Source organism: Streptomyces sp. NPDC048171, from assembly GCF_043202655.1.
GTDB lineage: Bacteria > Actinomycetota > Actinomycetes > Streptomycetales > Streptomycetaceae > Streptomyces.
The window spans coordinates 584,636-636,611 of record NZ_JBIDAU010000005.1 but is presented as its reverse complement, the minus strand read 5'-3'; the positions used below and the strand labels follow the sequence as shown (position 1 = coordinate 636,611).

The following is a 51,976-nucleotide window of genomic DNA, read 5'->3' as shown; positions in this document are numbered from 1 at the left end:
CTCTCGGGCTTTCCTCCGGGCGCTTCCCTTCGGTCTTGCGTTTCCGACTCTATCAGATCTTTCCGACCCGATTTCCTCGGTGCTTTCCAGGTTCCTGCTTTCGCGTTTCCCTTTCCGGCGGTTCCGACTCTATCAGATCCTTTCGGACTCTGATTCCCCGTCAGAGGGGGTCGTCTTCCCGGCCCTCGGGCCGTTCCGACGAGGTGAGACTCTAGCGGATTCCCCGGCTCCCGAGCCAATCGGGGGCCGCGTCCTTTCGAACGTGGATTCCTCATTCCGTAAATACGCGCACCGACAGAGCGACTGTTCGTCGAAGAGTGGTTGGTACTTGCGGAATCGCTGTCCGGGGACCGACCGGGGTCGGCGCTCACGTCGGACAACTCGGAGAACACTACGAGTGCGGGTGGGGCGTGTCAAATCCGGGTCAGGGCGGCAGTCCTGGGCGTACGCTGGGGTCCATGACGACGCGTACGTGTAGCCAGCTCTGGTGGGCCGCCTGACGGCGGCCGTCTCACGTATGCACTCAACGGCCGCCGCTTCGGCGGCCGTTCTCGTATCTCCCTCCAGGAGGGGCGGCCGGCGGGTGGCGGCGGCCCTGACCAGGAGGTGGAGAGATGACGCGGGTCTTCAGTGGGGTCAAGCCGACGGGGCACCTGACGCTGGGGAACTACCTGGGAGCCATGCGGCAGTGGGCCGCGGTGGACCAGCACCGGTCCGACGCGCTGTTCTGCGTCGTGGACCTGCACGCGCTGACCGTGGACCACGATCCGGCGCGGGTGCGCAGACTGAGCCGGCAGGCGGCGTCGCTGTTGCTGGCGGCGGGGCTGGACCCCGGCCTGTGCACCGTGTTCGTGCAGAGTCATGTGGACGAGCACGCCCGGCTGTCGTACGTACTGGAGTGCGTCGCGACCGACGGGGAGATGCGGCGGATGATCCAGTACAAGGAGAAGGCCGCGCGGGAGCGGGAGCGGGGCGGGAGTGTGCGGCTGTCGCTGCTGACGTATCCCGTGCTGATGGCGGCGGACATCCTGGCGTACGGGACGGACGAGGTGCCGGTCGGGCACGACCAGACGCAGCACGTCGAGCTGGCGCGGGACCTCGCGGTGCGGTTCAACCAGCGGTACGGGCACACCTTCGTGGTGCCGCGGGCCACGAATCCGGCGGTGGCGGCCCGGGTGATGAATCTGCAGGAGCCGGCCTCGAAGATGGGGAAGAGCGACGACGTCGGGCCCGGGATCGTCTATCTGCTGGACGAGCCGGACGTGGTGCGGAGGAAGGTCATGCGGGCGGTGACCGACAGCGGGCGCGAGGTCGTGTACGACCGGGGTGAGCGGCCGGGGCTCGCGAACCTGCTGGAGATCCTCGCCGCCTGTGTGGGTGGCGAACCGGCGGACCTGGCCGAGGCGTACGACTCGTACGGCGCACTCAAGAAGGACACCGCGGAGGCCGTCGTCGAGGTGCTGCGGCCCGTGCAGCGGCGGCATCAGGAGCTGTGCGCGGATCCCGGCTACGTCGAGGGCGTGCTGCGGGAGGGCGCGGAGAAGGCGCGGGGCATGGCCCGGCCGACCGTGGACGCGGCCTACCGGGCGATCGGGCTGTTGCCGCCGGTGGACGCGGACCGGTAGGCCCCGGGGCTGGTGGCGAGGCGCGACGCGAAGTGCCGGCGCGTCGTGACCTCGCTGCCGAAGCCCGCCCGGCGGGCGACCTCGCGGCGAAGTGAGGGCGTCAGTCCTTGGTGCCGGTGGCCAGTTCGCGGCTGCGGTCGCGGGCCGCCTCCAGGGCGGCGATGAGGGCGGCGCGGACGCCGTGGCTCTCCAGTTCGCGGATGGCGTTGATGGTGGTGCCGGCGGGGGACGTGACGTTCTCGCGGAGTTTGACCGGGTGCTCGCCGCTGTCGCGGAGCATCTTCGCGGCGCCGATCGCGGACTGGACGATCAGGTCGTGGGCCTTGTCGCGGGGCAGGCCGAGGAGGATGCCGGCGTCGGTCATGGCTTCGACCAGGAAGAAGAAGTACGCCGGGCCGGAGCCGGAGAGGGCGGTGCAGGCGTCCTGCTGGGACTCGGGGACGCGGAGGGTCTTGCCCACGGCGCCGAAGATCTCCTCCGCGTGGGCGAGGTGGCCGGCGGTGGCGTGGGTGCCGGCGGAGATGACGGACATGGCCTCGTCGACGAGGGCCGGGGTGTTCGTCATGACGCGGACCACGGGGGTGCCGGTGGCCAGGCGCTCCTCGAAGAAACCGGTGGGGATGCCCGCCGCGCCGCTGATGACCAGTCGGTCGGCGGGGATGTGCGGGGCGAGTTCGTCGAGGAGCGTGCCCATGTCCTGCGGCTTGACCGTGAGGATGAGGGTGTCGGCGGCCTTGGCGGCCTCGGCGTTGGTGACGGGGGTGACTCCGTAGCGGGTGCGGAGTTCGTCGGCGCGCTCCTGGCGGCGGGCGGTGACCAGGAGGTCGGCGGGTGACCAGCCGGCGCCGATCATGCCGCTGAGCAGGGCTTCGCCGATCTTTCCGGTGCCGAGGACTGCGACTTTCTGGGTCATGGCGTTCGGTGCCCTCCGGTGCCCTGTCTGGGGTGTGTCGTCCGTCTTCGTCATCCTCGCATTCGCTGGGGTGGGCGGGGGCGTCGTGTCCAGTCCGCGGGACGTCGGTGGTGGGTGCCGTCGAGTCGTTTCGCCCCCGCCGCCCCTTCCCGTCCCGTCTGCTAGGGCGTCCTGCGTTTCAAGGTGGCCGCGCCCAGGGCCAGGACCAGGAGGGCGCAGCCGGCGACGATCAGGGTGTCGCGTACGAAGGCCGCGGTCATGTCGGTGTGGCGGAGGACCTCGTTCATGCCGTCGACCGCGTAGGACATGGGCAGGACGTCGGAGACGGCCTCCAGGGCGGGGTGCATGTTGTCGCGCGGGGTGAAGAGGCCGCAGAGGAGGAGCTGGGGGAAGATCACTGCCGGCATGAACTGCACCGCCTGGAACTCGGAGGCCGCGAAGGCCGAGACGAAGAGGCCGAGTGCGGTGCCCAGGAGGGCGTCCAGCAGGGCCACGAGGAGGAGCAGCCAGGGGCTGCCCGTGACGTCCAGGCCGAGGAACCAGACCGCGAGCCCGGTCGCGAGGGCCGACTGGACGATGGCGAGGGTGCCGAAGGCGAGGGCGTAGCCGGCGATGAGGTCGGCCTTGCCGAGCGGCATGGCGAGGAGGCGTTCGAGGGTGCCGGAGGTGCGCTCGCGCAGGGTGGCGATGGACGTCACCAGGAACATCGTGATCAGCGGGAAGATCCCGAGGAGTGAGGCGCCGATGTTGTCGAAGGTGCGCGGGCTGCCGTCGAAGACGTAGCGCAGCAGGAACAGCATCACGCAGGGGATCAGGAGCAGGAGCGCGATGGTGCGGGGGTCGTGGCCGAGCTGGCGCAGGACACGGGCCGCGGTGGCGCTGGTGCGGGTGAGGCTCAGGGCTCGGGTGGGGGCCGGGGTGAGGGTGGGCGCGGGGGCGGCGGAGGTGGTCATGGGGTGGGCTCCTTCGTGCGGGCGGCCGTGGTGGCCTCGTCGACCAGGTGCAGGAAGGCCTCCTCGACGGTCTCCGAGCCGGTACGGGTGCGCAGGGCGTCGGGGGTGTCGTCGGCGAGGATCCGGCCCTCGCGCATGAGGAGGAGGCGGTGGCAGCGCTCGGCCTCGTCCATGACGTGGGAGGAGACGAGGAGGGTGGTGCCGCGGTCGGCGGCGAGGGAGTGGAAGAGGGTCCACAGGTCGCGGCGGAGGACGGGGTCGAGGCCGACGGTCGGTTCGTCGAGGACGAGGAGTTCGGGGGCGCCGAGCAGGGCGACGGCGAGGGAGACACGGCTGCGCTGGCCGCCGGAGAGGTTGCCGGCGAGGGCGTCGGCGTGGGTGGTGAGGTCGACCTCGGCGACGACGCGGGTGACGTCGTCGCGGCGTCGGTCGGCCAGGGCGCGGCCGGGCGCGAGGATCGCGGCGAAGTAGTCGAGGTTCTGGCGGACGGTCAGGTCGTCGAAGACGGACGGAGCCTGGGTGACGTAGCCGATACGGGTGCGCAGGGCGGGGTGGCCGGCCGGGCGGCCCAGGACGTCGAGGGTGCCGGTGGCCTTGGCCTGGGTGCCGGCGATGGCGCGCATGAGGGTCGACTTGCCGCAGCCGGAGGGGCCGAGGAGGCCGGTGATCCCGCCGCGCGGGACGGTGAAGCCGAGGGCGCGCAGGACGGTGCGGGGGCCGCGGACGACGGTGAGGTCCTCGGCGCGGACGGCGGGCGGGGCGGGGTCGCCGCCTTCTGCTCCGGGTGGCCGGGAGGCGTAATTCATCATGTGATGAATACTCCTCCCGGTCGTCCGGTGCGTCAAGCCGTCGGGGTCGTCGCGAGCAGGAGCCGGACGTCGTAGGTCTCCTCGACCGTCCCGTCCGGGAAGGCGGCCAGGAGGTGGCGGCGTTCCTCGGCGAGGAACGCCGCGCTGTGTGCCGCGCCGTGGGTGAGGAAGACCGAGTGGCTGCCGAGGTTGGCGAGGTGGGTATCGAGGGGGACGCGGCGACTCCAGCGGATGTCGCGGCGGGTGAAGGCGAGGCTGCCGGTGGGGTCGGCGGCGCGGGCGTCGACGTTGCGCTTCTCGGCGGAGACGTCGATGTCGAAGTGGCTCTCGATGCGTCGGGCGGCGGCCCTGATCCACGGGACGTCGAGGGCGTCCGTGTTCCACCAGAGCGCCAGCGCGCCGCCCGGACGCAGCACGCGCAGCGCCTCCGGGATCGCCAGGGCGGGGTCGGTCCAGTGCCAGGCCTGGGCGTAGGTGAGGAAGTCGGCGTGGTGGCCGGCAAGGGGCAGGGTGTTGCCGTTGCCCCGGACGATCGGCACGTCGGGGAGGGTGCGGCGGAACTCGGCGGCCATGCCGGGGCCGGGCTCCACGGCGACCACGTCGGCGCCGCGCGCGTGCAGGAGGGCGGTGGCGATGCCCGTACCGGCACCGACGTCCACGACGCGGGAGCCCTTCAGGGGGCGGCCGGCCAGTTCCTCCAGGGCGTCGAGGAGGGCGGGCGGGTACGAGGGGCGGTTCGCGGCGTACTGGGCCGCGGCGGCGTTGAAGGAGTGGGCGCGGACGCCGCGGTCGGACGGGGTGGCTTCCCCGGGGGTCACGGGTGTCGTCATGCGGCCATGGTGGCTGCGTTCCCGCGGGACAGGGCCTACTTGCGGCGGCGCTTCTTCGGGTTGCCCGAGCGGCGGGTGGTGCGCTTCTCGTACTCCGTGCGGGCCTTCTCGTACTCCTCCCGGTGCAGTTTCTCCCCTGGGGCCTCGGCGAGGGTGCGGAAGAAGTAGGCGAGGAGGGAGCCGACGAAGCCGATGGCCAGCAGGCCGCGCATCTGGGCCTGGCGGTCGGGGTCGGGACGGCCGGTGAAGCCGGACCAGGTGTGGCGGAAGGCCAGGGCGCTGCAGATCGCGAACATCACGACCATCAGCAGTGAGACGAAGCTGCCGATGTCGGCGATCCGGAGGCCGTCGTAGGCGACGCGGAGCACGAAGCAGGCGGCGGCCGCCGCGGCCAGGGAGCCCACGGCGAGGCCCGCCCGCCGGGCGCCGTAGCCGCCGTCGTGGTTCACCCAGGTCGTGCCGTAGAACCGGAGGGGTTCGGGGCGGGGGCCGGGCGTGGAGCCCGCGGGGGTCTCCGGGATGCCGTTCTTGCCGTTCTCTGCGCTCACGGGTCGATTATGGCGCCGGGGGTGCCGCGGGCTCCGGGTGGGATCAGCAGCGCGGGGCGACGTACCCGTCGGTGCCGGTGCGCACGTAGGCGTCGGAGACGTACTGGCCGCTGCCGATGCTGTCCCAGATGTTCGACGAGCCGTACGGGCCGGAGACCCGGGTGCCCGGGGTCTGGCAGCTGATCGAGACACTGGCGCCCTCGGGCAGGGTGCGCACGATCGCGTAGCCGGTGCCGGGGCCGCTGCGGACGTTCAGCCGGTAGCCCGGTGCGACCGGGTAGCTGCGCCGGGCCGCTGCCGCCGTGGTCACGGCTCCCGGCGCCGCCTTCTCGTCCTCGCCGTCCCCTACGGCCGGAATCTGGTCGACAGACATGGAAATCCTCCCCCGTTGTGCCCCACGACGTTCATGGGGCCCCGTTGATACCCCAAGAACAAGCCATGAAACACCAGTTCGCAACTCGCACAGGCGGTACGGCCCGCCGCCTCTGTCCCGTACGCCCCATCGACTAGGCTCCGAGCGTCGCTCGCGCGAACGAACAGCACGGGGGTGGATCCATGGCGCCGCAGCGGAACGCCGGAGCGGGCGCGGAAGCGGAACTTCCGGAGTATGCCGGTCACTACCTGCTGGAGTCGTGCCTGGGCTCCGGCGGCATGGGCGTCGTCCACCTGGCCCGCGGTACCTCCGGTATGCGGGTCGCGGTGAAGGTCGTACACGCCTCGTATGCCAAGGATCCCGAGTTCAGGGGGCGTTTCCGGCAGGAGGTGGCGGCGGCCCGGCGGGTCAGCGGAGCCTTCACGGCGCCGGTCGTGGACGCCGATCCGGAGGCCGGACGGCCCTGGATGGCCACGCTCTACATCCCCGGGCCCACGCTCTCCGAGCAGGTGAAGCGGAACGGGCCCATGGACGAGGCCCAGTTGCGCCGGCTGATGGCCGGGCTCGCCGAGGCGCTGCGGGACATCCACCGGGTCGGCGTCGTGCACCGGGACCTGAAACCGAGCAACGTGCTGCTCGCCGAGGACGGCCCGAAGGTCATCGACTTCGGCATCTCCCGGCCGAAGGACAGCGAACTGCGCACCGAGACCGGCAAGTTGATCGGGACGCCGCCGTTCATGGCGCCCGAGCAGTTCCGGCGGCCCCGGGACGTGGGGCCCGCGGCGGACGTCTTCGCCCTCGGGTCGCTGATGGTGCACGCGGCGACCGGGCGGGGGCCCTTCGACTCCGACAGTCCGTACGTCGTCGCCTATCAGGTCGTGCACGACGAGCCCGACCTGACCGGCGTCCCGGAGACGCTGGCGCCGCTGGTGCTGCGGTGCCTCGCCAAGGAGCCCGAGGACCGGCCCACGCCGGACGAGCTGATGCGGCAGTTGCGGTCGGTGTCGGCGGAGTACGACACGCAGGTGTTCATACCGGCGCAGCGGGAGGCGAAGCCGCCTGCCCCGGCGCCCGCCGAGGCCCCGGACGCTCCCGCCGACGCACCGGACGCTCCCGCCGAGCCGGCTGCGCGGCGGCTGGGGAAGCGGGCGGCGCTGGTGGCCGGTGCGGTCTGCCTCACCATGCTCGGCGGGCTCGTCTCGGTCCAGGTGTTCGGCGACGGCGAACCCGCGCCCAGGACGCCCGCCGCGAAGAGCGCGCCGAGTGGCTTCGGCGCGTGGGAGACGGCGTCCGCCGGGAAGGGCGGTGGCATGCCCCAGTGCTCGTACGCGGAGCGGCGGCTGCTGTGCGCGCGGCCCGGTCTGGTCTTCGCCGTCGATCCGGCCGACGGCGGCATCCTGTGGCGGCACGCCGTCGAGGAGACCGTGCGCGGCGAACCGCCGGTCCTGTCGGGCGGGCTCGTGCAGCCCGAGGTCGGTCTGCTGGGCCGCCCGCTGGAGGCGCTCGACCCGGCCACCGGCGAGCCGGCGTGGGAGGAGGACATGCCCGCGTACGACGGGCTGCGGTGCGTCGGCGACATGCTCCTGCTCACCCGCGCCGACGGGATGGTCACCGGCGTGGACAGCGCCTCGGGGCGGACCCGGTGGTCGCACCGGATCCCCGGTCAGTCCGTGCCGTACTTCACCTCGTTCCCCGGGGAGCGGCGGCCGGCGGCGTACGCGACGAGTGAGTCGGCGGACGGGAACCGCACCCGGGTCACCGCGGTGGACCCGGCGAGCGGGGACGTGCGGTGGGAGGCGGAGCTGGAGGGATCGCTGGCGCTCGTGGGCGCGGCGGAAGGGTCCGTGTACCTCGTCCCCGAAGAAGCGACCCACGGCGACGCGAGGGCCGTGGTCCGCTACACGCCCGCCACCGGGGAGACCCGCCGGGTGGACCTGCCGATCCCGGTCGAGCTGGCGACGGTCGGCGTGCACGGGGACACCGTGCACCTCGCGGGAGCGGGCGGTTCGGTGGTGGCCGTCGACATGGCGGCCGGGAAGCAGAAGTGGCGGCTGGAGACCGGGGTGAGCCGGAGTTCGGCACCCGTCTCCGACGGCCGGCACGTGTACGTCACCGCGCCCGACGGGCGGCTCCTCGCTGTCGACGCCAGCAAGGGCAAGCTCCTCGGTCAGACCCGGACGCGGCTCGGCGCCGACTCCGACCGGGTCCCGGCGTCGCTGCCCGCGCCGCTGGTCGCGGGCGGCCACGTCTACGCCGCCGCGCCCGACGGGACCGTGTTCGGCGTGGACGGGCGGGACCCCGCCGCCTGGTGAGCGGGGCCCCAGCGGGGTCAGCCCAGCTTGGACACGTCGCGGACGGCGCCCTTGTCCGCGCTGGTCGCCATCGCGGCGTACGCCCTCAGGGCCGCGGAGACCTTGCGGTCGCGGTTCCTCGGGGCGTACACGCCGTTCAGCGCCTGGTCGCGGCGGGCCAGTTCGGCGTCGTCCACGAGCAGTTCGATGGAGCGGTTCGGGATGTCGATGCGGACGCGGTCGCCGTCCTCGACGAGGGCGATCGTGCCGCCGGCCGCCGCCTCCGGGGAGGCGTGGCCGATGGACAGCCCCGAGGTGCCGCCGGAGAAGCGGCCGTCGGTGACCAGGGCGCAGGCCTTGCCGAGGCCGCGGCCCTTCAGGTACGAGGTCGGGTAGAGCATCTCCTGCATGCCGGGGCCGCCCTTGGGGCCCTCGTAGCGGATGACGACGACGTCGCCCTCCTTGACCTGCTGGGTGAGGATCTTCTGGACGGCCTCCTCCTGCGACTCGCAGACCACCGCCGGGCCCTCGAAGGTCCAGATGGACTCGTCGACGCCGGCCGTCTTGACCACGCAGCCGTCCGCGGCGAGGTTGCCGCGCAGGACGGCGAGGCCGCCGTCCTTGGAGTAGGCGTGCTCGACGGAGCGGATGCAGCCGCCCTCGGCGTCCTCGTCCAGGGAGTCCCAGCGCTCGGACTGGGAGAAGGCCTCGGCGGAGCGCTTGCAGCCCGGGGCCGCGTGCCAGAGCTCCACGGCCTCCTTCGAGGGGGAGCCGCCGCGCACGTCCCAGGTCTTCAGCCAGTCGGCCAGGGAGGGGCTGTGCACGGAGTGGACGTCCTCGTTGAGCAGGCCGCCGCGGTGCAGTTCGCCGAGGAGGGCGGGGATGCCGCCCGCGCGGTGCACGTCCTCCATGTAGTACGTGCGGTCCTTGGCGACGTTGGGCGCGACCTTGGCGAGGCAGGGGACGCTGCGCGAGAGGGCGTCCATCTCGGCGAGGCCGTAGGAGACCTCCGCCTCCTGGGCGGCGGCCAGCAGGTGCAGGATCGTGTTGGTGGAGCCGCCCATCGCGATGTCCAGCGCCATGGCGTTGCCGAAGGCCGCGGGGGTGGCGATGTTGCGGGGCAGGACCGAGTCGTCGTCCTGCTCGTAGTAGCGACGGGTCAGGTCGAGGACCGTGCGGGCGGCGTTCTCGTAGAGCGCCTTGCGGGCGGTGTGGGTGGCCAGGACCGAGCCGTTGCCGGGGAGGGAGAGGCCGATGGCCTCGGTCAGGCAGTTCATCGAGTTGGCGGTGAACATGCCGGAGCAGGAGCCGCAGGTGGGACAGGCGTTCTCCTCGATCCGGAGGATGTCCTCGTCGGAGATCTTGTCGTTGACCGCCTCCGACATCGCGTCGACCAGGTCCAGCGTGCGGACCGTGCCGTCCACCAGGGTGGCGCGGCCGGACTCCATCGGGCCGCCGGAGACGAAGACCGTCGGGATGTTCAGGCGCAGCGCCGCGTTGAGCATGCCCGGGGTGATCTTGTCGCAGTTGGAGATGCAGATCAGGGCGTCGGCGCAGTGGGCCTCGACCATGTACTCCACGCTGTCCGCGATCAGGTCGCGGGAGGGCAGGGAGTAGAGCATGCCGCCGTGGCCCATGGCGATGCCGTCGTCCACGGCGATCGTGTTGAACTCGCGCGGGATGCCGCCGGCCGCGACGACCGCCTCGCTGACGATGCGGCCGACCGGGGCGAGGTGCGTGTGGCCCGGCACGAACTCCGTGAAGCTGTTGGCGACGGCGATGATCGGCTTCCGCCCGATGTCCGCGCCGGGTACACCGGAGGCACGCATAAGGGCGCGGGCGCCCGCCATGTTGCGGCCGTGGGTGACTGTGCGGGACCTCAGTTCGGGCATCGTCGCTCGCTCCTTCGGAGAGTTATGACTGCCGTCGAGCGTACGCCCGTCATCCAGGGGTCGGGACAGGGTGTCCGGAATGCGGGACGCCCGTCTCGCGCGCGGTGGGCCGGGCGGGGGCTCAGGGGCCCGTGAGGTGGCCCTGTACGACCGGGGCGAGCCGCGCGACGATCTGCTCCGGGTCGGCGGAGGCCAGCGGCTCCACCTTGATCACGTAGCGGAGCATCGCGCAGCCGACCAGCTGTGCCGCGGCCAGCTCGACGCGGAGCTCCGCGTCCGGGGCGTCCAGGCGGGCGGCGACGCGCTGCATCACCTGGGTGGCGATCAGCCGGCGGAAGACGGCGGCGGCGGTGTCGTTGTTCACCGCGGAGCGGACGATGGCCAGCACCGGCTTGCGGGTCGTGGGGTTCTCCCAGACGCCGATGATGAAGCGGGTGAGCTGCTCGCCCACCCCGTCGAGGGGAGCGTCGACGATCGCGGCCGGTGCCTCCAGGGCGGGCGCGAAGGCGACCTCGATCGCCGCCTCGAAGATCTGCTCCTTGGTCCCGAAGTAGTGGTGGACGAGGGCCGCGTCCACGCCGGCCGCCTTGGCGATGCCCCTGACGGACGTCTTCTCGTAGCCGTGCTCCGAGAACTCCTCGCGGGCCGTGGTGAGGATGCGGTCGCGGGTGCCGGCGGACTCCGTGCGCGGCGGGCGGCCGCGGCGGCGGGTGGTCCCGCCGGTCCCGCTCACCGGCGGCGCGCCTTCGTCGGAGAGGCCGGCGACGCCGAAGCCAGGTGCAGGCGGGCGAAGGCCAGGGCCTCGGCGAGGTCGGCCTCACGTTCGGCGCCTGACATGGCGCGCCGGGTGTTGACCTCGATGACGACATGGCCGTCGAAGCCGGTGTCCGCGAGCCCTTCCAGCAGCTCGGCGCAGGGCTGGTCGCCCCGGCCGGGGACCAGGTGCTCGTCCTTGGCGGAGCCCTTGCCGTCGGCGAGGTGGACGTGGCCCAGGCGGTCGCCCATGCGGCCGACCATGTCGAGGGCGTCGGTGCGGGAGGTCGAGGCGTGGCTGAGGTCGATCGTGAAGTGGCGGTAGTCGTCCTTCGTCACGTCCCAGTCGGGGGCGTACGCCTGCATCTCGCGGTCGCGGTAGCGCCAGGGGTACATGTTCTCGACGGCGAAGCGGACGTCCGTCTCGTCCGCCATCCGCCAGATGCCGTTGACGAAGTCCCGCGCGTACTGGCGCTGCCAGCGGAACGGCGGGTGGACCACGACGGTGCTCGCGCCGAGCCGCTCGGCGGCCGCGCGGGCGCGCTGGAGCTTGACCCAGGGGTCGGTGGACCAGACGCGCTGGGTGATGAGCAGGCACGGCGCGTGCACGGCCAGTATCGGCACGCGGTGGTAGTCGCTGAGTCTGCGCAGCGCGTCGATGTCCTGGCTGACCGGATCCGTCCAGACCATCACCTCGACGCCGTCGTAGCCGAGGCGTGCGGCGATCTCGAAGGCCGTCGCCGTCGACTCCGGGTAGACGGATGCCGTCGACAGGGCGACCTTCGCGTCCGGGATTCGGACTGCGTCCCTGGGTTTTGCCACGGGGGTCAGGTTACGGGGTGCGGGTTGGAGGGGGCGGGGCGCCTGTTCACCGTTGCGGTGAGTGCCGTGTGGCGGGTGCGGGAGCGTCGTGGTTGCGCGCGCACCCGCGGCGGAGCCGCGCATCGATACAGCCCCGCGCCCCTTTTGGGGCGCGTCATGGCTGGACCATGTGGTCCAGTCTGCGGAGGATCACGCCCTCCCTCAGGGCCCACGGGCAGATTTCCAGGTTCTCCACGCGGAAGAGGTCCATCGCCGCCTCGGCGACCAGCGCGCCGGCCAGGAGCTGGTTCGCGCGGCCCTCGGAGACGCCGGGGAGTTCGGCGCGCTCGGCGGCGGTCATGGCGGCCAGGCGGGGGACCCATGCCTCCAGAGAGGCCCGTTTCAGCTCGCGCTGGACGTAGAGGCCCTCGGCGGAGCGGGCGGCGCCGGCGATGCGGGCCAGTTGCCGGAAGGTCTTGGACGTGGCGACCACGTGGTCGGGCGTGCCGGAGCGGCTGAACTCGCCGACCGTCCGGGCGATCTCCGTACGGACGTGCCGGCGCAGCGCCCTGACGGCGTCCGGCTCGGGCGGGTCGCCGGGGAGCCAGCCGGCCGTGAGGCGGCCCGCGCCCAGCGGCAGCGACGCGGCCGTGTCCGGCTCCTCGTCCATGCCGTAGGCGATCTCCAGGGAGCCGCCGCCGATGTCCAGGACCAGCAACTTGCCCGCGGACCAGCCGAACCAGCGGCGGACGGCGAGGAAGGTGAGCCGCGCCTCCTCCGCGCCGCTGAGGACCGTCAGCTCGACGCCGGTCTCGGCCCGTACCCGCGCGAGGACGTCGTCGGCGTTGGTCGCCTCGCGCACGGCGGAGGTGGCGAACGGGAGGATCTCCTCGACGCCCTTGTCCTCGGCCGCCTGAAGCGCGTCGAGGACGACCGCGACCAGCTTGTCGACGCCTTCGGGGCCGATGGCGCCGTCCTCGTCGAGGAGCTGGGCGAGGCGGAGATCCACCTTGTGCGAGTGGGCGGGCAGGGGGCGGGCGCCGGGGTGCGCGTCCACCACCAGCAGGTGCACCGTGTTCGAACCCACGTCGAGGACACCGAGTCTCATGTACGGAACGCTACTGCCAGCGGGGCGGGCGGCGGTGCCGTCATCCGCCTTCGGCGTCTTACCCTGGAGCCGTGCCAAAGACGAAAAAGGCGAAGGCTGAAAAGTCGGCCAAGAAGGACAAGAGGCGCGTAATGGGCGACGAGAAGGGGCTTGACTTCGCCCGGGCGTGGGTGGAGTTCCCCGATCCGGCGGACGACGAGCAGGTCTTCCGGTGCGACCTGACATGGCTGACCTCCCGCTGGAACTGCATCTTCGGCAGCGGCTGCCAGGGCATCCAGGCCGGCCGCGCGGACGACGGGTGCTGCTCGCTGGGCGCGCACTTCTCCGACGAGGACGACGAGAAGCGCGTCGCCGAGCACGTGGCGCGACTCACGCCGGACATCTGGCAGCACCACGCCGAGGGCACGCGGGACGGCTGGACCTCCGAGGACGACGAGGGCTCCCGGCAGACCCGTCCCTTCCAGGGCTCCTGCATCTTCCAGAACCGGCCCGGTTTCGCCGGGGGCGCGGGCTGCTCGCTGCACATCCTGGCCCTGAAGGAGGGCCGGGAGCCGCTGGAGACCAAGCCGGACGTGTGCTGGCAGCTGCCGGTGCGGCGGACGTACGAGTGGATCGACCGGCCCGACGACACGCGCGTGCTCCAGGTGTCGATCGGTGAGTACGACCGGCGCGGCTGGGGTCCCGGCGGGCACGACCTGCACTGGTGGTGCACCTCGGCGACCTCGGCGCACGGCGCGGGCGACCCGGTGTACGTCTCGTACCGGCCCGAGCTGATCGAGCTGATGGGCAAGGCGGGGTACGACCGGCTGGTCGAGCTGTGCGAGGAGCGGCTGGCCTCGCAGTTGCCGCTGCTGGCGCCGCATCCGGCGGATCCCGCTCGCTGAGTGCCGCGCCCGCCTCGCTTGTTCGTCCTGGGAGCCCCGGGAGTCCTGGGGGTCCTGGGGGGTCCCGGGGGTTCTGGGAAGCCCAGGGCTTCTAGGAGGTGGAAGGGCTCGGGTCGCCGGTGTCGTCCGGCAGGGGCGAGGAGCCGGTGCCGCCCGTCGGGGACGGGCCGGTCGGCGACGGGTCCGGGTCGGACGGGGACGGTGACGGGTCCTCGGTGGGCGTCGGGTCCGGGTCGGGCTGCGAGGTCGACGGCGACGGGTCCGGGTCCGGGGCGGACGGGGACGGCGAGTGGTCCGGGGTGCTGGGGCGCGGGCCCGGGCGGGAGGGGCCGGGCGCGGTGCCGTATCCCTTGATCGTGACGACCGCGCCGACGGGCGACACCGCCACGCGGGCGGTCCAGTGGCCGGACGGCTCGTGCAGGTGGTCGACGTACACCCGGATCGTGCGGGACTCGCCGGGTCGCAGGGTGCCGGAGGACTGGCTCAGGTAGAGCCAGGGCGCCCCGACGGAGGCGGACCAGCGGACCGGGTCGTCGCCGGTCGCGGTCAGGGTGACCAGCGTGGTGTCGCCGTCGTGGCCGGCCGTGACGCTCAGCGCGCTCTTCTCGCCCGCGCCGGAGACGCTGACGACCTCCACGGAGACGTCGGCCTCGCCGTTCTCCTCGAAGCCGGTGCCGGGGGTGGTGCTGGCGTTGCCCGCGTTCTCGTAGCCGCCGCCGGCGGAGTCGCCGTCCAGGCCGTCGGGGCTCTGTGCCTCGCTGGCGCTGGACGAGCGGCCGTCCTCGCCCTCCACGACGGGGGTGCCGCGGTAGGCCGCCCACAGGGCGAGCACGGGCGCCGCCACGACGGTGGCGACGACGGTCGTGGTGACGGCACGCGCCCGCATCCGGTCCCGGCGGGCGGCGCGGTCCTTGGGGTCCATGGGGAAGCCGCGGCGGTCGAAGCGGGGGGCGGCGATCCGGGCTCGCGGGACGTGCGCCATGGCGACGTGCAGCGCGGTGCGGGGGGCCTCCAGGACGGGGAGTTCGGCCGGAGTGACGCTGGTGCCGGGCCAGCGGCCGGGGATCGCGCGTTCTGCCGTGCGGCGGCAGCGGGGGCAGTCGTCCACGTGCCGGACCAGTTCGCGGCGCAGGGCGGCGCTGAGCACGTACCGGTTGTCGCCGGTGAGGCGCGCAACGCCGGTGCAGGTGCCGGTCTCCACGACGGCCAGGGCGGCGCGGGTGCGTTCGACCTCGCAGGCGGCGGAGGCGAGGAGTTCCCGGGTGGCGGCCAGGTCCATGCCGAGGACCGCGGCAACCTCGTGGGGGGCCAGACGGTGGCGGACGGCGAGTTCCAGGGCCTCGCGCTGCTCCGGGGTGGTGCCGGCGGCCTCCGGCCAGGCCAGCTGGGCGAGTTCGCCCCGGTGGCGTTGCCGGGTCTCGTCGTCGGGGGTGTCGGTGGCCGTCGCTTCGGAGGTGGTGTCGCTGGTGCTCGTGCTCGCGGGGCGGCCTGCCGCATGGCTGCTCTGACGTTTCTGCTTGGCCTCGGTCAGCCTGCGGAGGCAGGCCCAGCGGGCCAGGGCGTACAGCCACGGCCTGCGGTCCTGGGCGGAACCGGGGCCGCGGTTGCCGCGGCGCTGGGCGAGCGCCAGGACGTCGCCCAGGGCGGCGGTCGCGGCGGTGTGGTCGCAGAGCACGGACAGGCAGTACGTGAACAGGCCGTCCAGATACGCGTCGTACGCCGCGTGGCGGGCGGGCGGCCGCTGCGCCAGGGAACGCGCAGCGGCGCGGTCGCGCGCCTCCCGGTGCGCTCGGTGTGCGCCGGTCGTGCGGGTCGTGGTCTCCGGACTGCTCCTCATCACTCGGCGACCGTAGGGGGCTATGGGTGGCGCGAACTGGCGCGTTGGGCACTTTTAATCCGTACGGGTGAAACGATCCCTCATAAGGGGACAGGAGGCGGTTGTCCCGCGGGGTGGGGTGCCTCCGTGACCGCGCCCGCGTCCCGGTGTCAGTGGGGGCCGTTACGGTTCGTGCATGGCTGCCCGTGCGAAGTCCACCAAGGAACGGCCGTCCTTCCGCTGCACCGAGTGCGGCTGGCAGACGGCCAAATGGCTCGGCCGCTGTCCCGAGTGCCAGGCCTGGGGCACCGTCGAGGAGTACGGCGCGCCCGCCGTGCGGACGACGTCGCCGGGGCGCGTGACCACCTCCGCGGTGCCGATCGGTGAGGTCGACGGGCGGCAGGCGACCGCGCGGTCGACCGGTGTGCCGGAGCTGGACCGGGTGCTGGGCGGCGGGCTGGTGCCCGGTGCCGTGGTGCTGGTCGCGGGTGAGCCCGGGGTCGGGAAGTCCACCCTGCTGCTGGACGTGGCGGCCAAGTCCGCGAGCGACGAGCACCGGACGCTCTACGTCACGGGCGAGGAGTCGGCGAGCCAGGTGCGGCTGCGGGCCGACCGGATCGACGCGATCGACGATCATCTCTACCTCGCCGCCGAGACCGATCTGGCAGCGGTGCTGGGGCATCTGGACGCGGTCAAGCCGTCGCTGCTGATCCTGGACTCCGTGCAGACCGTCGCCTCCCCCGAGATCGACGGCGCCCCCGGCGGCATGGCGCAGGTGCGGGAGGTGGCGGGGGCACTGATCCGCGCCTCCAAGGAGCGCGGGATGTCCACCCTGCTCGTGGGGCACGTCACCAAGGACGGCGCCATCGCCGGCCCGCGGCTGCTGGAGCACCTGGTGGACGTGGTGCTGCACTTCGAGGGCGACCGGCACGCACGGCTGCGGCTGGTGCGGGGGGTCAAGAACCGGTACGGCACGACCGACGAGGTCGGCTGCTTCGAGCTGCACGACGAGGGGATCACCGGGCTCGCCGACCCCAGCGGGCTGTTCCTCACCCGGCGCGCCGAACCCGTGCCGGGTACCTGTCTGACCGTCACCCTGGAGGGCCGCCGGCCGCTGGTGGCCGAGGTGCAGGCGCTGACCGTGGATTCCCAGATTCCGTCGCCCCGTCGTACGACCTCGGGGCTCGAGACGTCCCGGGTGTCCATGATGCTGGCGGTGCTGGAGCAGCGGGGCCGGATCAGCGCCCTGGGGAAGCGGGACATCTACAGCGCGACGGTCGGGGGCGTGAAGCTGTCCGAGCCCGCCGCCGACCTCGCCGTCGCGCTCGCGCTGGCCAGTGCGGCCAGTGACACCCCGCTGCCCAAGAACCTCGTCGCGATCGGTGAGGTCGGCCTCGCCGGAGAGGTGAGACGGGTCACGGGCGTGCAGCGCCGGCTCTCCGAGGCGCACCGGCTGGGCTTCACGCACGCCCTGGTACCGAGCGACCCCGGCAGGGTTCCCGACGGCATGAAGGTCCTGGAAGTCGCGGACATAGGGGACGCCCTGCGGGTGCTTCCGCGCTCGCGTCGGCGAGACGCCCCACGGGAGGAGGAGGACCGCCGGTAGACTTTGCCCTGGTCTCGCCCGTCCGTACGACCGAGTGTGCGACGAGGGCGGGCCGGAAGAACCTGCGACCGGAGGAGTGCAGTGGCAGCCAACGACCGGGCAGCAGCTCCCGGAAAGTCCGGTGGGAGTGCCGGTGCCGATGGCCTGATGCGCGCCTCGCTGAGCGCCGTGGCGCCCGGCACGCTGCTGCGGGACGGCCTGGAACGGGTCCTTCGCGGCAACACCGGCGGTCTGATGGTGCTGGGGTCGGACAAGACCGTCGAGTCGATGTGTACGGGCGGCTTCGTACTGGACGTCGAGTTCACGGCGACCCGCCTGCGCGAGCTGTGCAAGCTCGACGGCGGCATCGTGCTCTCCTCGGACCTGTCGAAGATCCTGCGGGCGGGCGTCCAGCTGCTGCCCGACCCGACCATTCCGACCGAGGAGACCGGCACCCGGCACCGCACGGCGGACCGGGTCAGCAAGCAGGTCGGCTTCCCCGTCGTGTCCGTCTCGCAGTCCATGCGGCTCATCGCCCTCTACGTCGACGGGCAGCGGCGCGTCCTGGAGGACTCCGCCGCGATCCTGTCCCGGGCCAACCAGGCACTGGCCACCCTGGAGCGCTACAAGCTCCGGCTCGACGAGGTCGCCGGCACGCTCTCCGCGCTGGAGATCGAGGACCTGGTGACCGTCCGGGACGTGTCGGCGGTCGCCCAGCGGCTGGAGATGGTGCGCCGGATCGCCACCGAGATCGCCGAGTACGTGGTGGAGCTGGGCACGGACGGGCGGCTGCTGGCGCTTCAGCTGGACGAGTTGATCGCCGGCGTGGAGCCGGAGCGTGAGCTGGTCGTGCGGGACTACGTGCCGGAGCCGACCGCCAAGCGGTCCCGCACGGTCGACGAGGCGCTCGCCGAGCTGGACAAGCTCAGCCACGCCGAGCTGCTCGAACTGTCCACGGTGGCCCGGGCGCTGGGATACACCGGGTCCCCCGAGACGCTGGACTCCGCGGTGTCGCCGCGCGGCTTCCGGCTGCTGGCGAAGGTGCCGCGGCTGCCGGGCGCGATCATCGACCGGCTCGTGGAGCACTTCGGCGGCCTGCAGAAGCTGCTCGCCGCCAGCGTGGACGACCTCCAGACGGTGGACGGCGTCGGCGAGGCGCGGGCGCGCAGCGTGCGTGAGGGGCTGTCGCGGCTGGCGGAGTCGTCGATCCTCGAGCGTTACGTCTGACCCCGTCGGCCCCCGACTGCTCGCGTCAGTCGCTCTTCAGCACGAAGGACGTCCGCACCTTCGCGAACCCGGGCGCCTTGGCCTCCACCAGGTACGTCCCCGCCTTGGCCGAACCCGCCGGGGGCGTACCGCACTCGGGGGCGCTCGGCTTCCGGTCCCACTTCACGGTGTAGGCGATGCCGCTGTTCGCGGCCACCCGGTACTGGAGGCTGGCCTTGCTCTTGTCCTTGACGCAGTCGTCCGAGGCCCAGTAGGCGTCGTCGCCGCTGGCCGGGGTGATGGTGAACACCGCGTGTTCGGGGCCCAGATCGACCTTGCAGTCGCCGCCGGAGGTGTTCCGCGCGGTCAGTTCGAAGGCGGGGGTCTGTCCGGGCGTGTAGCTGTTGCGGACGCTGCGCAGGCTGAACTTCACCGCGCTCGGGGTGCAGTTGGGCAGGGCCGAACCGCCCGGCAGGGCGTCTCCCGCGCCGACGCCCGTCGCCGCGCCGCCCCCGGAGCCCCCGCCACCGGCGCTGCCGGGGTTGTCGGCGTCCTCGCCGGAACCGGCGCCCTCGCCCGAACCGTCCTCGCCGCCGCCGGAACCCGAACCCGACCCCGTACCACCGGAGTCCGCGCTGCCCGACTCGTCGCGGCCGCCCGGGGCCTCACTGATCGCGGGCCCGGATCCCGAGGGTCCCGGCGTGATCGACGGGGCCGGGTTCTTGCCGTCGGCTCCGTCGTCGCGCCCCTTGCCCCCGTCTCCGCCGCCGGAGACCACGATCCACGTGATCAGCAGCGCCAACAGGGCGAACAGGGACAGCAGTACGGCCCTCCGTCGCCAGTAGATGGAGGAGGGAAGCGGCCCGACCGGATTGCGCAGAGATCCCACGGCGCAAACTGTACGAGAGATCCGCGCGTTCCCCTGTCCCACCCGCCGTTCCGGCCCGCAACTTTTACGGATCATCATCCCGGAGACCGGCCCCACCCCCTGCCGATCGTCGGGTGTCGGACGCGCCGATCGCAGGGGGTGACGATTTCGACCATCCGGCTACCGTCCGTGAACTGCCCAAGCCGGGTCGTCAGGCGGCGCCGACGCCGCGGAGTCCCGATGCGCCCGGCCCCGGGCCCCGGCAGCGCCGGCCGGGAAGAAACCTTCCCTCGCCCACGCCCCGAGCGACGGACCCCGCGGCACCCCGGCCGGCGGGCCGGTGTCCTGGGCGCCACGGGTGGCGGTGCACCCGTGCGGTGGTCTCGTCGTGGCAGGATCGGAGGGTCATGACTGCGCCCACGAAGTCCTCGCACAGCGGCCCCTCCGACCCCGCCGCCGCCTCGTCCGGCGTGCCGTTGCACGCCCCCGTCATCGACTGGTTCGCCGAGCACGCCCGCGACCTGCCGTGGCGGCGCCCGGAGGCCGGCGCGTGGGGCGTGATGGTCAGTGAGTTCATGCTCCAGCAGACGCCGGTGAGCCGCGTCCAGCCCGTCTACGAGCAGTGGCTGGCGCGCTGGCCGCGCCCCGCCGACCTCGCCGCCGAGGCGCCCGGCGAGGCGGTCCGTGCCTGGGGCCGGCTCGGCTACCCGCGCCGCGCCCTGCGCCTGCACGGTGCCGCCGCGGCCATAACGGAACGGCACGGCGGCGACGTACCGGCGGACCACGCCCAGTTGCTGGCGCTGCCCGGCATCGGCGAGTACACGGCCGCCGCCGTCGCCTCCTTCGCCTACGGCCAGCGGCACCCCGTGCTGGACACCAACGTCCGCCGGGTGTTCGCCCGCGCGGTGACCGGCGTGCAGTACCCGCCGAACGCCACCACCGCCGCCGAGCGGAAGCTGGCGCGCGCGCTGCTGCCGGAGCAGGAGACGAGGGCCGCCCGGTGGGCCGCCGCCTCCATGGAGCTGGGCGCGCTGGTCTGCACGGCGAAGAACGAGTCGTGCCAGCGCTGCCCGATCGCCGGGCAGTGCGCCTGGCGGCTGGCCGGCAAGCCCGCGCACGACGGACCGCCGCGCCGCGGCCAGACGTACGCGGGCACCGACCGGCAGGTGCGCGGCCGGCTGCTCGCGGTGCTGCGGGAGGCGTCCGGGCCGGTGCCGCAGTCGGCCCTCGACCAGGTGTGGCACGAGCCGGTCCAGCGGGCCCGCGCCCTGGACGGCCTGGTGTCCGACGGTCTGGTGGAACCGCTGGCGGACGGGCTGTACCGGCTGCCGCTGAGCTGACGGACAGCGGGGACACAGGGGCGGCGGTGCCGGTGTCACGGAAACACCAGCCCCGTCGGCCCCGGTTACAGCCTTGGTAACGGACAAACAGCCACATACTTCCATCAAGTGGCCCGCCGATTTACCCGGTTCCTACTTCCGTTACACAACCGACGGACAGCCGAGTGTTCGTCGCAGGCTGCTCCGCACAGCGCCGTGACAACGCTTCCCTACCTTCGTTTCTGTGCCCGGCGGGCACGGCAGGACCAGGGACCACAGGCAGTGGGCCGGCGGTGACCACACCGGCGGAGTACGGGGATCGGAAGGCGGTTGACCATGGGCGAGGTGCTCGAGTTCGAGGAGTACGTCCGGACGCGGCAGGACGCGCTGCTGCGCAGTGCCCGGCGTCTGGTCCCGGATCCGGTCGACGCCCAGGACCTGCTGCAGACCGCGCTGGCGCGGACGTACCGCCGCTGGTCGACCATCGAGGACAAGCGGCTGGCCGACGCCTACCTGCGCCGGGTCATGATCAACACGCGGACCGAGTGGTGGCGGGCGCGGAAGCTGGAGGAGGTGCCGACCGAGCAGCTCCCCGAGTCCTGCGTGGACGACTCCACCGAGCAGCACGCGGACCGCGCCCTGCTGATGGACGTCATGAAGGTGCTCGCCCCGAAGCAGCGCAGCGTCGTGGTGCTGCGACACTGGGAGCAGATGTCCACGGAGGAGACCGCCGCCGCCCTCGGCATGTCGGCCGGCACGGTCAAGAGCACGCTGCACCGGGCGCTCGCCCGGCTCCGTGAGGAGCTGGTCGCCCGCGATCTGGACGCACGGGCGCTGGAGCGTGAGGAGCGGGAGCGTTGCGCGGCCTGACCGTCGGTCGATCACCCGGGGGGACCCGGAGGGGCACGCAGGCGACGAGTGCGGCGGTGGCCGTGTTCGTCGCCCTCGGCGCGTGTCTGTCCGGCTGCGCGGCCGGCGGCACCGGCACCCGTGACGAGGGCGCGGCCCACGCGGACGCGGTGGGCGGCGCCGCCTCCTCGTCGCCGGCCGCCTCCCCCTCGAAGGTCCCCGACCGGGTGGACGCGGTGCGGCTGGTCAAGTCGGACCCCAAGGTCTCCGAAGAGGTCAAGCACGAGCTGAAGCCGTGCGTCGCCGACGAGTACCCCGTCGACGTGTCGTACGGCGAGCTGACCGGCGGCACGGCGGAGGACGTCGTGGTCAACGTCCTGACGTGCGGTGACGCGGTGGGTGTGGGCAGTTACGTGTACCGCGAGGAGGACGGCGCGTACCAGAATGTGTTCCGCACCGAGGAGCCTCCGGTCTACGCGGAGATCGACCGCGGCGACCTGGTGGTGACCAAGCAGGTGTACGAGCGGGGCGACCCGGTCTCCAGTCCGTCCGGCGAGAACGTCATCACGTACCGCTGGGCGTCGGGCCGGTTCGCCGAGCAGTACCGCACCCACAACGACTACAGCAACGCCGCGGGCAACGCGCCGTCTCCGGTCCCGGACGCGGACGGCTGAGGCGGGCGGGCGTGAACCGATCGGGCCGCTCGCCACGATGACCGGGTGAACGCGGTGCGCGGCCCGGGCGTCCGTCCCAGTGGGCGTCCGTGACCGCACCCGCGTCCGGCGACCGCACCCGACCCATCACAACGAGGACTGAGAGCACCGGGATGGCAGACCAGACCCACGTCCTGTTCGTCGAGGACGACGACGTCATCCGCGAGGCCACCCAGCTCGCCCTGGAGCGGGACGGCTTCGCGGTCACCGCGATGCCCGACGGGCTGTCCGGCCTGGAGTCCTTCCGGACCGACCGGCCCGACATCGCGCTGCTCGACGTCATGGTCCCGGGGCTGGACGGGGTGAGCCTGTGCCGCCGGATCCGGGACGAGTCCACGGTGCCGGTGATCATGCTGTCGGCGCGGGCGGACTCCATCGACGTCGTCCTGGGTCTGGAGGCCGGTGCCGACGACTACGTCACCAAGCCGTTCGACGGGGCCGTGCTGGTCGCCCGGATCCGGGCGGTGCTGCGGCGCTTCGGCCACGCCGGCGGCGGGGACCGGGGGGACGCGGCGGACCACGCGGACACCGGGGGCGTGCTCACCTTCGGCGAGCTGGAGGTGGACACCGAGGGCATGGAGGTGCGCCGGGCCGGACGGCCCGTGGCGCTCACGCCGACGGAGATGCGGCTGCTGCTGGAGTTCTCCTCGGCGCCGGGGACGGTGCTCTCGCGCGACAAGCTGCTGGAACGGGTCTGGGACTACGGCTGGGGCGGGGACACCCGCGTCGTCGACGTGCACGTGCAGCGGCTGCGCACCAAGATCGGCCAGGACCGGATCGAGACGGTCCGCGGCTTCGGCTACAAGTTGAAGGCCTGAGGCGGGGACACAGGGATATGCGGGGGTTCTTCCGACGCCGGACCGCCTCGCCTCCGGGGCGCGCGGACGGCCGCACGGGGCCGGACGGCGCTACGAGACCGGACGGCGGTGGGCGCGGTCCGGATCCGCGCGGTCCGGGTTCGAACGGGCGGCGTCCGGACGGTCCGGGTTCGAACGGGCGGCGTCCGGACGGGCCGGGTCCGCACGGGCGGCGTCCCGGCGGCACCCGTCCGCGCGGCCTGCGCGCGCGTGGCATCCGCACCGGGCTGCGCTGGAAGCTCAGCGCGGCGATCGCGCTGGTCGGCGCGCTGGTGGCGGTCGTCCTGAGCCTGGTCGTGCACAACGCGGCCCGGGTGTCCATGCTGGACAACGCCCGTGACCTCGCGGACGACCGGATCCTGATCGCCCAGCGCAACTACGAGCTGTCGGGGCGGCAGAACTTCCCCAACGCCAAGATCGACGATCCCGAGCTGCCGGTGGAGCTGCGCCGCAGGGTGGAGGCCGGGCAGCGGGCGACGTACGTCTCCGAGCGGGACGACGGGGTGACGGACATCTGGGCCGCGGTGCCGCTCAAGGACGGGCACGTGATGTCCCTGCACTCCGGTTTCACCGACCGCAGCGCCGACATCCTCACCGATCTCGACCAGGCCCTCGTCATCGGCTCCATCGCGGTGGTCCTCGGCGGCAGCGCGCTCGGGGTGCTCATCGGGCGCCAGCTGTCGCGGCGGCTGCGGGACGCGGCGGCGGCCGCGAACCAGGTCGCCAACGGGGAGCCGGACGTGCGCGTCCGGGACGCCATCGGCGGGGTCGTCCGGGACGAGACCGACGACCTCGCGAGCGCGGTGGACGCGATGGCGGACGCGTTGCAGAAGCGGCTGGAGGCCGAGCGGCGGGTCACCGCGGACATCGCGCACGAGCTGCGGACGCCGGTGACCGGGCTGCTCACCGCGGCCGAACTGCTGCCACCGGGCCGGCCGACCGAGCTGGTCCTGGACCGGGCGAAGGCGATGCGCACGCTCGTCGAGGACGTCCTGGAGGTGGCCCGGCTCGACGGGGCCTCGGAGCGGGCCGAGCTCCAGGACCTGATGCTGGGCGACTTCGTGACCCGGCGGGTGGCGGCGAAGGACCCGGCCGTGGAGGTGCGGGTGATCCACGAGTCGGAGGTGACGACCGACCCGCGCCGCCTGGAGCGGGTGCTGTTCAACCTGCTCGCCAACGCCGCCCGGCACGGCCGCTCGCCGGTCCAGGTCAGCGTCGAGGGCCGGGTGATCCGGGTCCGCGACCACGGGCCGGGCTTCCCCGAGGACCTGCTCGCCGAGGGCCCGAGCCGCTTCCGCACCGGCAGCGCGGACCGGGCCGGGCGCGGGCACGGGCTCGGCCTGACCATCGCGGCCGGCCAGGCCCGGGTGCTGGGCGCCCGCCTCACCTTCCGCAACGTCCGCCCCGCCGGGGCCCCCGACCACGTCCCGGCCGAGGGCGCGGTCGCGGTGCTGTGGCTGCCGGAACACGCGCCGACCAACACGGGGAGCTACCCGATGCTGCCGGACCGGACGGCCCCCGGCCCCGGCCCCGGCTAGCAGGCGAAGTCCTGGTCCAGGTCGAGGCCGCCCTCGCGGGGCTGGGTGAAGGAGAACCAGTTGCCGGAGTCGTCCCGGAAGAGCGCCTCGGTGCCGTACGGGCGCTCCTGCGGCTCCTGGAGGAACTCCACCCCGCGGTCCTTGAGCTTCTTGTAGTCGCCGTGGATGTCGTCGGTGGTCAGCACGCCGGCGCCGAGCGCGCCCTTGGCCACCAGCTTCCGGATCATCTCGGCGGACTCGGGGTCCATCGCCGGGCCGCTCGGGAGCATCAGCGTCAGCTCGACGTCGGGCTGGTTCGGCGAGCCGACGGTGAGCCAGCGCATGCCGCCCTCGCCCATGGTCATGTCGGTGCGGACCTCCAGGCCCAGCTTCTCGGTGTAGAAGCGCTTGGCCCGCTCCTGGTCGAGGACCCAGACGGTCGAGATGGCGAGGCCCTTGATCATGGCGTGCTCCTGCTGTTTCGTGGCCGGTTTCGCTTGCTCTGCCACGGTAGGCAGCATCGCCCTCAGCCCGCTTCTCCGGAATTGCGGCGCACCCCGCCCGCCCAGTGCATGACGTAGCAGCCCGGTATCAGTGCGGTCCCCCGGCCCACGTGCCTGGTCCGGTACTCGCTCGGGGTGAGGCCGGTCCACGCCTTGAACCGGGTGGAGAAGGTGCCCAGGCTGCTGAAGCCGACCAGGTGGCAGATCTCGGTCACGGACAGGTTGGCGGTGCGCAGCATGTCCTCGGCGCGCTCGATGCGGCGGCGGGTGAGGTACTGGCCGGGCGTCTCGCCGTACGTCTCCTTGAAGGCGCGCAGGAAGTGGTACCGCGAGTACCCGGCGTGGGCGGCGACCGCGTCCAGGTCGAGCTCCGGGTCGGCCCAGTCCCGGTCCATGGCGTCCTTCGCCAGCCGCAGCTGCCGCAGCTTGTCCATGGGCCGATGGTGGCACGGGGCACTGACATCGGCCGGGTGCCCGCCGGCCGGGGCCGTCGGCCCTGGGCGGGTTCGGGAAGGTGGCCGTGACGCTCGATGACGCGCTCACGCGGCAGGAGGTACTCCTCCCAGCGGCGGGGCGGAGGCCCCGGCGGACGCTGGGCGGCACGCGCGGCGGTGACGGTCCGACCTGGAACTGCTCGCGCGTCAGGCCGAGCGGCTTGCCCGGCCGCCAGTCGCTCTGTTCAGCGGGGGAACAGGTGTCGGCGGCCCAGGCGGTTCGCGCGGAACGACTGCCACTGACGGGGACGACCGGGCAGCCCGGGACCTTGCTGTCGCGTACGGGGACGGCGCCGGTGGGGCATCCATCGGCGACCTCGGGCCCCCGGGTGGCCGGAACCACCCGGGGGCCCGGGAGAGGGGGCGGCGCACGGGGGCCGCGGCGTGGTCAGACCGTCTCGGTCACCGGCGTCTTGGCCGTCGCCCCGTCCTCGCCGTCGGCCGGGCCGTCGGCCGGCTGCGGGCCCGCGCCCTTCAGCGGGACCTCCTTCACGAAGACCGACGCGACCAGGGCCAGGACGGCCACCGCCGCGCCCAGCAGGAACGCGCCGTGGGTGCCCGACGACACCGCGTGCTGGTAGGCGTCGCGAGCCGCCTCCGGCAGCTTGGCCAGGCTCGCCGCGTCCAGCTGCGCCGACTGCTCGGTCACCTTGGAGCCCAGCGCTCCGGCGCGCTCCGTCATGACGTCCTGGACGCGGTGGTTGAACAGGGCGCCCATGATCGCGACGCCGAAGGAGGAGCCGAGGGTGCGGAAGAGGGTGGTGGACGAGGACGCGACGCCCATGTCCCTCATCTCCACGCTGTTCTGCGCCACCAGCATCGTGATCTGCATCAGGCAGCCCATGCCGAGACCGACGACGGCCATGTAGAGGCCCGAGGTGAAGCGGGTGGTGTCGGTGTCCATCAGGGAGAGCAGGAACAGGCCGACCGTCATCAGCGCGCCGCCCAGCACCGGGAAGATCTTGTAGCGGCCGGTGTTCGTGGTGACCCGCCCCGCCACCATCGACGTGACGAGCATCGCGCCCAGCATCGGCAGGAGCAGCAGCCCGGAGTTGGTCGCGGAGGCGCCCTGCACCGACTGCTGGTACAGCGGCAGGAACAGGGTGGCGCCGAACATCACGAAGCCGACGATGAAGCCGATGATCGACATCAGCGTGAAGTTGCGGCTGCGGAAGATGTGCAGCGGCACGATCGGCTCGGCCGCCCTGGTCTGCCAGAACACGAATCCGACCAGCGCGGCGACGCCGATGCCGATCAGCTCCATGATCCGCGCGGAGGTCCAGGCGTACTCGGTGCCGCCCCAGGTGGTGACGAGCACGATGGCCGTGATGCCGATGGTCAGCAGCGCGGCGCCCAGGTAGTCGATCCGCGCCTGGCTGCGCTTCTTCGGCAGGTGCAGGACGGCGCTGACGGCGACCAGCGCGATCGCGCCGAGCGGCAGGTTGATGTAGAAGGACCAGCGCCAGCCCCAGTGGTCGGTGATGGTGCCGCCGACCAGCGGTCCGCCGATCATCGCCAGCGCCATGACGCCGGCCATCATGCCCTGGTACTTGCCGCGCTCCCGCGGCGGTATGAGGTCGCCGATGATGGCCATGACGCCGACCATCAGACCGCCGGCGCCCAGGCCCTGGACGGCGCGGAAGCCGATGAGCTGGCCCATGTCCTGGGCCATGCCGCTGAGCGCGGAGCCGGCCAGGAAGATCACGATCGAGGTCATGAACGAGCCCTTGCGCCCGTACATGTCGCCGAGCTTGCCCCACAGCGGGGTCGAGGCCGCGGTCGCGAGGGTGTAGGCGGTGACCACCCAGGAAAGGTGCTCCAGACCGCCCAGCTCGCCCACGATCGTCGGCATCGCGGTGCCGATGATCATGTTGTCGAGCATCGCGAGCATCATCGCGATCATGAGAGCGAGCAGGACCACCCGCACGCTCTTCGGCTGCTTGCCGGCACCGGCCTCACCGGTCCCCGCCTGTGGTGTCTCCGCCATCGCTCCCACTTCCCCCAGCTACCGCTGCTCTCCGGTCCCACTTACTTGCCGACCGGCAAGTTGACTACACTCGGGAAGGTAGTCGCGTAACTAGCCGGGCGTCAAGTAAGTTTTTCGGAAAGGGCGCGGAGCGGGCAGAGTGCGCTGAACAGGAGGTGCGCGGGAGAATGGGCGGCACGATGAACGGCACCAGGCAGCAGCGACGCCGCGGGGACACCCGCCAGCGCATCCAGGACGTGGCCCTCGGACTCTTCGCCGAGCAGGGGTACGAGAAGACCTCGCTGCGCGAGATCGCCGAGGCCCTGGACGTCACCAAGGCCGCGCTGTACTACCACTTCAAGACCAAGGAAGAGATCCTGGTCAGCATCTTCGAGGACCTCTCGCGGCCGCTGGAGGACCTGATCGCCTGGGGGCGGGAGCAGCCGCACACCCTGGAGACGAAGCAGGAGATCATCCGCCGCTACAGCGAGGCGCTGTCGGGTGCGGCGCCACTGTTCCGCTTCATGCAGGAGAACCAGGCGACCGTGCGCGACCTGCGCATCGGCGAGCTGTTCAAGACCCGCATGTTCGGGCTGCGCGACATCCTCATCGACCCGGAGGCGGACCTGGTCGACCAGGTCCGCTGTGTGAGTGCGCTGTTCACGCTGCACGCCGGGATGTTCGTGCTCCGGGACCTCGAAGGCGACCCCGAGGAACAGCGCGCTGCCGTTCTCGAGGTCGCCACCGATCTGGTGACCCAGGCACACCGGGGAGCCGGGGGCTCCTGATCCGGGTCCGGGTTCCGGCCGGTCACCGTCGGACGGTCACCGTCAGACGGTCACGCCCTTGTCCCGCAGGAACGAGACCGGGTCGACGGCCGAACCGTAGTTGGCGGTCGTACGGATCTCGAAGTGCAGGTGCGGACCGCTGGAGTTACCGGTGTTGCCGGACTTGGCGATCGACTGGCCGGTCTTCACGACCTGGCCTATCTTCACGTTCACCTTGGACAGGTGGGCGTACTGGGAGTACGTGCCGTTGCCGTGCTTGATGACGACCGCGTTGCCGTAGGCGGGGCCGTCGCCGGCGCCGTTGCCGCCGGCCTTGACCACGGTGCCGCCGTGCGTGGCGACGACGTTGGTGCCGATCGGCACGGCGAAGTCCTGGCCGCTGTGCTTGTGCGCCCACATGCCGCCGTTCTGGGCGAAGCTGGCGCTGAGCTTGTACTTCTTCACCGGGTCCACCCAGGAGGCGGCCTTCTTCTTGGTGGCCGTCTTCTTGGCGGTGGCCTTCTTGGCGCTCGCCGTCTCGGCCTTCGCCGCCTTGGCCTGCGCCGCGGCCTGGGCCTCGACGGCGCTCGCCGTGGTGGAGGAGGTGGAGGCCGCCGTGGTGCCGGTGGCGGCCGCGACCCCGGCTCCCAGTGCGACCGAGGCTCCGAGGCCGGCGGCCATCACCGCGGCGCGGGTGCGAAGGGTCGTACGGGAAGAACGGGACGTGACACGCGGAAACATTCGAACCTCATGGGGACGGGTACAGAGGAAAGCCCCTCCGAGCGAGACGCACAGGGCGCTCGTCGGCCGGGCTCAACCTTGGTAACCCGGCGGACCCGAACCGCACAAAGGTGTGACCTACGACGTTATTTAGTACTTGAGCGCGATACTTCACGACTCTTGACAGAGCAGCCATTCCGGACAAAACCAGCTCAGGCGCCCGGCGGCCGCCGAGCGGCATGGACCGTTATGTCCGATTTCGCAGTTCTCGTGGCTTCCACTATTCCCCGTAGTAAGGGACCAAGGGCCTGTGCGCCATGTCACCGGCGACCATGATCGAAAGGCCGGTGAATGTGACCGGGGCTACTCCCGGTCCGCTTAACCCGCCACCTGTAGAAGGGCGTTCACCTAGGCTCGCAACATGGTCGACGTCACAGCACTCGGGGCACGTGTCGCGTCCAGCGCGGTGGCTCCCCTCGTCCGCAGGCTCTTCGTACGGGACGGGCCCGGGGCGGGGCTGGTGGACCGGCCGGTGCGGATATCGGCGCTGGTGTCGTTCCGGGGCGAGAAGCGGACCGTCACCCCCAAGGACGTCGACCGGATCGCCCAGGAGCTGGTCCGCCGGGCGCTGGTGGCGGCCGGCCCCGGCGAGGAGCCCGTCGGGGCCGGCGAGGCGGGTGCCGTCAAGGACGCCCTGGCCCGCACCCTCGCCCGGCTCGGCGAGATCACCATTGAGGACTACGAGGCCGTCGGACTCGGACCGGAGCGCTTCGCCCGCGCGCTGCGTACGGACGTGCCGCTGTCGCCGTACGGGCTGAGCGAGGGCGGCCTGCTGCTCTACGAGCGGCTGCTGCACACCGCCGCGCTGCACATCCTGAACTTCCTCACCCAGCGCTCCACCTATGTGGCCCGGCAGCAGACCGTGCAGACCCAGCAGCTCGCCCGGCTCGTCCAGGGCGTCGACGTCCTGCTGGAACGGCTGCCGTCCCAGTCGGCCGATGACGCCGGGTTCGAGGAGCGTTACGCGGATCACGTCACCGCCCGCCACGGCACCCTCACCATCTACGGGCTGGACGCCGGTACCCGGGAGTGGCCGCTGGACACGGCGTACCTGAGCCTGGAGGCGACCCGGCCGCAGGCGGGGCGGGACGGGCACCGGGACACCGCCCACCCGACCGGGGCCGCCGAGCAGGTCCTCGCCGGCCAGGACCAGGTCTTCCTGCGCGGCGTCGCCGGATCCGGCAAGACGACCCTGGTGCAGTGGCTCGCGGTGACCACGGCGAGCCGCGTCTACGACCACGGGCTGACCCACCTCATCGGACGGGTGCCGTTCGTGCTGCCGATGCGCCGCATCGTGCGGCCCGGGGCCGAGCTGCCCTTCCCCGGCGACTTCCTGCGGGCCGTCGGCTGTCCCGTCGCCGGGGAGCAGCCGCCGGGGTGGGCGGAGCGGGTCCTGCGCGCGCAGCGCGGGGTGCTGCTGGTCGACGGCATCGACGAGATCGCCGGTGAGCGCCGCGCCGCCGCCCGGCGCTGGCTGCGGGAGCTGGTGCGGGCCTTCCCCGGCAACCTGTGGCTGGTCACCTCGCGCCCCTCGGCCGTACCGGAGGAGTGGCTGGCCGCCGAGGGTTTCGGCGAGCGCGTGCTGGCCCGGATGTCGCAGGACGACGTCGCCACCTTCGTACGGCGCTGGCACCGCGCGGCCGGTGCCGAGGCGTCGGTCGGCGAGGCCCTGCTGCGGTCGGTGCGGTCCACCCCGGAGCTGACCGGGCTGGCCACCAACCCGCTCATGTGCGGCATGCTCTGCGCCCTGCACCGCGACCGGCGCGGCTTCCTGCCGCAGGACCGCAGGTCCCTGTACGAGGCCGCGCTGACCATGCTGCTCGAACGCCGGGACCGGGAGCGCGAGCTGCACGACCCCGACGGGATCCGGCTGGCGTACGCGATCCAGGTGCAGCTGCTGCAGAAGCTGGCCTGGTGGCTGATCCGCAACAGCCGCCTGGAGATGGACCGGGCCGAGGCGCTCCAGCTCATCGGCGGCGCGCTGCCCGCGCTCGACCTGGACGGGGCCGGCGAGGAGGGCGTCTACCGGGCCCTGCTGCTGCGCTCCGGGCTGCTGCGCGAACCCGCCGAGGGGAGGGTGGACTTCCTCCACCGCACCTTCCAGGACTACCTGGGTGCCCGGCTGGCCGTGCAGGACCTGGACTTCGACCTGCTGGTCAACCACGCGGGCGACGACGCGTGGGAGGACGTCATCCTGCTCGCCGTCGCGCACGCCCGGCCCAAGGAGGCGGAGCACATGCTGCGCCGGCTGACCGAGGAGGGCACGCCGCGCGGCACGCTGCTGGCGGCGGCCGGGCTGCGCTACGCGGCCGAGGTGGAGCCCGGGACACGGCGGCTGGTGGAGGAGCAACTGGCCGCCCTCGTCCCGCCGTCCACCTTCGAGCTGGCCGGAGAGATCGCGCGCCGGGGCGGCGACCTGGTGCTCGCGCTGCTCCCGGGCCCGGAGGACGTCGACGACCTCACCGCCGCCATCGTGGTCGCCACCGCCGTGGAGGTGGGCAGCGAGGCCGCGCTGCACTTCCTGACCCGCTTCCGGGACCATCCGGGCCGGGACGTCCAGGTGATCCTGGCCGACTCCTGGCACCGCTTCGAACGGGACCGGTACGCCGGCGAGATCCTCGCGCACCTGCGCGAGCAGTGGCCCGTCCAGGTGTCCACCCTCGACGACCTGCGCTCGCTGCGCGCGCTGGGCGGCTGGGAGCAGATCGTGGTGCGCGGCGCGTACCGCATCGAGGACCTGACCGCGCTGATCGTCCCGGAGCGCCTCAGGTACCTGGCGCTTCAGGCCCCGCACCCGGTCGAGGGACTGGCCTGGCTGTCGGCCTTCCCGGCGCTGGACACCGTCCACGTGGCGTCCCGCGACGTGGACGCGGCCGTGGCCCGGGAGCTGCCGGCCGGCCTGGAGATCACCTGGGAGTCCGACCGGCAGCCGTCCCCCACCCACCACCAGGGGTAGCCCGCATCCATGGATACCGTCGTCCACACCCCGTCCGACCTCGCCGCACCCCTCGTCCGCAGACTCTTCCGCGTCCCCGACCGGCCGCCGGCGGGGCCCGAACCGGTGCCCGCCCTCACCACCTGGCAGGGCCCCGCGGACGACGTCCACCGCGCCGCCGCCGACCTGGTGCACCTCGCCGCCCAACGGCACACCGCGCCCACCGCCGAACTGGCCCCGGTCGTCGACGTCCTGGCCCGCACCCTGCTCGCCATCGCGCGGGTCGACGTCACCGACGCCGACGCGGTGCGGATGGGCCCGCAGGACTACGCGCGGCGGCTGCGGGGCGCGGTGCAGGGCGCGGACCGCGAACTGTCGCCGGACGCCGCCTGGTTCCACGACGCGCTGCTCGTCTCCGTCTGCCTGCACGTCCTGCACCACCTGGTACGCCGCTCCCCCTACCTCCAGCGGCAACTGCCGGGCCGGGCCAGCCGGATCGCGCAACTGGTCGACCTGGGGGACGCCGAGGCGGCGGCCCGGCAACCCGAGCGGTCGGAGGAGGACGCCGCGTTCGAGGCCGAGTACGCGCAGTGGGTGGCCCGGCGGCACGGCTGGCTGACCATCGTGGGCGTGGACTTCCCCAACGCGCCCGACCGTTGGCCGCTGGAGGAGACCTACCTGAGCCTCGAGGCTGAGGAACGCAGCGGCACCGCGGGCGTCACGGGCGACGAGCAGCGCACGGTGCTGCTCGCGGACCGGGCCCTGGAGGACCACGAGCGGGTGCTGCTGCGCGGCGGCGCGGGCTCGGGCAAGACGACCCTGGTGCAGTGGCTGGCCGTGGCCGCCGCCCGGCAGGGCTCCCGGGTTCCCTTCGTGCTGCCCGTGCGCCGCTTCGCCCGCGAGGGGTTCCCGGCGCCGGACGACTTCCTGCACGCGGTGCGGCACCCGCTCGCCGACCGGGCGCCGGAGGGCTGGGTGGTGCGCACCCTGCTCGCCGGGCGGGCGCTGCTGCTGGTCGACGGCATCGACGAGGCGCCCGAGAAGGCGCGCGGCGAACTGCGCGACCGGCTCCGGCGGCTGCTGCGCGTCTTCTCCGGCAACGGCTGCCTGGTCACCTCCCGCCCCTCCGCCGTGTCGGAGGGCTGGCTCTCGGGCGGCGGGCTGGCCGAGGAGGACTTCGTCGAGCTGTCCCTGGCGCCCATGTCCCGGGACCAGGTGACGCGGTTCGTCCGGGACTGGCACTCGGCGGCCCGGCTGGACGAGCGGGACCGCACCCCGGGGCCCCGGGAGCGCGGCACGCTGGACGAGTACGAGCAGCGGCTCCTGCACTCCGTACGGATCTACCGCGAGCTGCGCCAGCTCGCCACCAACCCCCTGATGTGCGGCCTGATATGCGCCCTGAACCGGGACCGGGCCGGCTCCCTGCCGAGCGGCCGCAAGGAGCTGTACGACGCCGCCCTGGAGATGCTGCTGCAGCGCCGCGACCCCGAACGGGACGTGCTGTACGCCGATGACGTGCGGCTCCAGCAGAGCACCCGGGAGCGGCTGCTCCAGAAGCTGGCGCACGCGATGCTGGAGGAGGACGCCTCGGAGCTGACCGCCGAGCGGGCCGTCGGCATCCTGGACGCCGCGCTGCCCGCGATGCCCGCCGCCCGCGCCCAGGGCGACGGCGCGAAGATCTTCCGCCATCTGCTGCACCGCACCGGCCTGCTGCGCGAACGCTCCGGCGAGTCGGTCGACTTCGTCCACCGCACCTTCCAGGACTATCTGGCGGCGAAGGAGATCGTGGCGCGCGGCCGGTTCCCCACGCTGGTGGACCACGCCCACCAGGCCGAGTGGGAGGAGGTCATCCGGATGTCCGCCGCGCACGCCCGCCCCGAGGAGTGCGCGCAGTTCCTGGAGCGGCTGCTCGCCCCCGCGCCCGGGCTGCGCCGGCCACAGATCAATCACCGCAGGCTGATGGCCGCTGCCTGCCTGGAGCACGTCACCGAACTCGACCCGGCCGTCCAGCAGCTCGTCCACGACCGGACGAAGAACCTGGTCCGCCCGACCACCGAGCTGGCCGCGCGCGGTCTCGGCTGGGTCGGCCCCATCGTCCTGGAGCTGCTGCCCGACCCGGGGCAGGTCCCCGACGACCGGCAGGCGCTGCTGCTCGCGCTCACCGCGACCCGGGTCGAGGACGACGCGGCCATCGACTACCTGGCCCGCCTCCGGTCCCGTTCCGCCCTGCCGGTGCGCACCGAACTCGCCCGGGGCTGGCGGAACTTCGACACCGAGCGGTACGCCCAGGAGATCATCGCCCACCTGGACCCGGACGGCCTGTACTTCCCGGTCGCCGACACCGCCGAGCTGGCGGCGCTGCGCGCTCTCGGCGGGCGGGCGCGCGTCCAGGTGGCCGGTGTGATGCGCGCGGAGGAGCTGACGGAGGGTCTGCTGCCCGACCGGCTGACCCACCTGTGGCTCAACGCGGAGCTGCCGGACACGGACGTCTCCTGGCTCTCCCACTTCCCGCAGCTGCGGGTCCTGCGGATCAATCCGCGGCTGCCGCGGGTGCGGAACGTGCCGGACGGGGTGGAGATCACCGCGTAGTCGCAGCTCCGGGCCCCTACTACTGCTCAGTAACCCAATCGTTGCCGTCCGGCCACTTGCTGGGGCAAGCATGCACGCGACAACTTTGGTGCCGTCAGGCATCCGCGCAGGCATGAGAGGAATCCAACCCCCCATGACCGAACAGACCGGACAGACCAGACAGACCCGGCGTACCTGGAAGCAGGCCGTCGGCACCGTGGCCGTCACCGCGGCGGCGCTCACCGTGGCGGTGACCCCCGCCGGCGCCGCCACTCCCGAGGCCCCGGCCGCCCCCGCCGTCTCGACCGCCGCCGTGACGGCCGCCGCCGCGGACGTCGACTACGACACCTGGCAGCGGGACTGCCGGGCCGTGATGGACGGCGCCCTGCCGTACCTGAAGGAGCGGATCGGCGACGCCCGGCCCGGCGAGAAGCAGGCGATCGTCCTCGACATCGACAACACCGCCCTGGAGACCGACTTCGGCTTCAGCTACCCGCAGCCCGCCAACCGGCCGGTCCTGGAGGCCGCCCGGTACGCCCAGGAGCGCGGCGTCGCGCTGTTCTTCGTCACCGCGCGGCCGGGCATCATCGAACTGCCCACCGAGTGGAACCTCGCGCACGCCGGCTACGACTCCTCCGGCCTGCACGTGCGCGGCTTCCTCGACCTGTTCCGGGACGTCGCCGAGTACAAGACCGAACAGCGGGCGAAGATCGAGTCGAAGGGCTACACGATCATCGCGAACATCGGCAACAGCGCCACCGACCTGTCGGGCGGGCACGCCGAGAAGACGTTCAAGCTGCCCGACTACGGCGGCCAGTTGTCCTGACGCCGGTGTCCTGACGCCGGATAGGCTCCCCTGGTCGACGACCAGGGGAGCCGCAGGTGGAACCGACCGTACTCGGCGGGAAGTTGGCGTCCAGCCTGGTCGCCCCGCTGGTGAAGAAGCTCTTCGTGACCGGCGGCCCCGGCGCCGCACTGGTCGACCGGCCGGTCCGGCTGACCCGCCTGGTGTCCTTCAGGGGCGAGCAGCGCACCCTCGGCGAGAAGGAGGTGCGCTCTCTCGCGGGGCGGCTGGTCGGCGACGCCCTGGACTCCCCCGGCGAACGCCCCTTCCCGCGCGACGAGGAGACGGCCGCGGCCGACGCCCTGGCCGCGCGGCTGCTGGCCCTCGGCGACCTGGACATGGACGACGTCCAGGCGGTGCGGCTGGGGCACCGGGAAATGGCCGCCCGGCTGCGGACCGCCGCCGGGCCCTGGGACGGCCTCTCCGCCGACGCGGGCCACTTCCTCGACTCCGCGACGGAATGGGCCTGCCTGCACATCCTGGAGTTCTTCACCCGGCGCTCCACATTCGTCGCCCGGACACTGGTGGAGCAGACCCGCGGCCAGGCGGAACTGATCGCCAAGGTCGACGAGCTGATCACCCGCGTCCCACGCCCGGACGCCCGGGACACGGCGTTCGAGCGCCGGTATCTGCCGTACGCGGCCGAGCAGTACAACCACATCACCATTTACGGCATCGACCTGCGCGACTCCCCCGACCGGTGGCCGCTGGAGGTCGCCTACCTGAGCCTGGAGGCCACCGGCGACGAGGAGCGCGCCACCCTGCCGGGCGGGCGCGCCGAACCGGAGCACACCGTCCGTCTCGCCGCCGAGCACGCCCTGCGCACCCACGACCGCGTATTGCTGCGCGGCGACGCCGGCTCCGGCAAGACGACCCTGGTGCAGTGGCTGGCGGTCACCGCGGCCCGGGACGGCGACCGGGTCCCGTACGTCCTGCCGCTGCGCACCCTCGTCCGGGCGGGCACGCTCCCGGCACCCACCGCCTTCCTCACGGCGGTGGGATGCCCGCTCACCCCGCCCGAGGGCTGGGCCGAGCGGGTGCTGACGGCCGGCCGGGGCCTGGTCCTCGTCGACGGCCTGGACGAGATCCCGGCCGCCGAACGGCACCGCACCCGCGACTGGCTCCTCGCCCTGATCCGCGCCTACCCCGGCAACCGCTGGCTGCTCACCTCCCGTCCCAGCGCGGTACGCCCCGACTGGCTGGCCGGCGAGGGCTTCCGGGAGCTGGCCCTGACCCCGATGAGCCGGGCCGACGTCACGACCTTCGTGCGCCGCTGGCACACGGCCGCGCGCGCCCCCGAGTACGAGGCCCTGCTGCTCGACTCCCTGCACACCAAGCGCGACCTGGCCCGCCTCGCCACCAACCCCCTGATGTGCGGCCTGATCTGCGCCCTGCACCGGGAGCGGCGGGGCTACCTCCCCACCGGCCGCAAGGAGTTGTACGACGCCGCCCTCACGATGCTGCTCGCCCGGCGGGACCGGGAGCGGGGCATGGAGTCCGTGGACCTCGGCGAGGAAGCCCAACTGGAGCTGCTCCAGCGGCTCGCGTACGCGCTGGTGCTGAGCGGGCGCACGGAGATGGACGTCGCCACGGCCGAGGGCATCGTGGACCGCGCGCTGCCGTCGGTCGCCTCGGCGGCGGGACGGGGCGACGCGGCGACGGTCCTGCGGGAACTGCTGCTCCGCAGCGGCCTGCTCCGCCGGCCCGCCGAGGGCACCCTGGACTTCGTCCACCGCACCTTCCAGGACTACCTGGGCGCCCGGTACGCGGTGGAGGAGGGCCACCTGGACGTCATCGCGGGCCATGCGGCCGACCCCCACTGGGAGGACGTGATCCGCATGGCGGTGGCCCACGCCCGCCCCGGTGAGCGGGCGGTCCTGCTGCGCCGGCTGCTCGCGGCGGACACCCCGCGCCTCACGCTGCTGGCCCTTGCCTGCCTGGAGTACGCCACCGCGCTGGACCCGACGGTGCGCGCGGAGGTGGAGGCCCGGGCCGGGGCGCTGATTCCGCCGGGTTCGACGGAGGACGCGAAGGCCGTCGCGGAGGCGGGTCCGCTGGTGCTGGAGCTGCTGCCGGGCCCGGAGGGGCTGTCGGACGCGGAGGCGCACGGGGTGACGGTGACGGCCTCGCTGCTGGCGGCACACGAGCCGGCCGGCGCCCTGGCGGTGCTGCGCAGGTTCCGGGGCCACCCCTCACTCGACGTGCGGCGGCAGCTGGTGGGGACCTGGGACCGCTTCGAGCCTCGGGAGTACGCGACGGAGGTGCTGGACCACCTGGACCGGACGGCCCTCTTCCTGACCTGCCGGACCAAGGCCCAGCGCGAGGCGCTGCCCGCGATGGGACCGTGGAGCCATCTCACGTTCCTCGGGGACCACCCGATGGCCGGGATCACCGACTGCGTGACGGAACCGGGGGCGGTCGAGGAGCTGCAGCTCGTCAACAACACCGCGGTGACCGAACTCGGTGACCTGTCGGTCTTCGCGTCCCTGCGGCTCCTGCTCGTCGACTGCCGGTCGGTCCGGGACCTGGGACCGCTCACGGCGCTGTCCCTCACCGCCCTGCTGATCAGCCGGACCGCCGCCGATCCCACCGGCCTCTCGGACCTGGCCTCGATCACCCATCTGACCGTGGCGCACCGGCTCCCCGGCACACGGCTGACGGACTCCCTGCCCGCGGGCGCGCCCCTGCGGTACCTCTACCTCGGCGAGGACGCCATCGCCGGTACCGGTCTTCGGGGTCTCTCCCACTGGGAGACGCTGGAGGCCCTGTACCTGACCCCGAGCACGCGCCTCACCGCCGAGGACTGGTCGGAGGTCCAACGGCTGCCGCGGCTCGGCATCCTGTACCTGCACAGCTCCCTGTTCCCCGACGGCATCGGGACGATGCCCACGCTCCCGGGCGTCGACGACCTCAACCTCATCGCCCTGGACGGGGACGAGGACATCTCCGTCCTCGCGCCCCGCCTCCCCGACGTGCGTACGGTCGCCCTCCAGCCCGCCCCCGGCACCTCCCTCGACGGCGCCCGCCTCGCCGCGCTCTTCCCCGGCGCCGAGGTGACCCTGGGGTGAGGGCACCGGCATGACGAAAGGGGCTGCCCGGGACCGAAGTCCCGGGCAGCCCCTTTCTCGGCTCACCCCCGGAGGGCTACGCCTCCTTGCTCAGGTTCGGCCCCGCACCGCCGGCCGCCTGCTCGATCGGCGGGACGTCGGGCAGTGCCGACTTCTCCTCGCCGCGGAACGTGAAGGTCTGGGACTCGCCCTCGCCCTCCGTGTCCACGACGACGATGTGGCCCGGGCGCAGCTCGCCGAAGAGGATCTTCTCCGACAGCGTGTCCTCGACCTCGCGCTGGATCGTGCGACGCAGCGGACGCGCGCCCAGCACCGGGTCGTAGCCCTTCTTGGACAGCAGCTCCTTGGCGGACTGGGAGAGCTCGATGCCCATGTCCCGGTCCTTGAGGCGCTCGTCGACCTTGCCGATCATCAGGTCGACGATCCGCAGGATGTCGTCCTGGCTGAGCTGCGGGAAGACGACCACGTCGTCGACGCGGTTGAGGAACTCGGGCCGGAAGTGCTGCTTCAGCTCGTCCTGGACCTTGTTCTTCATGCGCTCGTAGTTGGTCTTCTTGTCACCCGCGGCGGCGAAGCCGAGGTTGAAGCCCTTGGAGATGTCCCGCGTGCCGAGGTTGGTCGTCATGATGATGACCGTGTTCTTGAAGTCCACGACCCGGCCCTGGGAGTCGGTCAGGCGACCGTCCTCCAGGATCTGCAGCAGCGAGTTGAAGATGTCCGGGTGGGCCTTCTCGACCTCGTCGAAGAGGACGACGGAGAACGGCTTGCGGCGGACCTTCTCGGTCAGCTGGCCGCCCTCTTCGTAGCCCACGTAACCGGGGGGCGAACCGAAGAGACGCGACACCGTGTGCTTCTCGCTGAACTCCGACATGTCGAGGGAGATCAGCGCGTCCTCGTCGCCGAAGAGGAACTCCGCGAGCGCCTTGGACAGCTCGGTCTTACCGACACCGGACGGACCGGCGAAGATGAACGAGCCACCCGGACGCTTCGGGTCCTTCAGGCCGGCACGGGTACGGCGGATCGCCTTGGACAGCGCCTTGACGGCGTCGACCTGGCCGATGACCCGCTTGTGGAGCTCGTCCTCCATGCGCAGCAGGCGCGAGGACTCCTCCTCCGTGAGCTTGAAGACCGGGATGCCGGTGGCCGTCGCGAGGACCTCGGCGATCAGCTCGCCGTCGACCTCGGCGACGACGTCCATGTCGCCGGCCTTCCACTCCTTCTCGCGCTTGGCCTTCGCGGCGAGGAGCTGCTTCTCCTTGTCGCGCAGGGACGCGGCCTTCTCGAAGTCCTGCGAGTCGATCGCGGACTCCTTGTCGCGGCGGACGCCGGCGATCTTCTCGTCGAACTCGCGCAGGTCCGGCGGCGCGGTCATCCGGCGGATCCGCATCCGGGAGCCGGCCTCGTCGATCAGGTCGATCGCCTTGTCCGGCAGGAAGCGGTCCGAGATGTAGCGGTCGGCGAGCGTGGCCGCCTGCACCAGGGCCTCGTCGGTGATCGAGACGCGGTGGTGCGCCTCGTACCGGTCACGGAGACCCTTGAGGATCTCGATCGTGTGCGGCAGCGACGGCTCCGCGACCTGGATGGGCTGGAAGCGGCGCTCGAGGGCCGCGTCCTTCTCCAGGTGCTTGCGGTACTCGTCCAGCGTGGTCGCACCGATGGTCTGCAGCTCACCGCGGGCCAGCATCGGCTTGAGGATCGAGGCGGCGTCGATGGCGCCCTCGGCGGCACCCGCACCGACCAGCGTGTGCAGCTCGTCGATGAACAGGATGATGTCGCCGCGCGTGCGGATCTCCTTGAGCACCTTCTTCAGGCGCTCCTCGAAGTCACCGCGGTAGCGGGAGCCGGCGACCAGCGCGCCGAGGTCCAGGGTGTAGAGGTGCTTGTCCTTGAGGGTCTCGGGCACCTCGCCCTTGACGATGGCCTGCGCGAGGCCCTCGACGACGGCGGTCTTGCCGACGCCGGGCTCACCGATGAGCACCGGGTTGTTCTTGGTACGGCGGGACAGCACCTGCATGACCCGCTCGATCTCCTTCTCGCGCCCGATGACCGGGTCGAGCTTGGACTCACGAGCGGCCTGGGTGAGGTTCCGGCCGAACTGGTCGAGGACCAGGGACGTGGAAGGCGTGCCCTCCGCAGGACCGCCGGCGGTGGCGGTCTCCTTGCCCTGGTAACCGGAGAGCAGCTGGATGACCTGCTGCCGCACCCGGTTGAGATCGGCGCCCAGCTTGACCAGGACCTGGGCGGCGACGCCCTCGCCCTCACGGATCAGGCCGAGCAGGATGTGCTCCGTGCCGATGTAGTTGTGACCCAGCTGGAGGGCCTCGCGGAGCGACAGCTCCAGGACCTTCTTGGCACGGGGGGTGAAGGGGATGTGACCCGACGGGGCCTGCTGGCCCTGCCCGATGATCTCCTCCACCTGCTGGCGGACCGCCTCGAGCGAAATCCCGAGGCTCTCAAGGGCCTTGGCGGCGACACCCTCACCCTCGTGGATCAGGCCCAGGAGGATGTGCTCGGTGCCGATGTAGTTGTGGTTGAGCATCCGGGCTTCTTCCTGAGCCAGGACGACAACCCGCCGCGCGCGGTCGGTGAACCTCTCGAACATCGTTAATCGCTCCTCAGAGCGGTCAGGCAGTAAGGGGAACTTCCCCTCCCTGTCCTTCCGCAGCTTAGTCCCGCAAGCGGGGACCGCTCATTCCAACTGCCGACACCGTCGATGGCCTCCTGACCCCTGACGCCGACATCTGCCACAACCCGATGGTGCGAGACGATGTTCCCGCAGGCCAGGCACTTACCCCACTCGCCAGTACGCCGATGGCGAACGCGAGACGGCCCGGGCTGCGTGTCGCCCCCTCCCACTAGGGATGTCTTACCCGCTGGGACTGACACTCCATGCCGCGTGCACCGGTTCCCTCCGCTACGGGCGAACAACCTTGCACCTCCCCGCACCCCCGCACGCCCCCATCACCGACACTCTGAGTGATCGTTAGGGTGCCAAGCGTAACTCCAGCGTACTTTCGACCGTTGCGCTTGGCATGGTTGGCGCCCTGCCCCCGGTACCCATCGCCCCTCCGGCCGCTCCCGTCCCTCTGGTCCCACCCGTCCCCCCGGCTTCCGTCGCCGTCGTGCCGCCGCCGCGCCGGTCGCTCGAGGCGGGCGGCGCGCGATGGGGAGGGGTGCGGTCCTGGTACGAGGACGTCCTCGGATGGCCGACGGTGCCCGGGGCTCCGCCCCGGCTGCGCGTGGGCGTCCGCTTCGACGTCCTGGACGTCCCGGCCGAGGCCGGTCGCGCGGCGCTGGAGCGGCTCGGACCGACGGGCCCGGTGGCCGTCCGGGGCGAGCGGATGCTGCTGCTCGTGGCGGCGGGCGGCGCGGAGGAGGTGCCGGGGCTGCTGGAGTGGCTGGAGTGGGGCTCGCTGCCGCTCGATCTGACCGTGGTGGGCACGGGCGGCGTCATGGACGCGCCCCTCGCGCCCGCCACCGGGCCGGGATCCGGCCCTGACGGGCCGCGGGGGGCCGCCTGCTGGCTGCGGCCCCCGGAGCCGGGGTGCGAGGTCGAGACCTCGCTGCCGGCGCTGTCGGTCGTCGGGGGCGCCGGAACCGCCCCGGACCTCGCACGGCTCGTCCGCACACTGGCTACGCAGTGCCACCGGGTCCGGCTCCGCGCCGGGCGCGGCCGGTGACAGCGGAGCGGGCGATGACGCGGGCGGTGTCGCGGGCCGGGTGATCAGCCGTTGGCCTTCTCGTACGCCTCGCGGATGATCGCGGGAACACGGCCGCGGTCGTTGACCTCGTAACCGTTCTCCTTCGCCCAGGCGCGGATCGCCGCGGTGTCCTGGCTGCCACCGGAAGAGGCGCGCGCCTTGCCGCGACCACCCGAAGCACGGCCTCCGGTACGGCGGCCACCCTTGACGTAGGCATCGAGAAGACCACGGAGCTTGTCCGCGTTGGCGGTGGTGAGATCGATCTCGTACGTCTTGCCGTCGAGCGCGAACGTCACGGTCTCGTCTGCCTCGCCGCCGTCGAGGTCATCGACAAGAAGGACCTGAACCTTCTGTGCCACCGGATTTCCTTTCATCGATAACGTGAGGGCCGGAGGTCCGTCGGCGTCCGCCGTATCGCCGTCCCTTGTTATATGCAGTACTGCACTACGCCGGAAAGCAAACCGCTTTTGCCGGAAAAACACAAACCCCCGACGGAGGCCGGCAGCCCGACTCCGGGCCGGAAACATACGCGTTTCGGACATAGGGTCTGGCCCTGTCCGGCGGTCACAGATGCAGAAGCATCCGACTGTTACCCAAGGTGTTCGGTTTCACTCGTTCGAGACCGAGGAACTCCGCAACGCCCTCGTCATAGGAACGCAGCAGCTCCGCGTAGACATCGGCGTCGACCGGCGTCTCCCCGATCTCCACGAAGCCGTGCTTGACGAAGAAGTCCACTTCGAAGGTCAGACAGAAAACGCGGCGAACACCGAGCCCGCGTGCCGTGTCCAGCAACTTCTCCAGCAAGTGATGTCCCACGCCGGCCCCCTTCAGGCCCGGCTTCACCGCGAGAGTGCGCACTTCCGCGAGGTCTTCCCACATCACGTGCAGGGCACCGCAGCCGACCACCTCGGCGTTGTCGTCCCGTTCCGCGACCCAGAACTCCTGGATGCTCTCGTAAAGCGTCACCATCGCTTTGTCGAGCAGGATACGGTCGCGGACGTACGCGTCGAGGAGCCGGCGTACGTCCGGGACATCCCTGGTACGGGCCCGCCGGACGGTGATGGCATTTGACATGTGGGGACGCTATCGCTCGCCGCCGTCCGGTACCGAGCCGGGGTTGGGCGCGGGGGTTTCCGGTCCCTGCACGATGCGGATGGCGTCTCTGAGCGCCTGCCGCTGTTCCTCGCTCATCATGCCGAAGAAGGCGATGAGTGCGGCGGCCGGGTTGTCGCTCTGCGACCACGCGTCGTTCATCAGCGCGGCGGCGTAGGCGGCGCGGGTCGAGACCGCCTCATATCGATAGGCCCGGCCTTCCGACTCGCGGCGGACCCAGCCCTTCTGATGGAGATTGTCCAAAACGGTCATCACGGTGGTGTACGCGATGGACCGTTCCTGCTGGAGGTCTTCCAGGACTTCTCGAACGGTCACGGGGCGGTTCCACTTCCACACCCTCGTCATGACCGAGTCTTCGAGTTCTCCCAATGGGCGAGGCACGCTCCGAACGATAGTGGGAGATCTGGCCGATCGCGTGCCGGACGTGCGGTTTTGCTGGCAAACGGGCGTGCAAAGGGCGTACGGCTCCCGTGGTAGTGCGGGAGCCGTACGCGCGACGGGGTCAGCCTTCGGCGCGGGGGGACTGCTGCCGGGCGCCCTCGGCCCGGGCGAGGGCGGCGTCCACGGCCGCGTCCTCCTTGGCCTTGGCGGCGCCGCCCTGGGTCTTCACGATCACCCGGATCAAGCCGATGAAGAAGACGGCCATGACGGCCGGGGGCAGGAGCGCGGAGACGTAGTCCATGGACCCAGGGTAGCCAGCGGGTGTCAGCCGGCCGCGAGGTGGTGCCGTGAGCCGGGGGCGGGCGGGGCCGGCTTGCGGCGGGGAAAGACCTCGCCGGGGGTCGGGACCGGGCGTTTCGGGGTGGCGGGGGCCGGGGCCGGCCGGGGGGCCGGCTTCTGGGCGGGCTTCTGGGCCGGCTTGTCGGGCTGCTGGCCGCCGGGGAGGGCGTGCAGGTGGGTGCGGGCGGCGGGGAGCCTGACGGTGGGGGCGGCGGGGGGCGCCGGGGGTGCGCAGCGGGTCAGCAGCGCGGCCGCGGTGGGGTTGCCGCGCAGGGCGCCGAGGGCGGCGAGGTCCTCCGCGTGGGGGCGGTGGCCGGCGCCCAGGGCCTCGTCCAGCAGTGCGAGGTAGCCGGTGGCGGTGCCGGGGAGGGCGGCGCGGTACCGGGCGAGGTCGGCCACCAGGAAGGCGCGTAGCCGGGCGCTCTCCCGCATCGCCTCGTCGAGCGACTCTGCGAGGCGGAGGCAGTCCTGGGCCTCCTCCGCCGAGACGGGACTGGGGTTCAGGGCACGGGCGAGAGCGCGCCGGAGCACACACAGCTCCTGAGCACCGAACGCCATGCCGCCGCGGGTTCCGTAGGGCGTGGGCATGCGGTGACGATACGCGCTAATCAGACAAACTCGGCATAGGGGACGGGTGTGGCGCGGCGGGATGCCCACCGCGTCACACCCCGGGCGCCCCTACAGACGGGACACGTTCCGTTCGTAGACCAGCCGGAGGCCGATCAGGGTCAGCCAGGGCTCGTGCTCGTCGATGACCGAGGCCTCGCCCAGCACCATCGGCGCGAGTCCGCCCGTCGCGATGACCGTGACGTCCTCGGGGTCGTCGGCCAGTTCGCGGGCCATGCGGTTGACGACGCCGTCCACCTGTCCCGCGAAGCCGTAGACGATGCCCGACTGCATCGCCTCCACCGTGTTCTTGCCGATCACACTGCGCGGGCGGGCCACCTCGATCTTGCGGAGCTGCGCGCCCTTCACGCCGAGCGCCTCGACCGAGATCTCGATGCCGGGGGCGATGACCCCGCCGACGTACTCCCCGCGCGCGCTGACCGCGTCGAACGTCGTCGCCGTGCCGAAGTCCACGACGACCGCCGGGCCGCCGTACAGCTCGACGGCCGCGACGGCGTTGATGATGCGGTCGGCACCGACCTCCTTGGGGTGGTCGGTGAGGATGGGGACGCCGGTCTTGACGCCCGGTTCGACCAGGACCGCGGGGACGTCGCCGTAGTAGCGGCGGGTGACCTCGCGCAGTTCGTGCAGGACCGAGGGGACCGTCGCGCAGATGGCGATGCCGTCGATGCCGTCGCCCAGCTCGTCGCCGAGGAGCGGGTGCATGCCCATCAGGCCCTGGAGGAGGACCGCCAGCTCGTCGGCCGTGCGGCGCGAGTCCGTGGAGATGCGCCAGTGCTCGACGATGTCCTCGCCGTCGAAGAGGCCCAGGACGGTGTGCGTGTTGCCTACGTCGATCGTCAGCAGCATGGCCCTACTCCGCCGCTCGCAGGTCCAGGCCGATGTCCAGGATCGGGGAGCTGTGCGTGAGGGCGCCCACGGCCAGGTAGTCGACGCCCGTGTCGGCGTACGCCTTGGCGTTGGTGAGGGTCAGGCGGCCCGAGGCCTCCAGGGCCGCTCGGCCGGCCACCAGGGCGACCGCCTCCTCGCACTCGGACGGGGTGAAGTTGTCCAGCAGGATCAGGTCGGCGCCCGCGTCCAGCACCTCGCGGAGCTGGTGCAGGGTGTCGACCTCGACCTCGATGGGGACCTCGGGGAAGCGTTCCCGGACGGCCTGGAACGCCTGCGCGACGCCGCCCGCGGCCACCACGTGGTTGTCCTTGACCAGGGCCGCGTCCGACAGGGACATGCGGTGGTTGACGCCGCCGCCGCAGCGGACGGCGAACTTCTCGAGGCCGCGCAGGCCGGGCGTCGTCTTGCGGGTGTCGCGGACCTCGGCCTTCGTGCCGTCCAGAGCGTCCGCCCACGCGCGCGTGGCCGTCGCGATGCCCGACATGCGGCACAGGAGGTTCAGCGCGCTGCGTTCGGCGGTGAGGATGTCGCGGGTGCGGGTGGTGATGGAGAGGAGCTTCTGGCCGGGCTCCACGCGGTCGCCGTCCTCCACATGGCGTTCCACCTCGAACTCGTCCGTGCAGACGACCGAGAGGACCGCCTCGGCGACCCGGAGGCCCGCCACCGTGCCCGCCTCCCGGGCGGTGAAGTCGGCGGTGGCCACGGCGTCCTCGGGGATGGTCGCGACCGTCGTCACGTCCACGCCGCCCGCCAGGTCCTCCTGGACGGCGAGGTTCGCGATGTCCTCGACCTCCACCGGGTCCAGTCCCGAGTCGAGCAGGAGCGCCGCGAGAGCGGGGTCGAGGCCGCACTCCAGGTACGCGTCTTCGTCGGTTTCCGCGCCGCAGGCGCAGCCGTCGCCGCAGCCTCCGGAGGGGGCGAGGGGAAGGTCGGGGGTGTTCACTGCTCTCACTGCTCCTGGGGACGCTGCGTGGGCCGGGGTGTCTGGACGGTCGGGGGGAATTCTGGCGTGTCCGTGGTGTGCACGGCGAGGGTGCGGTCCGGGTTCAGGCGTACGACGATGTGGCGGGCCCAGGCGGTGTCGTCGCGGTCCGCGTGGTCCTCGCGCCAGTGGCAGCCGCGCGTCTCCTCGCGCCGGGCCGCGGCGGCCACCAGGACGCGGGCCACGCACATGAGGTTGGTGGCCTCCCAGGTGTCGACACCGGGTTCGGACGTCTTGCCGTGGTCCCGCAGGGCCTCGCGGGCCTCGGTGTGGAGGTGGTGCAGCCGGTCGGCGGCCCGGGTGAGGGAGCCCGCCGAGCGCAGGACGCCCGCGCCCTCGGTCATGATCCGCTGGATGGCGAGGCGGGACTCCGGGGGGAGCAGGGGGTGCGCCGGGTGCGCGGGGTGCGGGAGCGGGGCGGGCACGCGCGCGTGGAGGACGTCGTCCGCGTGGCTCGCCGCGATGTCGGCCGCGATGCGCTCGGCGTAGACCAGCCCTTCGAGGAGGGAGTTGGAGGCGAGGCGGTTGGCGCCGTGCACGCCGGTGCAGGCGACCTCTCCGCACGCGTAGAGGCCGGGGACCGTGGTGCGGCCCGCGGCGTCGGTGCGGACGCCGCCGGAGGCGTAGTGGGCGGCCGGGGCGACCGGGATCGGCTCGGTGACCGGGTCGATGCCGTGCGACCGGCAGGCGGCGAGGATCGTGGGGAAGCGGCTCTCCCACATGTCGGCGCCGAAGTGCCGCGCGTCCAGGTACATGTGCTCGGCGTCGCGCTCCAGCATGCGGCGCAGGATGCCCTTGGCGACGATGTCCCGGGGGGCGAGTTCCGCGAGTTCGTGCTGCCCCTCCATGAAGCGCACACCGTCCGCGTCCACCAGGTGGGCGCCCTCACCGCGTACCGCTTCCGAGACCAGGGGCTGCTGGCCCTCCGCGTCCGGGCCGAGGAAGAGGACCGTGGGGTGGAACTGGACGAACTCGAGGTCGCTCACCTCGGCGCCCGCGCGGAGGGCGAGCGCGACGCCGTCGCCGGTCGAGACGGACGGGTTGGTCGTCGCCGAGAAGACCTGGCCCATGCCGCCGGTCGCCAGCACCACCGCGGGGGCGTGCACGGCCCCCACGCCGTCGTGCTGCCCCTCGCCCATCACGTGCAGGGTGACGCCCGCGGTGCGGCCCCCGGCGTCCGTGAGGAGGTCGAGCACCAGGGCGTTCTCGACGGTGCGCAGTCCACGCGCGCGTACCGCCTCGACCAGGGCGCGGGAGATCTCCGCGCCGGTGGCGTCGCCGCCGGCGTGCGCGATGCGGCGGCGGTGGTGGCCGCCCTCGCGGGTGAGCGCCAGGCCGCCCTCGGTGGACTCGTCGAAGTGCGCGCCGGTCTCGATGAGGCGGCGTACGGCGTCGGGGCCCTCGGTGACCAGGATGCGGACCGCCTCCGGGTCGCACAGGCCCGCCCCGGCGACCAGGGTGTCGTCCAGGTGCTGCTCGGGGGTGTCGCCCTCGCCGAGGGCCGCGGCGATGCCGCCCTGGGCCCAGCGGGTGGAGCCGTCGTCGAGGCGGGCCTTGGTGACCACCACCGTGCGCAGTCCCGCCGCCTCGCAGCGCAGGGCCGCGGTGAGGCCCGCCACGCCGGAGCCGACGACCACCACGTCCGCGTCGAGGGCCCAGCCGGGCGCGGGGGCGTGCAGACGTATGCCTGTGCTGGTCACGAGGCGGCTCCGAAGGTGAGGGGGACGTTGTCGATCAGCCGGGTCGCGCCGACCCGGGCGGCGACGGCGAGAACGGCCTCGCCGGTGTGGTCGTCGTCGATCTCGGTGAAGTCGGCCGGGTCGACGAGGGCGAGGTAGTCCAGCTCCAGCGGCGGGGTGGCCCGGGCGGCGTCGTCCAGGACCAGGCGGGCGGCGGCCCGGACGGCCGTGGCGCTGCCCGGGGCGGACGTGGCGACGGCGTGGGCGTCGGCCGCCGCGCGGGACTCGCCCAGGGCGCTGAGGGCCTCGGCGCGGGCCTGGGTGGCCGGGACCTCGCGGGCACGCGCGCACAGCGCCTCCTGGGCGGCGTGCCGGTCCAGGCCCGCGAAGAGCGCCTGGGAGAGCGCGAGGGCCGTGCGGCGCTCCGGGGCGGAGAGGTAGCGGTTGCGGCTGGACAGGGCCAGGCCGTCCTCCTCGCGCACCGTGGGGACGCCGATGATCTCCACGCCGAAGTTGAGGTCGCGGACCATGCGGCGGATGAGCGCGAGCTGCTGGGCGTCCTTCTGACCGTAGAGGGCCAGGTCGGGGCGGGTGAGGTGGAGCAGCTTCGCGACGACGGTGAGCATGCCGTCGAAGTGGCCTGGGCGGGAGGCGCCCTCCAGGCGTTCGCCCATCGGGCCGGCGGCGACGCGCACCTGGGGTTCGCCGCCGGGGTAGACCTCGTCGACGGAGGGGGCGAAGACGGCGTCCGCGCCCGCCCGCGCGGCGATCTCCAGGTCGGCGTCCAGGGTGCGCGGGTAGCGGTCCAGGTCCTCGCCGGCGCCGAACTGGAGCGGGTTGACGAAGACGGTGGCGACGACCTCGCCGTCCGGGCCGGCCAGGTCGCGCGCCGTGCGGATCAGGGTGGCGTGGCCCTCGTGCAGGGCGCCCATGGTCATCACGACGGCCCGGCGGCCGCGCCGCACCCGCGCGTGGAGTTCGCCGGCGGTGCGCAGCAGAACGGGCGGGGTGGTGGTCATCGGGCGTCTCCCTCGGGGCCGTCGGGGCCGGTGGGTCCCTCGGAGCGGTCGGGGCCGGTGGGTCCGTCGGGGCGGTCGGGGCCGATGGGTCCGTCGGGGCGGTCGGGGCCGGTGGGTCCGTCGGGGCGGTCGGGGCCGGTGGGTCCCTCGGGGCTGTCGGGGCTGGTGGGCCCCTCGGAGCGGTCGGGGCCGGTCGGTCCGTCGGGGCCGCCGAGACCGGCGGGCCCTTCGGGGCCTGTGGGGCCCTCGGGGCCCTCGGGGCCGTCAGGGCCAGTGGGCCCCGCAGGACCGTTGGGCCCCGCGGGGCGGGTGGGTCCCTCGCGACCGTCCGAGCCGGTCGGTCCCGCGGGGCCGCCGGAGTCGGTGTGCCGCTCAGAACGGTCAGCGCCGGTCGACCCGTCACGGCCGCCGGGCCCGGTCGACCCCGCGGGGCCCGTGGTGCCGGTCGACCCCGCGGGGCCCCTCGTGCCGGTCGATCCCGCAGGGCCCGTGGGGCCCGGCCCTGCTTCGGCGAGTACCCCGAGCAGGTCCTCGGCCAGTTCGGCCTTCAGCAGGCCGTGGGCCAGCGCGCGGTCGGCCGTCGCGCGGGCCATCGCCAGGTAGCCGGCCACGGCCTGCGGCGCGTGCTCGCGCAGCTCCACGATGTGCGCGGCGACCGTGCCCGCGTCCCCGCGCGCGACGGGGCCGGTGAGGGCCGCGTCGCCGGAGCGCAGGGCGTTGTCGAGGGAGGCGCCCAGCAGAGGGCCGAGCATCCGGTCGGGGGCCGCCACGCCGGCCGTGCGCAGCAGCTCCATGGACTGGGCGACCAGGGTGACCAGGTGGTTGGCGCCCAGGGCGAGCGCCGCGTGGTAGAGCGGGCGCCGGTCCTCGGCGATCCACTCCGGCTCGCCGCCCATCTCGATGACCAGGGCCTCGGCGGCCAGCCGCAGCTCCTCGGGCGCGGTGACGCCGAAGGAGCAGCCGGCCAGCCGCTGGACGTCCACGGGGGTGCCGGTGAAGGTCATCGCCGGGTGCAGGGCGAGCGGCAGGGCGCCGGCCCGCAGCGCCGGGTCCAGGACCCTCGCGCCGTACCGTCCGGAGGTGTGCGCCAGCAGCTGGCCCGGCCGCACGGCACCGGTCTCGGCGAGGCCGGTCACCAGGCCGGGCAGGGCGTCGTCGGGGACGGTCAGCAGGACCAGTTCGGCGCGCTGCAGGACCTCGGCGGGCGCCATGAGGGGCACGTCGGGCAGGAGCGCGGCGGCGCGCCGCCTGGAGGCGTCGGAGACCCCGGAGACGGCCACCGGGCGGTGACCGGCGAGCTGGAGGGACGCGGCCAGCGCGGGGCCCACGCGTCCGGCGCCGACAACGCCTACGGTGAGCCGCGCGGGGCGGTCCTTGGGGTCTGGCTGTGGGCTTGTGTTCACGCGAGGACGGCCTTCCCGTTCCAGTCCGCTCGGGGTACCGGACGATTTCTCGTCATGTTAACGCGATTGGTTCGGGGGGCGTTCGGTTGTCCACAGGCTGTGGGTTTCCGCCCCGCACCCGGCATGATCCCGGCATGACTGACACCGTGGAGGAAAGTGGCGGACCGGCCGGGCAGGAGGCGCCCCCGGCGGAGCGGAACCGGCGGACGCGGGAGCGGCGGGTCGCCGTCCAGCGGGCCGCCCGCCGGGTGCTGGACCGCCCCGGCCACCTGCGGACCGTCCGCGAACGGCTGGCGGTGCTCGACGACGTCCAGGACCTCTACGACCTGGACGAGCCGGTGGACATGTACGGCAACGGCGTCGTCGAGGCCCTGGAGGAGCGGACCGCCCTGCTGCTGGGCCTCGAGGCCGCCGCCTTCTTCCCGACGGGCACGATGGCCCAGCAGGTCGCCCTGCGCTGCTGGGCCGGCCGCACCGGCGATCCGACGGTCGCGTTGCACGGGCTCAGCCATCCCGAGGTGCACGAACGGAACGCGTTCAGCCGGGTCAGCGGGCTGCGACCGGTGCGGGTGACCAGTGAGCCCCGGCTGCCGACCGCGGCGGAGGTGCGCGACTTCGAGGAGCCCTTCGGGGCGCTGATGCTGGAGCTGCCCCTGCGGGACGCCGGTTACGTGCTGCCCACCTGGGAGGAGCTGACCGAGGTCGTCGCCGCCGCGCGGGAGCGGGACGCGGTGGTCCACTTCGACGGCGCCCGGCTGTGGGAGACCACCGTGCACTTCGGCCGGCCGCTGGCAGAGATCGCGGGCCTCGCGGACAGCGTCTACGTGTCGTTCTACAAGTCGCTCGGCGGCTTCGGCGGCGCCGCGCTCGCCGGTCCGCGCACGCTGGTGGAGGAGGCGCGCGCGTGGCGGCACCGCTACGGCGGCGCCCTGTTCCAGCAGTTCCCCACCGCCCTGTCGGCGCTGGCGGGACTGGAGCGGACACTGCCGCGACTGCCCGAACAGGTCGCCCACGCGCGCGTGGTGGCCGCCGCGCTGCGCGAGGGTTTCGCGGCGGCCGGCGTCCCGTGGGCGCGGGTGCAGCCCGAGGTGCCGCACACCCACCAGTTCCGGGTCTGGCTGCCCTACGACGCCGAAGTGCTGGGCGAGGCCGCGCTCCGGCAGGGCGAGGAGACCGGCGTCCTGCTGTTCGCCGGGCCCTGGGACCCCGCCGGGCCCGGGATCGCCGTCGCGGAGGTCGGTGTGGGGGTGGCCGGCCTGGAGTGGACGCCCGACGACGTGCGGGCGGCGGTCGCGGACTTCGTGGCCGGGCTGGAGGGCTGAGCGGCGGACCGCGTCGTGCCCGGGGCACCCGGCCCGGCGAACCGCGTCGGCCCGGGACACCCGGCGCCACCACCCGCGCAGGGC

The 51,976-nt window shown here is 72.8% G+C and carries 43 protein-coding genes and 2 pseudogenes; 17 read left to right on the top strand and 28 right to left on the bottom strand.

Annotated elements, in window-relative coordinates; genetic code table 11:
* The first annotated feature begins 614 nt into the window (after window positions 1–614).
* On the top strand, window positions 615–1,625 hold the full coding sequence (trpS, locus tag ACGF3J_RS17495; protein ID WP_161326305.1) for a tryptophan--tRNA ligase: 1,011 nt from the start codon (window positions 615–617) through the stop codon (window positions 1,623–1,625).
* Here the strand turns inward: trpS and ACGF3J_RS17490 are convergent.
* The 7 genes and pseudogenes from ACGF3J_RS17490 to ACGF3J_RS17460 all read right to left on the bottom strand — a co-directional run.
* A pseudogene (locus tag ACGF3J_RS17490) lies at window positions 1,580–1,708 on the bottom strand (AraC family transcriptional regulator); the annotation flags it as partial. The gene trpS and the pseudogene ACGF3J_RS17490 sit on opposite strands and share 46 nt — an antisense overlap.
* Window positions 1,709–1,725: 17 nt before the next feature.
* Window positions 1,726–2,538 carry a pyrroline-5-carboxylate reductase gene (gene proC, locus ACGF3J_RS17485; RefSeq protein ID WP_161326306.1) on the bottom strand — a complete coding sequence of 271 codons (813 nt, stop codon included), beginning with the start codon at window positions 2,536–2,538 and terminating at the stop codon, window positions 1,726–1,728.
* A 161-nt stretch (window positions 2,539–2,699) separates the two neighbouring features.
* Complete coding sequence (locus ACGF3J_RS17480; protein ID WP_393854254.1) at window positions 2,700–3,491, bottom strand: ABC transporter permease; 792 nt, start codon at window positions 3,489–3,491, stop codon at window positions 2,700–2,702.
* Window positions 3,488–4,300: an ABC transporter ATP-binding protein gene (locus ACGF3J_RS17475; RefSeq protein WP_161326606.1), complete on the bottom strand. Its 813-nt coding sequence runs from the start codon at window positions 4,298–4,300 to the stop codon at window positions 3,488–3,490. Before ACGF3J_RS17475 ends, ACGF3J_RS17480 begins: the two co-directional genes overlap by 4 nt.
* A gap of 32 nt (window positions 4,301–4,332) precedes the next feature.
* On the bottom strand, window positions 4,333–5,130 hold the full coding sequence (locus ACGF3J_RS17470) for a class I SAM-dependent methyltransferase (protein ID WP_161326605.1): 798 nt from the start codon (window positions 5,128–5,130) through the stop codon (window positions 4,333–4,335).
* A gap of 35 nt (window positions 5,131–5,165) precedes the next feature.
* The gene (locus ACGF3J_RS17465) at window positions 5,166–5,678 is read right to left on the bottom strand and encodes an EamA/RhaT family transporter (protein WP_161326604.1); all 513 of its coding nucleotides are present in this window, start codon (window positions 5,676–5,678) and stop codon (window positions 5,166–5,168) included.
* Window positions 5,679–5,721: 43 nt separating this feature from the next.
* Window positions 5,722–6,051 carry an SH3 domain-containing protein gene (locus ACGF3J_RS17460; protein ID WP_161326603.1) on the bottom strand — a complete coding sequence of 110 codons (330 nt, stop codon included), beginning with the start codon at window positions 6,049–6,051 and terminating at the stop codon, window positions 5,722–5,724.
* A 182-nt stretch (window positions 6,052–6,233) separates the two neighbouring features.
* Here ACGF3J_RS17460 and ACGF3J_RS17455 point away from each other — a divergent pair, with 182 nt between their 5' ends.
* The gene (locus ACGF3J_RS17455) at window positions 6,234–8,363 is read left to right on the top strand and encodes a serine/threonine-protein kinase (RefSeq protein ID WP_161326602.1); all 2,130 of its coding nucleotides are present in this window, start codon (window positions 6,234–6,236) and stop codon (window positions 8,361–8,363) included.
* 17 nt (window positions 8,364–8,380) lie between these two features.
* On the opposite strand, the gene ilvD is transcribed toward ACGF3J_RS17455, so the two are convergent.
* The 4 genes from ilvD to ACGF3J_RS17435 all read right to left on the bottom strand — a co-directional run bounded on the left by ilvD (window position 8,381) and on the right by ACGF3J_RS17435 (window position 12,896).
* On the bottom strand, window positions 8,381–10,234 hold the full coding sequence (ilvD, locus tag ACGF3J_RS17450) for a dihydroxy-acid dehydratase (protein WP_393854253.1): 1,854 nt from the start codon (window positions 10,232–10,234) through the stop codon (window positions 8,381–8,383).
* Window positions 10,235–10,355: 121 nt separating this feature from the next.
* Entirely contained in the window at window positions 10,356–10,967 is a 612-nt protein-coding gene (locus tag ACGF3J_RS17445) for a TetR family transcriptional regulator (protein WP_161326600.1), read from the bottom strand.
* A complete protein-coding gene (locus tag ACGF3J_RS17440; protein ID WP_161326599.1) occupies window positions 10,964–11,809 on the bottom strand; it encodes a sugar phosphate isomerase/epimerase in 846 nt (281 codons plus the stop codon). The genes ACGF3J_RS17445 and ACGF3J_RS17440 overlap by 4 nt, the downstream gene beginning before the upstream one ends.
* 154 nt (window positions 11,810–11,963) lie before the next feature.
* The gene (locus ACGF3J_RS17435; RefSeq protein ID WP_161326598.1) at window positions 11,964–12,896 is read right to left on the bottom strand and encodes a Ppx/GppA phosphatase family protein; all 933 of its coding nucleotides are present in this window, start codon (window positions 12,894–12,896) and stop codon (window positions 11,964–11,966) included.
* 71 nt (window positions 12,897–12,967) lie between these two features.
* Here ACGF3J_RS17435 and ACGF3J_RS17430 point away from each other — a divergent pair, with 71 nt between their 5' ends.
* Complete coding sequence (locus tag ACGF3J_RS17430) at window positions 12,968–13,780, top strand: hypothetical protein (protein WP_161326597.1); 813 nt, start codon at window positions 12,968–12,970, stop codon at window positions 13,778–13,780.
* A gap of 91 nt (window positions 13,781–13,871) precedes the next feature.
* Here the strand turns inward: ACGF3J_RS17430 and ACGF3J_RS17425 are convergent, their stop codons facing one another.
* On the bottom strand, window positions 13,872–15,617 hold the full coding sequence (locus ACGF3J_RS17425) for a hypothetical protein (RefSeq protein ID WP_161326596.1): 1,746 nt from the start codon (window positions 15,615–15,617) through the stop codon (window positions 13,872–13,874).
* 175 nt (window positions 15,618–15,792) lie between these two features.
* On the opposite strand from ACGF3J_RS17425, the gene radA reads away from it, so the two are divergent.
* Together radA and disA are read left to right on the top strand one after the other, a co-directional pair.
* Window positions 15,793–17,202 (top strand): DNA repair protein RadA, encoded by a 1,410-nt coding sequence (radA, locus tag ACGF3J_RS17420; RefSeq protein ID WP_161326595.1) that lies wholly within the window; start codon window positions 15,793–15,795, stop codon window positions 17,200–17,202.
* 81 nt (window positions 17,203–17,283) lie between these two features.
* Window positions 17,284–18,408, top strand: coding sequence for a DNA integrity scanning diadenylate cyclase DisA (gene disA / locus ACGF3J_RS17415; RefSeq protein ID WP_073726741.1), 1,125 nt, complete (start codon window positions 17,284–17,286; stop codon window positions 18,406–18,408).
* A gap of 25 nt (window positions 18,409–18,433) precedes the next feature.
* On the opposite strand, the gene ACGF3J_RS17410 is transcribed toward disA, so the two are convergent.
* Window positions 18,434–19,276, bottom strand: a complete 843-nt coding sequence (locus ACGF3J_RS17410; RefSeq protein ID WP_161326594.1) for a hypothetical protein — start codon at window positions 19,274–19,276, stop codon at window positions 18,434–18,436.
* A 386-nt stretch (window positions 19,277–19,662) separates the two neighbouring features.
* Here ACGF3J_RS17410 and ACGF3J_RS17405 point away from each other — a divergent pair, with 386 nt between their 5' ends.
* From ACGF3J_RS17405 to cseC, 5 genes are all read left to right on the top strand, one after another.
* On the top strand, window positions 19,663–20,595 hold the full coding sequence (locus ACGF3J_RS17405) for an A/G-specific adenine glycosylase (protein ID WP_161326593.1): 933 nt from the start codon (window positions 19,663–19,665) through the stop codon (window positions 20,593–20,595).
* A 309-nt stretch (window positions 20,596–20,904) separates the two neighbouring features.
* Complete coding sequence (locus ACGF3J_RS17400; RefSeq protein WP_100048447.1) at window positions 20,905–21,444, top strand: SigE family RNA polymerase sigma factor; 540 nt, start codon at window positions 20,905–20,907, stop codon at window positions 21,442–21,444.
* Window positions 21,432–22,097, top strand: a complete 666-nt coding sequence (locus tag ACGF3J_RS17395; protein WP_202557550.1) for a hypothetical protein — start codon at window positions 21,432–21,434, stop codon at window positions 22,095–22,097. The genes ACGF3J_RS17400 and ACGF3J_RS17395 overlap by 13 nt, the downstream gene beginning before the upstream one ends.
* A gap of 152 nt (window positions 22,098–22,249) precedes the next feature.
* The gene (cseB, locus tag ACGF3J_RS17390; RefSeq protein WP_161326591.1) at window positions 22,250–22,954 is read left to right on the top strand and encodes a two-component system response regulator CseB; all 705 of its coding nucleotides are present in this window, start codon (window positions 22,250–22,252) and stop codon (window positions 22,952–22,954) included.
* A 17-nt stretch (window positions 22,955–22,971) separates the two neighbouring features.
* The gene (gene cseC, locus ACGF3J_RS17385; RefSeq protein ID WP_237552316.1) at window positions 22,972–24,531 is read left to right on the top strand and encodes a two-component system sensor histidine kinase CseC; all 1,560 of its coding nucleotides are present in this window, start codon (window positions 22,972–22,974) and stop codon (window positions 24,529–24,531) included.
* On the opposite strand, the gene ACGF3J_RS17380 is transcribed toward cseC, so the two are convergent.
* The 3 genes from ACGF3J_RS17380 to ACGF3J_RS17370 all read right to left on the bottom strand — a co-directional run bounded on the left by ACGF3J_RS17380 (window position 24,528) and on the right by ACGF3J_RS17370 (window position 27,494).
* Window positions 24,528–24,974, bottom strand: coding sequence for a VOC family protein (locus ACGF3J_RS17380; RefSeq protein ID WP_161326607.1), 447 nt, complete (start codon window positions 24,972–24,974; stop codon window positions 24,528–24,530). The genes cseC and ACGF3J_RS17380 overlap by 4 nt on opposite strands.
* Window positions 24,975–25,036: 62 nt before the next feature.
* Window positions 25,037–25,447 (bottom strand): helix-turn-helix transcriptional regulator, encoded by a 411-nt coding sequence (locus tag ACGF3J_RS17375; RefSeq protein WP_161326590.1) that lies wholly within the window; start codon window positions 25,445–25,447, stop codon window positions 25,037–25,039.
* Between the two features lie 448 nt (window positions 25,448–25,895).
* On the bottom strand, window positions 25,896–27,494 hold the full coding sequence (locus ACGF3J_RS17370) for an MDR family MFS transporter (protein WP_161326589.1): 1,599 nt from the start codon (window positions 27,492–27,494) through the stop codon (window positions 25,896–25,898).
* A 179-nt stretch (window positions 27,495–27,673) separates the two neighbouring features.
* On the opposite strand from ACGF3J_RS17370, the gene ACGF3J_RS17365 reads away from it, so the two are divergent.
* The gene (locus ACGF3J_RS17365) at window positions 27,674–28,261 is read left to right on the top strand and encodes a TetR/AcrR family transcriptional regulator (RefSeq protein WP_125493182.1); all 588 of its coding nucleotides are present in this window, start codon (window positions 27,674–27,676) and stop codon (window positions 28,259–28,261) included.
* A gap of 42 nt (window positions 28,262–28,303) precedes the next feature.
* Here the strand turns inward: ACGF3J_RS17365 and ACGF3J_RS17360 are convergent, their stop codons facing one another.
* A complete protein-coding gene (locus tag ACGF3J_RS17360; protein ID WP_393854252.1) occupies window positions 28,304–28,981 on the bottom strand; it encodes a M23 family metallopeptidase in 678 nt (225 codons plus the stop codon).
* Window positions 28,982–29,381: 400 nt separating this feature from the next.
* Between ACGF3J_RS17360 and ACGF3J_RS17355 the strand changes: the two genes are divergently transcribed.
* The 4 genes from ACGF3J_RS17355 to ACGF3J_RS17340 all read left to right on the top strand — a co-directional run bounded on the left by ACGF3J_RS17355 (window position 29,382) and on the right by ACGF3J_RS17340 (window position 38,435).
* Window positions 29,382–31,976, top strand: a complete 2,595-nt coding sequence (locus ACGF3J_RS17355; protein ID WP_393854251.1) for an NACHT domain-containing protein — start codon at window positions 29,382–29,384, stop codon at window positions 31,974–31,976.
* 9 nt (window positions 31,977–31,985) lie between these two features.
* On the top strand, window positions 31,986–34,544 hold the full coding sequence (locus tag ACGF3J_RS17350; protein ID WP_161325919.1) for an NACHT domain-containing NTPase: 2,559 nt from the start codon (window positions 31,986–31,988) through the stop codon (window positions 34,542–34,544).
* Window positions 34,545–34,677: 133 nt separating this feature from the next.
* Window positions 34,678–35,349 (top strand): HAD family acid phosphatase, encoded by a 672-nt coding sequence (locus ACGF3J_RS17345; protein ID WP_161325920.1) that lies wholly within the window; start codon window positions 34,678–34,680, stop codon window positions 35,347–35,349.
* Between the two features lie 56 nt (window positions 35,350–35,405).
* Window positions 35,406–38,435 (top strand): NACHT domain-containing protein, encoded by a 3,030-nt coding sequence (locus ACGF3J_RS17340; RefSeq protein ID WP_161325921.1) that lies wholly within the window; start codon window positions 35,406–35,408, stop codon window positions 38,433–38,435.
* 76 nt (window positions 38,436–38,511) lie between these two features.
* Here ACGF3J_RS17340 and ACGF3J_RS17335 read toward each other — a convergent pair whose 3' ends face one another.
* Window positions 38,512–41,037 (bottom strand): ATP-dependent Clp protease ATP-binding subunit, encoded by a 2,526-nt coding sequence (locus tag ACGF3J_RS17335; protein ID WP_122616868.1) that lies wholly within the window; start codon window positions 41,035–41,037, stop codon window positions 38,512–38,514.
* A 430-nt stretch (window positions 41,038–41,467) separates the two neighbouring features.
* Between ACGF3J_RS17335 and ACGF3J_RS17330 the strand changes: the two genes are divergently transcribed.
* Entirely contained in the window at window positions 41,468–42,115 is a 648-nt protein-coding gene (locus tag ACGF3J_RS17330) for an SCO3374 family protein (protein WP_161325922.1), read from the top strand.
* A gap of 44 nt (window positions 42,116–42,159) precedes the next feature.
* On the opposite strand, the gene ACGF3J_RS17325 is transcribed toward ACGF3J_RS17330, so the two are convergent.
* The 10 genes and pseudogenes from ACGF3J_RS17325 to ACGF3J_RS17280 form a co-directional block, all read right to left on the bottom strand.
* The gene (locus ACGF3J_RS17325; protein ID WP_064729127.1) at window positions 42,160–42,495 is read right to left on the bottom strand and encodes an Lsr2 family protein; all 336 of its coding nucleotides are present in this window, start codon (window positions 42,493–42,495) and stop codon (window positions 42,160–42,162) included.
* A 205-nt stretch (window positions 42,496–42,700) separates the two neighbouring features.
* A complete protein-coding gene (locus tag ACGF3J_RS17320) occupies window positions 42,701–43,210 on the bottom strand; it encodes an amino-acid N-acetyltransferase (protein WP_161325923.1) in 510 nt (169 codons plus the stop codon).
* Window positions 43,211–43,219: 9 nt separating this feature from the next.
* Entirely contained in the window at window positions 43,220–43,618 is a 399-nt protein-coding gene (locus tag ACGF3J_RS17315; RefSeq protein ID WP_161325925.1) for a BlaI/MecI/CopY family transcriptional regulator, read from the bottom strand.
* A 133-nt stretch (window positions 43,619–43,751) separates the two neighbouring features.
* Complete coding sequence (locus tag ACGF3J_RS17310) at window positions 43,752–43,931, bottom strand: hypothetical protein (protein WP_161325924.1); 180 nt, start codon at window positions 43,929–43,931, stop codon at window positions 43,752–43,754.
* Between the two features lie 23 nt (window positions 43,932–43,954).
* Window positions 43,955–44,557, bottom strand: a complete 603-nt coding sequence (locus tag ACGF3J_RS17305) for a hypothetical protein (RefSeq protein ID WP_386934231.1) — start codon at window positions 44,555–44,557, stop codon at window positions 43,955–43,957.
* A gap of 90 nt (window positions 44,558–44,647) precedes the next feature.
* Window positions 44,648–45,445 (bottom strand): type III pantothenate kinase, encoded by a 798-nt coding sequence (locus ACGF3J_RS17300; protein WP_161330432.1) that lies wholly within the window; start codon window positions 45,443–45,445, stop codon window positions 44,648–44,650.
* A gap of 4 nt (window positions 45,446–45,449) precedes the next feature.
* Window positions 45,450–46,430: a carboxylating nicotinate-nucleotide diphosphorylase gene (gene nadC / locus ACGF3J_RS17295; protein ID WP_346346198.1), complete on the bottom strand. Its 981-nt coding sequence runs from the start codon at window positions 46,428–46,430 to the stop codon at window positions 45,450–45,452.
* A 5-nt stretch (window positions 46,431–46,435) separates the two neighbouring features.
* A complete protein-coding gene (locus ACGF3J_RS17290; RefSeq protein WP_161330430.1) occupies window positions 46,436–48,169 on the bottom strand; it encodes an L-aspartate oxidase in 1,734 nt (577 codons plus the stop codon).
* Window positions 48,166–49,167 (bottom strand): pantoate--beta-alanine ligase, encoded by a 1,002-nt coding sequence (panC, locus tag ACGF3J_RS17285; protein WP_393854250.1) that lies wholly within the window; start codon window positions 49,165–49,167, stop codon window positions 48,166–48,168. The genes ACGF3J_RS17290 and panC overlap by 4 nt, the downstream gene beginning before the upstream one ends.
* A gap of 467 nt (window positions 49,168–49,634) precedes the next feature.
* A pseudogene (locus ACGF3J_RS17280) lies at window positions 49,635–50,570 on the bottom strand (Rossmann-like and DUF2520 domain-containing protein); the annotation flags it as partial.
* Window positions 50,571–50,704: 134 nt separating this feature from the next.
* Between ACGF3J_RS17280 and ACGF3J_RS17275 the strand changes: the two are divergent.
* Entirely contained in the window at window positions 50,705–51,892 is a 1,188-nt protein-coding gene (locus ACGF3J_RS17275) for a low specificity L-threonine aldolase (RefSeq protein WP_161326162.1), read from the top strand.
* The last annotated feature ends 84 nt before the right edge of the window (window positions 51,893–51,976 follow it).

What these genes read in the sequence shown, in the direction of transcription:
- trpS (WP_161326305.1), top strand. Translation starts at nt 615, where the DNA reads ATGACGCGGGTCTTCAGTGGGGTCAAGCCGACGGGGCACCTGACGCTG.
- proC (WP_161326306.1), bottom strand. Translation starts at nt 2,538, where the DNA reads ATGACCCAGAAAGTCGCAGTCCTCGGCACCGGAAAGATCGGCGAAGCC.
- ACGF3J_RS17480 (WP_393854254.1), bottom strand. Translation starts at nt 3,491, where the DNA reads ATGACCACCTCCGCCGCCCCCGCGCCCACCCTCACCCCGGCCCCCACC.
- ACGF3J_RS17475 (WP_161326606.1), bottom strand. Translation starts at nt 4,300, where the DNA reads ATGATGAATTACGCCTCCCGGCCACCCGGAGCAGAAGGCGGCGACCCC.
- ACGF3J_RS17470 (WP_161326605.1), bottom strand. Translation starts at nt 5,130, where the DNA reads ATGACGACACCCGTGACCCCCGGGGAAGCCACCCCGTCCGACCGCGGC.
- ACGF3J_RS17460 (WP_161326603.1), bottom strand. Translation starts at nt 6,051, where the DNA reads ATGTCTGTCGACCAGATTCCGGCCGTAGGGGACGGCGAGGACGAGAAG.
- ACGF3J_RS17455 (WP_161326602.1), top strand. Translation starts at nt 6,234, where the DNA reads ATGGCGCCGCAGCGGAACGCCGGAGCGGGCGCGGAAGCGGAACTTCCG.
- ilvD (WP_393854253.1), bottom strand. Translation starts at nt 10,234, where the DNA reads ATGCCCGAACTGAGGTCCCGCACAGTCACCCACGGCCGCAACATGGCG.
- ACGF3J_RS17435 (WP_161326598.1), bottom strand. Translation starts at nt 12,896, where the DNA reads ATGAGACTCGGTGTCCTCGACGTGGGTTCGAACACGGTGCACCTGCTG.
- ACGF3J_RS17425 (WP_161326596.1), bottom strand. Translation starts at nt 15,617, where the DNA reads ATGAGGAGCAGTCCGGAGACCACGACCCGCACGACCGGCGCACACCGA.
- radA (WP_161326595.1), top strand. Translation starts at nt 15,793, where the DNA reads ATGGCTGCCCGTGCGAAGTCCACCAAGGAACGGCCGTCCTTCCGCTGC.
- ACGF3J_RS17405 (WP_161326593.1), top strand. Translation starts at nt 19,663, where the DNA reads ATGACTGCGCCCACGAAGTCCTCGCACAGCGGCCCCTCCGACCCCGCC.
- cseB (WP_161326591.1), top strand. Translation starts at nt 22,250, where the DNA reads ATGGCAGACCAGACCCACGTCCTGTTCGTCGAGGACGACGACGTCATC.
- cseC (WP_237552316.1), top strand. Translation starts at nt 22,972, where the DNA reads ATGCGGGGGTTCTTCCGACGCCGGACCGCCTCGCCTCCGGGGCGCGCG.
- ACGF3J_RS17380 (WP_161326607.1), bottom strand. Translation starts at nt 24,974, where the DNA reads ATGATCAAGGGCCTCGCCATCTCGACCGTCTGGGTCCTCGACCAGGAG.
- ACGF3J_RS17375 (WP_161326590.1), bottom strand. Translation starts at nt 25,447, where the DNA reads ATGGACAAGCTGCGGCAGCTGCGGCTGGCGAAGGACGCCATGGACCGG.
- ACGF3J_RS17370 (WP_161326589.1), bottom strand. Translation starts at nt 27,494, where the DNA reads ATGGCGGAGACACCACAGGCGGGGACCGGTGAGGCCGGTGCCGGCAAG.
- ACGF3J_RS17365 (WP_125493182.1), top strand. Translation starts at nt 27,674, where the DNA reads ATGAACGGCACCAGGCAGCAGCGACGCCGCGGGGACACCCGCCAGCGC.
- ACGF3J_RS17360 (WP_393854252.1), bottom strand. Translation starts at nt 28,981, where the DNA reads ATGTTTCCGCGTGTCACGTCCCGTTCTTCCCGTACGACCCTTCGCACC.
- ACGF3J_RS17355 (WP_393854251.1), top strand. Translation starts at nt 29,382, where the DNA reads ATGGTCGACGTCACAGCACTCGGGGCACGTGTCGCGTCCAGCGCGGTG.
- ACGF3J_RS17350 (WP_161325919.1), top strand. Translation starts at nt 31,986, where the DNA reads ATGGATACCGTCGTCCACACCCCGTCCGACCTCGCCGCACCCCTCGTC.
- ACGF3J_RS17345 (WP_161325920.1), top strand. Translation starts at nt 34,678, where the DNA reads ATGACCGAACAGACCGGACAGACCAGACAGACCCGGCGTACCTGGAAG.
- ACGF3J_RS17335 (WP_122616868.1), bottom strand. Translation starts at nt 41,037, where the DNA reads ATGTTCGAGAGGTTCACCGACCGCGCGCGGCGGGTTGTCGTCCTGGCT.
- ACGF3J_RS17330 (WP_161325922.1), top strand. Translation starts at nt 41,468, where the DNA reads ATGGTTGGCGCCCTGCCCCCGGTACCCATCGCCCCTCCGGCCGCTCCC.
- ACGF3J_RS17320 (WP_161325923.1), bottom strand. Translation starts at nt 43,210, where the DNA reads ATGTCAAATGCCATCACCGTCCGGCGGGCCCGTACCAGGGATGTCCCG.
- ACGF3J_RS17310 (WP_161325924.1), bottom strand. Translation starts at nt 43,931, where the DNA reads ATGGACTACGTCTCCGCGCTCCTGCCCCCGGCCGTCATGGCCGTCTTC.
- ACGF3J_RS17305 (WP_386934231.1), bottom strand. Translation starts at nt 44,557, where the DNA reads ATGCCCACGCCCTACGGAACCCGCGGCGGCATGGCGTTCGGTGCTCAG.
- ACGF3J_RS17300 (WP_161330432.1), bottom strand. Translation starts at nt 45,445, where the DNA reads ATGCTGCTGACGATCGACGTAGGCAACACGCACACCGTCCTGGGCCTC.
- panC (WP_393854250.1), bottom strand. Translation starts at nt 49,167, where the DNA reads ATGACCACCACCCCGCCCGTTCTGCTGCGCACCGCCGGCGAACTCCAC.
- ACGF3J_RS17275 (WP_161326162.1), top strand. Translation starts at nt 50,705, where the DNA reads ATGACTGACACCGTGGAGGAAAGTGGCGGACCGGCCGGGCAGGAGGCG.